Origin of the sequence: Mesorhizobium ciceri WSM4083 (assembly GCF_000519305.1) — a bacterium.
Taxonomy (GTDB): Bacteria; Pseudomonadota; Alphaproteobacteria; order Rhizobiales; family Rhizobiaceae; genus Mesorhizobium; species Mesorhizobium ciceri_B.
Genome location: NZ_JAFG01000004.1, coordinates 735,172 through 790,221, shown reverse-complemented (window position 1 = coordinate 790,221; position 55,050 = coordinate 735,172). Strand labels below are relative to the sequence as shown.

Sequence of the window (55,050 nt, the reverse complement as noted above, 5' to 3'; positions counted from 1 at the left end):
GGTTGGACCTTCAACTCAGGCACGCAGGCATTCGACTACCTGGCCGTCGGCCAGTCACTGACACTCACCTACACAGTCCAAAGCACAGACAACAATGGTGCGTCGGACACCCAGACCGTCACCATCACCGTGAATGGGACAGACGACACCAGCGCAACGCTGATCTCCTCAGTCGTGGACGGCAAACAGGGAAACAACGCCACGCCAAGCACCGTGACGATAACGTTTACCTCTGCGGTCACCGCGAACTTTGTGAATCTCTCGGACGTGATGCACGTCTCCGGCTTGGCGAATGTCAGCGTAATCGCCGGGTCGGGAAGCTTCAATGCCGCCCACACCGAGTATACGTTCCAGGTCAACAAAGGTGCGGGGAGCAATAACGGTTCATCCTACACGCTTAACATCGACAGTGGAGCATTCACGGACGCCACAGGGCACACAAACGCGGCGAAAATGACAACAGGCCTCAAACCCGCCGGCACCTCCGGCGAGCCCATCAATCTCGCCCTTACCGATCCATCACATGAAGGTGCGCTCATCACCGTCACGGTGAAGGACGTGCCTTCCGGCTGGACCATCGACGGCGCGACGCACAACGCCGATGGATCCTGGACGGTGCATACCAATGCTGTCCACGGGCTGACTGTGACCACACCGGTCGAATTCACCGGCGCCGCGGTGCTCGACGTGCAGCTGACCTGGACCAATGCCGACGGCACGACGGGCAGCGCGTCGATCGCCGACAATGTCGAGGCCTATGCACCGGGTTCGCCGATCTTCGCTTGGTCCGGCGACGACGTGCTGACCGGCTCGAGCGGCAACGACCTCTTCGTCTTCTCGCAGCCGATCGGCGCCGATACGGTGCATAATTTCGACGCGGCGGCCGACCAGATCGACCTTATCGGCTACAACGGATTGGCAGACTTTGCCGACCTCCAGACCCATATCGCCGACGATGCCCACGGCAACGCGGTGATCACGCTCGGCGACGGGCAGTCGATCACGCTGGATGGCGTGCATTCGGGCGCGCTGACGGCAAGCAATTTCGTCTTCGACCAGACGCCGGTGGTCAACAATCCAGGGACCATGACGATCGGCGACGGCGCCTTGCTGCCGCTGAGCGGCACGATCAACAATAGCGGCCTTATCTCGCTGGACTCGACTGGCGGTGAAACGCTGCTGCAAATCATCCAGCATGGCGTGACCCTGCAGGGCGGCGGACAGATCCTGCTGTCCGACAGCGCCGCCAACGTCATCTCCGGCACGGGCCCGGATGTCACTCTGGTCAATGTCGACAACACGATATCGGGCGCCGGCCAGTTGGGCGGCGGGATGCTGAGCCTCGACAACCAGGGCACCATCATCGCCACCGGTTCGAATGCGCTCGTCATCGACACAGGGGGCAGCGTCGTCAGCAACTCCGGAACATTGGAGGCGACCGGTTCAGGTGGCCTGACGATCAATGGCGGGTTGGCGAATTCCGGCATGCTGTTGGCCAATGGCGGCGACATCGTCATCCACGGCCAGATCACCGGCGACGGCGATGCCACGATCGGCAATCTGTCGAAGCTCGAATTCGGCGGCGCCTCGTCGACGGACGTCACCTTCGCGCACGATGCGGCCGGCACGCTGCAGCTCGACGATTCCTTCGATTTCAGCGGGCGGATCGGCGGCATCACCAATGACGACAGGCTGGAGCTCGAGGATATCCTGTTCGGTGCGGGAACGACGGCCGTCTATCAGGCAAACCAGGATGGCAGCGGCGGAACGCTGACCGTTTCGGACGGCACGCACGGCACCGCGCTGCATCTGGTCGGCTCCTATGATGCGAGCGGCTTCAAGCTTGCCGATGACGGTCAGGGCCATACCGCCGTTTCGTACAATCCGGCGGAGTTCACGCTGACAGGCGTCGGCGATGGAGCAATTTCAAGCGACTTCGTGGTGTGAACCAAAGGGGCCGCCGTCAGCGGCGGCTCACCTGGCCTGACGAGTATCGAGTGGGGTTCCGGAAGTGGATAGTAAGTCTCGAATTGTGAAGGATGCGCTTCGGGCCTGCCGCCGCTATTTTCTCGTTGCGGCGGCATTCAGCCTGGCGATCAATCTGCTCTACCTCGCATCCCCACTGTACATGCTGCAGATCTACGACCGGGTCGTCACCAGCGGCAGCCAAACCACGCTGGTGATGCTGACCCTGGTGTTGCTGGCGGCCTTCCTTTCGCTGGCCGGCCTCGACCTGGTACGCGCCTGTGTCCTGACGCGTGCCAGCGCGCGGTTCGACCGGCTGCTGTCGGCAAAGATCCTCGCCGCTTCGGTCGAATTCCCATCGCCCGGCTCCTCGCCGAGCCAGCCTATCCGCGACTTCGACACGTTCAGGCAGGTCATTACCGGCAGCGGCATCCATGCCCTGTTCGACCTGCCATGGTCGCCCATCTACATCGGCATCATCTTCCTGCTGCATCCGTGGCTCGGCTTCTTCGCACTGGGCAGCTCGCTGCTCTTGATCGCCATGGCCGTGCTCAACGAGTATCTCGTGCGTTCGCCGCTGAAACAGGCCAACGACCTGGCGACGACCAACTATAACTTTACCGAGATGAGCCTCAGAAACTCGGAAGTCGTTCGCGCCATGGGGATGATCGACGGTCTCATCCGCCGCTGGGGGCGTGACCGCAACCTGGCGCTGCGGCGCCAGGCGGAGGCAAGCGATCGGGCCGCCCTGATGTCCGGCCTGATCCGTTTCCTGCGGCTGACCATGCAGTCGCTGATCCTCGGCCTTGGCGCCTATCTGGTGATCGAGAGGCAGATCACCGGCGGCACCATGTTTGCCGCAAGCCTCTTGCTGGGCCGGGGACTACAGCCGGTCGAGCAGATCGTCGGCCTTTGGCGCAGCCTGATCCTGGCGCGCGCGGCTTTGGCAAGGGTCGAGAAGCTGGTCGACGGGGGAGCGCGGAACGAACGATCATTCAACCTGCCGAAGCCCACCGGCAAGATTTCGGTCGAGCAGGTCAGCTTTGCAATTGCCAGCCAGCAGAAAGTGCTTCTGCGGGACGTATCATTTCGCCTGGAAGCAGGCGAGGCGCTGGGAATCGTAGGCCCTTCCGGCGCCGGCAAATCGACTCTGGCACGTCACCTTGCCGGCGTCATGCAGCCCAGCCGCGGCACCGTCAGGCTGGATGGCGCCGACCTGTCGCAGTGGGGGCACGACGCGCTCGGCGATCACATCGGCTACCTGCCGCAGGACATCGAACTCTTTGCCGATACGGTCGCCGCCAACATCGGCCGCTTCAAGACCAATGTCGACCAGGAGGTGATCGAGGCCGCGCGGCTGGCCGGCGTACACGAGATGATCATCCGCCTGCCGCAGGGCTATGAGACTCAGATCGGCGAAGGCGGCGCAGTGCTGTCAGGAGGATATAGGCAACGGATTGCTCTTGCCCGTGCGGTGTTCGGAACACCGAACCTGATCATTCTCGACGAGCCGAGCTCCAATCTCGACGCCGATGGCGACCGCGCGCTGAGTGACTGCGCGATCGAGCTCAAGCGTCGCGGCAGCACCGTGATCATCGTCTCGCACCGGCCCTCGACCCTGGCGAATGTCGACAAGATCCTTCTGTTGCGCGATGGCGCGGTCGAGGCCTTCGGCATGAGAAACGAGATCGTGGCGCTGCTCAACCAGCGCGCCGCGCCAATGGCGGTGGCAACGCAATGAGCTGTGGCCGGAGAGATCATCAATGAGCGACGGCGCCCTTACCTACCGGAGTCTGCCCGGCGAGGCCGGCATCCTCGCCCCGGATTCGATCCGGGTGCCAGCCTATATCGGCCTGCTGATCATCGTGACCTTCTTCGGCATCTTCGGCGGCTGGGCAGCCTTTGCCCCGCTGAACGGAGCCGTGCTCGCCGAGGCCATCGTCAAGGTGGAAGGCAATCGCAAGAGCGTACAGCACTTCGACGGCGGTACGGTAAAGGAGATCCGCGTCAAGGATGGCGACGTCGTCAGGAAGGGCGACATAATGCTGAAGCTGGACGACACCAGAATCCGATCCGAGTTCAATCTTTATGCGCAGCAATATGCGCTCTTGCGCGCAACCGATGCCAGGATCCGGGCCGAACTGGACGGCAGCGTGGCTGTTGCCTTTCCCAAGGACATCCTCAAGGAGCATGAGGACTACCTTAGGGATGCCATGGCAAACCAGATCGCCGACCTGGAAAGCCAGCGCGCCTCGATGGCCGGCGCCAAGCAGATCCTCGGGCGCCGCATTGCCGAGCTAGAGGAACAGATAAAGGGCAAGCAGTCTCGAGTCGAATCCTACCAGGCCCAGCTGCAATCGACGATTGACGAGAAGGCCAGCCTGTCGAAGCTGCTCAAGGCCGGATTGACGACTCGCCCTCGCATCCTGGAACTGGAACGGTCCGCCTCGGATCTGCAGGGTCTGATCGACGAGAACCTCGGCGCAATTGGCGGCAGCCAACAGAGCAAAGCCGAACTCGAGAGCCAGATCGCGCAATTGACCAACGAGCGCCGAGCCAAGCTGTCGGCCATGCTGATCGATACGCAATCGAACCTTGCTGACCTTGTGCCCAAAATGTTTGCCGCCCAGGCCGCCATGGATCGGGCCGAAGTGCGCGCGCCCTATGATGGCCAGGTAATGGACCTCAGCGTCTTCTCGATCGGTGCGATCGTGGCGCCGGGCCAGACCATCCTCGATATCGTGCCGACCGAGAATTCGCTGATCGTCCAGGCGCAGGTTCGCGTCGAGGACATATCGAACCTGCGCCCCGACATGGCCGCCGAAGTTCGTTTCACATCCTACAAGCAGCGTTCGATTCCCATAATTCATGGACGCGTCGCCCGCATTTCGGCGGATCGCATTACCGACAGCAAGACCGGGCTTCCCTACTATCTCGCCGATGTAACGGTCGATCCGGTGGAATTGGCAGCGGCCCCAGAGATCGCACTCTATCCGGGCATGCCGGCGTCAGTCATGATCGTTACCGAGGAACGGACTGCACTCGACTACATTCTGGGCCCGCTGGTTGTGTCGTTCCACTCCGCGTTTCGCCAGAAGTAACGGAGTCGCCAATCGACTGACAATGCCTGATTTCGACGTCAGGCCCGAGCCGGACCAGATCAATCCCGGCTTGGCTTCCAGCATACATAAAGCCGCCTGCCGATGGGCATTATCCCTATGAGAACGGCTAATGACCTCGCTCGCACACTCGACATCCCCATGGATCTTCTGCAGGCCGCTGACGTGGTCGTGCGGGGCCGACTTCGGCAGATCGATATCGGCACGGTCAATGGCAATGCCTTTTTCAACGTCGCGGGTATCGGACTCAGCACTGAACTGGCGAAGGGTCTGGATCCCACTTTGAAAAGCGTTTCGGCAGGCTCGGCTATGCGCTGGCGGCGGTTAAAGTGTTGACGCGGGCCACGCGGTTCCACGCGAAGATTATTGAGAAAGGCGCAGCGACCGACGTCGAAACGTACCAGATTGCGGTGGGAAACGGTCGTCACTACGGGGGCGGCAACGTGGTGGAAGAGACGGCCGAGATCGATGACGGACATCTCGATCTCTATAGCTTGGAAATGACGAACCTTTGGAAGCTGGCGCTGATGCTCCGCTCCTTCCGTTCTGGAACGCATGGCGCCTGGCGAGAGGTTCGGACGGCTAGGTGCGTCGAGTTCGACATCGAGACGGAGAAGCCGATGCCGGTCAACTCCGATGGTGAGATCGTCACCTCGACACCAGCTCATTTCAAGGTCCACCCAAAGGCTGGCGGAGATGGTTGGGGATGGGGAACTGTCGCCAAAAAATGGGCGATAGGAACATCCGTATGATGGGCAGTTCGGCCGGCTCTCAAGGAGCGGCACATGGCAGAGAATTCCGTCGGAATTTCAAGTTCAATTGGCGTCAAGGATGGATACTATCGCGGCACGGAGAGCTAATCGCAAAACTTACCTCACGCACTGCCTTACTTTGAAGTGCCTTTCACGGCGGTAACGGCTCGACCTCAATGCGCCTTGCGCCGAGTTTCGGCGCAAGGCGCGAGCTTGTTTAGCAATGACGCTACCGGCTGATCAACGCTTGGCGTTCTCACTCTCCGAGTCGGCCCGCGCCAGGAACTGCTCGGTTGTCGCTGGAATATGGCTTTCAACCAGTCCGCCATTGCGACTTCCTCACGCAGGTTCTCTTCGCAGACCTGGGCGACCTCTGCTTCACCCAGCGATTTGGCAGCGGCGATGAGGATTGTGTAGGAGGCGATTTCCATGTGCTCGAACGTGTAGCTTGCAAGCGATCCCTTCATCACTTCGTCCCCGGCGAACACCCCGCTGAGCGACTGCGCCATTGCCGTCAGCTTGCCGCCGGCATCCTTCAGTGTGGAAGATCCTTGTCCGATGCGGTCAAGACAGGTTTCCAGCCGAGCAGCCTGCTGTCTGGTCTCCTGGATGTGCTGGCTAATCCGCTCGCTGAGCTCAGGATAGTTCTCTATCCGGTTCAGCTGCCCATTCAACATGGTTTCGGCCTGCTCCTCCATGGCGTGAGCATCCCTGAGCCATTGGACAAGCCATTCGCGCGATTCAGACATTTCATACCTCCTTCATGGGTCGGCCAGAAGGGAGATATTGTTCCTCATGGGTTGAGCTGCGGAGTCAGTCTGTATTGCAGGCTTTGCGAGGTTGGCGTTGCAAGTGGGCGCTTGGCACCAGGAGAGAGTAGTGGGCGACGGCATGGTCGCGGTGTCCGCGTTGGCAAAACGCATTTCTGCAGAAATGACGAAGCTGCTGCCTGTTGCGGGTTCGGTGATGGATCTCAATGAAGCCTTTCCGCGCCGGCTCGTATTCCAATACCCGCGCCGCCATGTGTCAGGCTGTGTCTTGCCCGAGCGCCTTGGCAGTTACCATTCGTCTTGCGAAATCGGCCCATTGCCGGTGCCCCAGCGAGGCCTCAGGTTCAACAACGGAGATCATATCGCGATGGAACGACACGGCGTTTCGCAGGTTGGTATTGGAGTTTTTCGCACTAAGGAAAGAGCCATGACTTCTTCAGGCAATTCTTCAACTGACATATCACCCCGCCCCGAGAAATCGGGCGGCAGGACCCCGCCAAAGCCGGCGACACCTTCACCGGCCCCAGAGAAAATATCCGGAGCAGGCCCTGCGGTCGCCGAGCATTCGAAAGACGCCAAGGCGCCCAGAGGCGGGCGTCAACCAGGGGCCTATGTCAAGGATTAGACGGCCGAGCTGCATTGGGTTGTCTGGGCAATACAGGAAGCGACGAGGAGGTTTTTATGCAGATGATGGGAGTTGTCGTCAGCCGAGACCAGGCTCCGGTCGTGGAATTTCGGGGCGAGGGAGGCGAATGTATTACAGTCACCCTGCAGGCCGGGGATACTCTTCCGAACGATGAACTCATTGCAAAGGCCAAGGCTATGATGGTTCAGGTCGCTCAGTTCGGGACGGACCAGATCAACAATGCAGCGATGTCTGACGGGTCGGCGGCCGATGGGGTGATACAATCCGGAATGTCGGGATAGAATAGCGGAGGCGATCAACCAACGCCGAAGAGCGCCCGGCGGCGCAAATCGGTATCCGGCGGATACGCGGATGGGGACGGCTGGAGCCAGCACCACGGGATCAACAGCCAAGCCCACCATCAGCATAGCCCCTGCCATTGGGAAAGTGACGCCATGGCGGAACTTCAGATCGCCGCCGCGCTTAATCCGGCGGAGGAGTCATCCGATGAGCGCGAGCAAAGAGTTTTTTGAAACCTGGCTGCAGGAGAATGTCGGCATTCTTGCTGGTAAAGAGGAAGTGAGCTTCGCCGTGCTGGCCCAGCAATTCGAGCAGGATGCCGAAGCGGCCGGTTATGGTCGCGAGGTGCGTGAGGGCGAGCTCGGAAACATTGAAGATGCGATCGAGCAAGCGCTCAAGAAAGCGCGAACTGGCGTGCATGGTGATGCCGATGGCGAACCAAGCGATGTGGCGGCCCTCATGGATGCGCTGGAGGTCGAAGATGCCAAAAGCGGGCCGTAGGCCTTACCAGATTAGCTCAATTCGTTTGTCGAAGTTGCCGGGGTAGCCCCATGGAGCAATTTCGCAAGGACATGGCCGCCTTGGCAGAGCCGGCTTTCTGGGTGACGATAGGTTTGCTTCTGGTCCCATATGCGGTTGGAACGGTGCTGCTCGTTTGGACCTGCGGCTGCCTGTAAGGTTGTTGACACACCGGGAGCGGTTCAACGGCGCTAACGCCCGAATTCCCTACAATACCGAGCCAATGCGCTCGGCGGGGATCCTGTGCTGCAGCAAAGTCTGAACGACATGTGAAGTCGCCGACGCTATCTGCGCTCTCTAAGTTCCAGCTATGGCCGCCGTCACAATGCCCCGATCACACGCCTGGATATCCGCGCGTTCCTTACATCGAAAATAGCCCAGCAGCTTGCGCGTTGCCTTGGAACACTTGTGTCATATCGAAGTTCGGCCCGCATAGGAGAACCGAGATGGCCATCCCACAAGCGGACAACGACAACCAACTGCGCAAGAAGCCGGTTCATCGGGGCAAAATCTCGCCCAAGGGGACGACAGATCCGGTTAGAGCACGACCTGGGCACAAAATGGCTCTGCGGGCGATAAGAATTAAGGCGAGGCGCTGAGATGCCGCGGACCAATAATGACGCTCGCAACGAGAAGACCACATCAGCTGCAGCAATCATTGTCGACAAGGAACGTGCTGAGCGCGCCGCCAAGACGGCGCGGTTGAAGGAAGCGCGCCTCGCACAGGCCATCACGACGTCTCCCATCGAACGCAAGCAGCGTGTCATCAAAAAGGTTCGCAGGATTTTTGTTGCTGGCTAGGAGGTGTGCGTGACTCGCAATCATGACAAGGAAAGATACGACCGCGCCAAACGTATCAGCCAAGAGACGCTGGACGCTGAACGCGCACAACGCGCCGAGAAGACGGCGCGGCTGAGACAAGCAAGGCTTGCACAGCGTCCGGTGGAGTCGTCGCCGGCGCAGCCGCAAATTCATCGCAAATCTATCCAGGCTCTCAAAAAGAGAAGCCGTAAGGTGATTGAAGTATTTTAAGCTCTCCACATCCGTGCAGAACACTTTGGAGAAACGTTACGGCGAGCGCCGCTGGGAGGGAGGGCTTCCACGACCTGATCCATCAAGGCTGCGAATTACCGATGGCGAGCAATCGCGGGGACTTTGGATCTCCGCCTCCTCGCCATTGTTAGAGCTGGGAGCGAAATCTGCTCGCAAAGTAGTCGGTGACCTTTTCGCTTAGCGGACGCGCTTGCCATTCTTCCAGACTGACCTGCCTTGATCGCTTCAGGTCCTCGTTGAAAATGTCTATTTGCGTCCGCGCGAATTCCAAGCCGTAGACGTTCAGACTGGCCTCATCGTTGAGGCGCAAGGAACGCTCATCCAGATTGGTCGAGCCAAAGCTCACCCAGACATCGTCGACGATCAAAAGCTTGGGATGGTACATTGTGGGTTGAAACTCAAAGATGCGTACACCGGCCTTGAGCAATTCCCCCCAGAAATAACGTGAACCCTTTCGCACTATGGGCACATCCGTTAGCCAATTGGGAACGATGACATCGACCGAGACGCCTCGCTTCCTTGCATCAAGAATCTGCTGCAGCGCGATGTCGTCCGGCACGAAGTAGGCCATGCCGATGCGCAGATGATCCTTGGCCGCGGCTATTGCCGCCAACATCATCAACTCCATGTTCTCCGAGCCGTTTGGCTGCGAAGAAAGTATCAACTGCGCATCGAGACCACCAGCGGGCGCAACTGCAGGGTAGAACTTCCCGCCCTGCAATGTCTCGCCGGTCGTCTCAAGCCAGTTTTCCGCGAACGCCGCCTGGAATGCGGGCACGGCGGGTCCTTCGATCCGGTAATGCGTGTCGCGCCATTCATTTGAGTTGCGTGCGTTCCCGCGCCAATCATCGGCAATGCCGACCCCGCCAGTGAAAGCGATCCGGCCATCGACGATCAGCAGCTTGCGATGAGTTCGGTTGTTTACACGGTCCAAAGTATACCAGCGTAGCGGCCGATAGCGTTCGAACCTCACACCTGCCGTCGTCATGATGCGGATCAAGTCCTCGTCGAAGGGAAGGCTGCCAACCCAGTCGACGTTCACGCGGACTTCCACGCCTTCGCTGGCCTTCGCCGCCAATGCGATCGCGAACTCGTAGCCGATGGCCCCTGACCAATAAATATACGTCTCCATGTTGACGCTGGATCGAGCCGCCCCGATTGCTTGCAGCATTGAGGGAAATATTTCGTCTCCATTGACGAGAGTTTGGACCGCGTTGGAACCGAACATCTGCCCTTGCGAATAGCTGCTCATCGTCTTGGAAAATTGGGGATCCGTAGCGTCGAACCGGTGGGGTACGATAGATCGTAGGACGCGCGGCTCTGGAGTGAGATTTATGATCAACACCGTGAGCAGGCTGGCGATGGAGGCAATGGCCAGATAGATGAGCACCCTTCGCCAAGGCGCAATGCCGGAGGTCTTCTTGCGGGCGCCTGACGCAGCGGAACCGAAAGGCTGCACGTCAATCGCCCTGTTGCTGGCGATGGCGATGTTTTTCGATCTCCTCGGGCTCTTCATCGTCGATCCGGGTGATGTTTGAAGCGGCGTGATCTGACCGCAGGATCTCGTCCAGCTTGGCGTGGATCGCTTGCGTGTCGCGATGCTCCGCGCGCTGGATGAACAGCGTCATCGCCCAAGTGAACAATGTTGCGGCTCCATGCCAATCCAAGCTCTGTCGCTCGAAAATCATCCAAAGAATTGCGTAAGCCAACAAGACCAGGAACGCAGCGGGACGGGAAGTCAGTGTGCCGATTGAAGTAAGGGCGCTGGTGATCGGATGATTTGCCATTCCAGAGAACTCGCGGCAGTCCCCCTGGTTCCGGCGAGATATCATACCGCCCGGCGTGCCTACAGTGGATTTGGGTCGGCCGCTCGAGTACATCGCCTCTGGCCAATCGTTACTTTCGATCGAGCACCTTTCGGACCTTCTCGGCCAACTCGTCGATCGTGTAGGGTTTGGTCAAAAGCTCCGTTCCAAAATCGAGCGTGCCATTGTGAACGATCGCGTTTCGCGTGTAGCCGGTGGTGTAGAGCACCTTTAGTGACGGGTGCGATGTCCTGACCTTGTCCACCAGTTCGCGGCCTGACATTTCCGGCATGACCACATCGGTGAACAGAAGCGAAGGCACTTGCCCGCTCTCCACGACGGCAAGTGCGTCTCGTGGCCCCGACATTTCCAGGACGGAATAGCCCAGTTCTCGCAGCGCTTCTGCGGCCATCAGGCGTACACGATCTTCGTCCTCGACGATCATGATGACCTCGTCTGAACGTCCCGGATGCTCGCCCGCCAAGGCGGCGGCCGGGCTATCAGGAATGCCGCCATGCGACCGCGGTAGATAAATCTTCAAGGTGGTTCCGACACCGACTTCGGAATAGATCTTGACGCTGCCGCCGGACTGACGAACAAATCCATACACTTGGCTAAGTCCCAATCCGGTACCCTTGCCGACTCCCTTTGTGGTGAAGAACGGATCGAAGGCTCTTGCCAGCACGTCCGCAGTCATGCCCGTTCCGGTATCGGTGACCGCTATCATCACATACTGGCCCGAGGGGATCGCGTTTTCTCTCGCATACCGGTCGTCAATATGGGCATTAGACGTTTCAATCGTGAGCTTTCCGCCGGCGGGCATGGCATCGCGTGCGTTGACGCAAAGGTTGAGCAATGCGCTTTCCAATTGTCCTGCATCGGCCTCCACATGCCACAGCCCAGCGGCGAGCACCGTCTCGATTGCTATGGTCTCTCCAAGCGTTCGGCTCAGCAGTTCGCTCATGCCGGAGACGAGTCGATTAGGGTTCAGGCGCGTCGGTGCCAAGGGCTGCTGGCGGGAGAAGGCAAGCAGCCGCTTGGTAAGTTCCGCAGCGCGTTGTGCCCCATCGATTGCACCGGTGACGAAGTGGTTCACGTTCGTGTCGCCGTTTCGGAGCTTGCGCTGCACGAGATTCAAACCGCCAATGATGACAGCCAGCATATTGTTGAAGTCGTGGGCGATGCCACCGGTAAGCTGTCCCACGGCCTCCATCTTCTGCGCCTGGCGCAGGTGCTCTTCTGCTCGGATGCGTTCGGCAACTTCCTCAGCCACACGTTGCTCAAGTGTGACATTGAGTGTCTGTAGCGCTTTGAACAGTCGGGAGTTGTCGATTGCCGTGGCGGCATGACCGGCCAGCCCCAGCAAGGCTGTCTCATGCTCTGCGGCAAAGACACCGCGACCGGAATGTCCGAAGAACAGGCCACCCAGCACTTCGCCCGATCGCGAAATGACCGGCACGGCAAGATAGGATCGCACGGGAAGATGGCCTTCCGGCATTCCCTTCCTCGGCGGATTTTTTCCATAGCGCTCATCCATGAGGATATCATCGGAACGCACCACGCCCGTCCCGCGAAAAGTAGGCTCGAAGACGGCCGTGTTGCGTGGCATGGGGAAATTTTCGAAAGCGGAGCGTGGCGCTCCCGACAGCGCGTAGAGCATATAGCTGTCCCCCTTGTCATCGAGGACATTGTAGAAAAAAGCTCCGAATTGGGCGCCTGACAGCGCGACGCCAGCGTCGGTGACAATCTGGACAATGCGCTCCACGTCCAGCTCGGCTGCCACGGCGGCGGCAGTCGCATTCATCATCTGGAGCTGGTTCTCCACCCGCTTTCGCGCGGTAATATCCATGACGGTGCCGATGAAACGCACCGCTCGTCCGGACCGGAAAAGAGATTCGCCCGTTGCAGCTATCCAACGCTCCTTTCCGTCGCGCAGCCCGATCGTCCGATATTCGATGTCGTAGCGGGAAGACTCGCCCGGCGCGAGCGCCCGGCGTACGGCCTCATCCGCCCGTTCACGGTCTTCTGGATGGAGACCGGCCAGGAACGCGCTCTCATATGTCACCTCCGCCTCAGGTGGCAGACCGAAGAGAGCTTTGCATCGGTCGTCCCAACGCAGCACCCTTGTGATGGGATCATAGTCCCACGTTCCGATAGCGGCCGCATCGGTTGCTAGCCTTAGCCGCTCCTCGCTCGCTCGGGCAGCCTGTTCCGAGCGGACGCGCTCGATGTGAGCCCATGACCGTTCTGTCACCTCCGCCAGCAAGGACAGTTCGCGCTGCGACCAGACGCGGCGCTGCGTGTCGTGAACGGCCATTAGCGCAGCCAGCCGGCCTTGCTTGACCAAGGGCATGCAGATCGTTGCCGTTATGCCTATATCTTGAAACGTCTTTGCTTCCTCGGGTGCAATTTCCTCGAGATTGTTGTTGATGACGAGCGGCCGATTGGCGGTCAGATTGCCAACAGCGAGACGACCGAAATCGGCAAGACTGTAGTATCCCCTGATGCTAGGCGAGCCAGGAGCGCTCCAGTCGCCGCGAATGGTGAAGTGGTCCTGGTCCGGCTCCATGTCGGCGTAGGCGCAAATCGAAACGCCAAGATGTTCGCCAAGTAGACGGGTGGTGACCTCCATGACAGCGTCGGCATCTGGCGCCGGGGAGATCTCTCTGCCGAGGCGATCCAGAAAGGCCAGGCGCTCGGCATTCTCACGCAAGGCCTTCTCCGCACGAAGCCGTTCAATTGCGGTGCGCGTCCGGTCAGCCACTTCCGAAACCAGTGCAACTTCGGCCGACGTCCAGTGTCTTGGCTCGGAGTGATTGAGGTACAATAACGCAACCAACCCGCCGTGCTCCGTGACCGGCATGTTGATGACGGATTGGGCGCTGATTGCTTTGAGAGCCTCGGCATGGTCGTGGGTTCGCGGGTCTGTCTCGGCATTCTCGAAGACGACCGTCTCGCCTCGTTTCAAATCATCGACATAGGAGCCGTAGTCCCTGAAATTCAGAGTTCCGGCCAGACTTCGGATTCCCGGCGCGTTCCAGTCTTTGTCGATGACTATCGTTTCTTTCTCGAGATCGATCGTGCCATATCCGGCTCGACTGATGCCAAAATGCTTCCCAAGCAATTCCGCTGCCGCGAAGGCCAGTTCGGCAGGATCATCGATCTCCCGAATCCTGTCACCCAACCCCGCCAAAAGCTCGAAGCGCTGCACTTCAGACAAACGTTCGCGTGAAGTGACTCCCATTTCGCCCCCGGTTCGGTCGGACTAGATAATGCCGTCAGTCGCGAAGAGTTCCAGGCGCCGGACAATCGGTCGGGCTAGGCCGCCGACGCATTGCGAAGAACTTGCGTCACGATCAGCGAAGGACAACTCCATATGCGCCCTCAACGGGCGAACGACGCGCATGCATCATAGTTTAATGACACTTGCTGGGCTGTGCCGCATAAAGCCATTGTCTGTCAGCGGCTGTGTAACGGGCGCCGCTGCTTGGGAGCAATCCCACTATAGCCGAATAGGAGCGCCTGATGCTTAGCCGACCAACCCGCACGAATACGGAAGCTCTCTACCCCAGTGACCTGAACATCCTTCGCGACGCGTTCGACGCGCTGTGCCAGGAATTTGCTATCTTGCCCGACACGGCGGCGGCCAACGCCGTAGCGAAAGAGCTCATCAGGCTGTTTGAAACAGGAATGACGGAAGCCGCCTCGCTGATGATTGCCGTGCGCGCACGTTGGCAAGGCGACTGGGAGATGGGAGACAGCAACGCTGCCTGAGGTTTGACGATCACGCGCAATCAACCCGCTGCATCCTTTTCGAAACCGCCGCGTTGAGCGTCAAACCTGCCAGAAATGTCCGATGCGCTGGCACAATGACTGGAGCGACCGATGCCGAAATTTCGCTTCGAGTTTATCGAAGGCATGTCCCAGCCTGCAATCTTTGCCGATATGGCTGATCGAGACGAGGCTGTCAGGGAGGCGAAGCGTGCAGCCAAGGAGGCCATGCTCGACGGAATTGTCGATGGCGTGGACCCGACCAGTTGGGTGACGAAGGTTTACGACGAAGCAGGCTATCTCGTCGCCACTCTTGGATTCCAGGATCTGGTCGCCGCGCCCAAGGATACGGAAGAGTTCAAGGGAACAGAGGAGCCAGGCGTCTTGCGATCGGGTTGGAGCCGGGTTTCTCCGCTGTCGCCATCGAGCCAGATGTTGCGGCCGCCCGTTTCTGGCTCGTGCGGACGGCCTTTTGTTTAGTGTCCGAAAGACGCGCAGAGGCTGCAACACAGCTTCAGCCCGCCTCGACCCTCTCGAGACGGGCGCGCGGGAGTTGAGACGAGATGCATAGAGACGCCTTCACCCCATCAGAACTTGCCCTGCTCAGTCGCGTCTTCGCACGCAGCAAAATCAAAAACGAAACCGCAACCGAGAAGGAGCGGCGCGCATCACGTATCCTGGCTTACTACCAGGCTGGGGTCACGGATGAGGATGAGCTAGAACAGCTTTCTCGCCAACCGCTCGGAAGGTGACGATTAGTCTTCCTTCTTCAGAGCTTCCGCCTCGTCTTTAAGCTTCGGCCAATCGGCGCCATGCTTGCGAAGCAGCGTTCGTGCCTGCTTGGGGTCAATTTCCGTGAGCTCGACCAGATGTTCGACCTCAAGTTCCTGGCCTTTCGCAACCCGGCTTGCATCGTTCGCTTTTCGTTGCATTTCGACGACCCTCTGGTGAGACAACATGAACGAGCGCTGAGAGTGGGCGTTCCAGAACTTCAAACAAAAATCGCGACATCGATTAAATCAGTCGGATTGCGCCAATGAGGCGGGCATGGCCTTCTGCTGTGGTTTTCCGATTTCTCCAATGTGGAGAACCCGAGCTGGTCGCAAATGGCGGCGGCATCTTCGTGCGATAGTCCGACCACGCGGCGTTCGGTTTCGTCGCCGCTCCATTTGATGTGCCGGCGCTCGGCAGCATTCTGTCGCAGCAAGTCCTATCGCAGGTTATCTCATCAACTCGATCTGAAGCGAGATGCTCAGCCTCAGAATCCTGTCGCCGTTTTCGTTCCGCACTTCAACAAATACTTGCTGCCCGTCCACCTCGGTCAGTGTATCTCTCGTAAGGTCGATAAGGCCTTCGAAGCCCGCGCGGCGCACCTCCTCTAGACCGGCACATTCGATGCCGATTTCGTCCTCGATGACCACATCGTGATCGCCACTATCAAAGAAAAATCGTGCCATCCGAAAGCTTCCGTCACCACTAAGCTGCGGGGTTCCTTTGGTGCAGGTAGGTCGTGTCGAAATCACCTGCACGAGTGAGGCCAGGCCAATCAAGAGCATGCACCCTTGAGCCCTTTGTGGCGATGAGGCCCCTGCGTCGAAGTTCCTGAAGCATTCGGTTGACGTGGACTGTAGACAAGCCCAATGCATCGCCAAGTGCTGCCTGGGTGATGGGAAGATCCGCGACGTGATCCTGGATACGTCCAACCGAGCGCAAGCGAAAAATCAGTTCGCACAAAATGTGAGCCATGCGCGTATAGGCCTCGCGTCTTCCCACATTCGTTACCCATTCCCTGTAAATCGCTGCATCGATCAGCGTCGAGCGCCAAAAAGCCGTCGCGATTCGGGGATGCTGTTCACAAATGGCGCGAAGAGCGTCATGTCGCATGAAGCCCAGTCTGGCTGCTGTCAGCGTCGTAAAATTGCAATCCATGACTGACAGATGCAGTCCGTGCAGATCAGGAATATCCCCAGCCACAAAGAAGGATGTAATCTGCCGTTTGCCATCGCCGGTAAGTTTGGTGGAACCGAGCAGGCCATCCAAAACCACGAACGAATTGACAGGGCGGTCACCCTCACTCACCAAGTCGTAATTGGCAAAAAAATCCTTCTCCTGAATTTGGATGCCTTTCAAAACATCAATATCGCCCTCTCGGAGATCCGAGATGCTCTGGAGCTTGCGGATAAGGACATCCAAGGATGAAGTGGGTGACAAAGTTGGCTACCTAGCTGACGTTGGTTATCGAACTTGCATCCGCTTCAAAAGTTCCGGATAGCCGTAACGAGGCGCCCGACTGCTGGTCGGGAGCTGGGAATTCAGGATGCCGAGGCAGGTCCTTGGCCGGGATCTCAGTGCACGGCGGCACAGGAATGCTGCATACCCATAATCGAGCCCCTCAGGTAGCGCATTAACCTGTGACATAGGCTGCGCTCGCAATTGTCGCTGCCACATCACATGAGGTGGTTGATCCGCCAAGGCTTGACGCTGCAATCTCACCCGATGAGGGGCCAGATGGCTCCGGCCAGGACTCAGGCAAAGGCGTCTCACTTGAAGCGAGAATCTGGCTTTGCACGTGCTGTGGCCTGCCGCGCTATCTTCATGGACGCCGGTCAGATTTGCGAAGAAGGCAGTCACGACAGCCCCAACATTCCCGGACCAAGTTGTTTCAGAGCCAGATACCAACACTAGATCAAGCGCAGTGCGCCTCGCGTTCGACCATGGGCGTCTCAACGAGCCCACTTGAGGTCCGGCTGCGCAATGTCGCTACACGGTTGACGAGCGGCTATCTATTAGGGCCACTCTCGGGTCCATCAGGCGTCTCCAAAGATCCGGCCTGGTGGGAATGGAACTTTCTGCCGATCAGTGGGCTTTCGGATCTGTCCGTCGGACACGATGTGGAGAAATTGATGCGGAACCTTGTACTGGCCTTCGCAGCACTTGCCCTACCCGCGTGCCAATCGGCTCCTGAACCGCCGCAATCCGCCGCTATCGAACCTGCCACCATTCCCTCCCAATCCGCCTTGGATCCTGCCGTTGTTCCCCCTGGCCCGGCAATAATGGATCAATCCGTGACGATCACTCCTCCTTCAAAGGGCGTTCCAACAAAGTACGCTGCTTTTTCGGGCAATTGGGCCGGACGATTGGAAGGCACATATGAAGGTAAACTGTCTGTTCAATCTGTTTCTTCAAACGGAAAGGTGACCGTAACCTACGCGTGGGGAATTCTGAGCGATGACAATCCGGGTGAGGCCGCAGGCGAAGGAAAAATTGTAGGGACTATGTTGAAGCTGAGGCGCCTCCCGAATGGCGCGGACGTCAGTTTTATGATGATGCCCGACGGTACGCTGACCGCAACCCATACGCTCGCCGGCCAGACCTATACGGGCATGTTCATCAGGCAGTGATCAAAGAAGATACGGCCGCGTTCCCGCAGTTATTTGATCCGAGCGATCGCGCGCCATCGGACAATCTCCTATAGCGGCCCTTGAATGCCTATTCTTGGCGTCATAGGCGCTACGGTTGAGGACCGTGGCGGCCCCGGACCGAAGCATTTCTTCAACATGGGGATAAGGAGGGCCCGTCTGACCGCCCACGTCCCAAAACCACAGATGCCTATCTCCACTAATTCTGAGGGACTGCGGGGCGTTCGGCGCGGCTTGCACGGGTTTCGCGCACGTTCGGTTGGGACCGGTTTGCGTACGTTATCGAAGGTGTGCCGTGTTGGTTCGCTCCATGTGGCACCTGCTCTGCACTGCCTGTGACAGTCCCTAGCGAGTCGCGCTGTCCTCGCTGCCGCGAATCGGACGCGGGCTTTTTTCTTATTTCGTGAAACGAAAGGTCATTCCGTAAGTTGGCTTCCCAAAGGAGGAACCGATGAAAAAGGATGGCGATGGCCGTGTGGACAAGGGCAATCAGCAATTGCTTGCCCGACGTCTGGCTGAAGAAGTCGGTATTTCAGAGCCGGATGCGCGCGGTCTGATCAAGCTTATCGGCACGGATTGGAATTCGCTGCTTCGTGAAGCCCGATTTTTGAAAGAGAGGCATTAGAATGCTTCTGCCGGTCACACGAACTTGACTGAAAGTTATTATTGCTCTCGCGGCGGTAGTTTCTGGACTCCGCCGGCTGTGAGCGAAGAACATGCTTCCGCCCCAACGGGACTGCTCCTGCTATCGCGCGCTTTCAGAAGGCAGCGTCGACGCCGAGCCCGGGCCCCGTCTGATGTGGCTGTTCCAGTACTCCGGAGCGCACCCCGATGAATCTATTTTAAAGACATGCTGCGGGGTGTAGGCTGTGAGCCGCGGACCTTATAGCTGGACCATCTCATTCGCCAGCACAGGACCGTCTAAGGGACCTGCTGCTGGTCGCCGCCTGGGACAGATTCCAAGGGAACATTAGCTGTTTCGAATAGTTGAGTTCATGCTCGGATGTTGTCACTGGCATCCGACGACGGCTGTCACAAGTCAGCCGGGCCGCGCTATTGGTCCCTCCATCGCGCGGCCTTTTTGGGAGAAGAGATTGACCGTGGGTACGGGTCGGCTCACGCGTGACTGTGCCGCGTAGCGTCGGAGGCGGGCCGAAGCGATGGCGCGATAAAGAGGCGCAGGGCCAACTGCCGTCGATCTTCAGGCCGTAACTCCAGCGCCGCGCCTCAAACGTTGAAGCCGTTCGCTCGGCACTCGATGCCGTGCGTGGTGACCGTCAGAGGCGTGAGCCTTGACCGCGCCTTCATCTACAGTGACTGGCAAAGGTAAGATCATCCGAGCCGGCGTTGTATCCCTCCATACAGCTTGCGGCTCGCTCGGAACTGCGACTGATTTATGCCGATCGTCGACGCGTGGCGATGGCACCTCGTAGGAAGGGTCTGCCCGGATAACCGGCTCCAGATCGTGGGGGAAGTTCGGCGCATGGACGGGCAGTGCTTCCGCCGAATTGTCGCCCTTTTGAGCCATCGCCGGAAAGATTTCAGCGATCTCGATCAGGAAATCTTTGACCAGATGTCTCATCTGCGCGCCTGCCCTGCGGCTCATTGCTATGGCGATCAAACTTGCTGACCTAGCCAATGTTCCCGCTTGAGGTGAATGGCCCGCGCTCTGCCGGCAAAGATCGACGGAGCGGCTTCACGCGATACTCCAGGCGATGTCGCCGCGTCCCTCTCGCCTGCATGATCGATGTTGGAAAGTCGAAATTTGAACGTACTGTTCCCAGCCTTCGTCGTAGGGTTGGAAGATCCGATGACGGCTGTGTGCCTCGCCCCCGACTTGCCTTGCGCAGCTTCTTCCCTGGCTGCTGTCTGCCCTCCGGTGGTTCGATCGGGAACAAAGGCTCGATCATCCGGTTTGGAACCATCCCGTTAAGCACAGGACGAATGTGCAGCCTGGCGGATGAGAGACGGCTGCCGGATTGCTCTGGCTGTTCCCGATCTGCATTCGGCAGCCGAGATTGAGCCCAAATGCCCCAAGGAGACTTCGCATGAGCGAAGCAGGACACAGCACAGGCAATGAGGTGACTTCGATTGCGGGCACGTCGCCGTTCGCCAGTTTTTTCATGGCTGGCTTCGAGTGCTCGTCGCACCGGCGCAAGGACGGCGTTCGCCTCGATCTTATCCGCGCGACGTCGCATTATTTGCATGCCCTGGGCGACTACCGCGGTTGCGCCGAACTCGGTCTTCGGACCATCCGCGACGGTTTGCGCTGGCACCTCATCGAAACCGCTCCTGGAAACTATGACTGGTCAAGCTGGACGCCGATGGTCGAAGCAGCACAATCGGCAGGTGTCCAGGTCATCTGGGACATCTTCCACTACGGATCTCCAGACCACGTTGATCAGGGGTCGATGCATTTCATCGATGCCTATGCCACGTTCGCCGCGGAAGCTGTGAGGGTTCATCGTTCAATCGCCGGTACAGCGCCTCTATTGTGCCCGATCAACGAAATTTCGTTTTTCGCCTGGGCTGTTGAGGTCGGCTATTTCCCGCGCGTCGGCCCGAAGAAGCGGGGATGGTTCAAGCGGCACCTCGTGAAAGCAGCAATAGCCGGCGTTCGCGCGATGCGGGAGGTCGATCCCGATTGCAGATTTGTCTGGGCCGAGCCGCTTATCCACATTGCCCCTCGCGACCGAACGCGGGCCGAACGGCGCCGGGCCGAAAATGCCCGTCTCGGACAGTTCGAAGCTTACGACATGCTGCTGGGCCGGGCAGAGCCTGAGTTGGGGGGCAGCGACGATGTTGTCGATGTCGTTGGCCTGAATTTTTACCCACACAATCAGTGGTACCTCAAAGGGCCGACGATTCCCATGGGGCACCACGAGTACCGTGCCCTATCCGAGATGCTGATCGAGGTCGCGCATCGATACGGCAAGCCGATGTTCATAGCCGAGACCGGCTCCGAGGGGTCTGGCGGGCCGGCTTGGCTCCACTATGTCTGCGACGAGGTGCGTGCCGCAGAAAGCCTCAACGCCCCGATCGAAGGTATTTGCCTTTACCCGGTAACCGCCTATCCGGGCTGGGACAATTCGCGGCATGCGGAGGTGGGATTGTTTTCAGTCGTCCAGGCGGACGGCAGCCGACACGTCCGCAAGCCCGTCGCCGACGAATTGGCCCGCCAGCAAGCTTTGTTCGCGGCGAACCCGACGCGTTAAATACCTGAGCTGCACGAGGACTATTGCGAGCGCCGGTGGGCGCCGCGTTGCCACGCTCGATGCTCCCAAATACGTCCGGGTGGGAGCTACAGCGCCCCTTCGGCCAACGACGCCTTCCCCGCGCTCGCCCATTCCGGGACGCTCTTTTGGATGCGGGCGAAGGTTGCCAGGGCCTGCCCGACTACCTGATCCATGTTGTAGTAGCGGTAGGTTGCAAGGCGACCGACAAACCACACGTCGGGACAGGTTGCGCCAAGCGCTTCGTAGCGCTTGAAGAGCTCTTCGTTTTCGGCCCGCGGCACCGGATAGTACGGGTCCCCGATATCGGTGGGATATTCGTAGGTCAGGCTGGTGCGCGCGTTCTGCTGGCCGGTCAGATGTTTGTACTCGGTGATGCGGGTGTAATCTTCCGTCTGGGGATAATTGACGACGGCAACCGGCTGAAACTGCTCTTGGTCGAGGGTGACGTGCTCGAAACGGAGCGAACGATAAGGAAGACGCCCTAGCTGCCAGCCGAAGTACTCGTCGATCGGGCCGGTATAGATCAGGCGGTTAAATGGTATCTCGTCACGAATTTCGCGGAAGTCGGTCTGCAGCATGACCTTGATGTTCGGGTGATCGAGCATGCGCTCGAACATCCTCGTGTATCCGCCGGCAGGCATCTTCTGGAAGCTGTCGCTGAAATAGCGGTCATCGCGGTTGGTCCTGGTCGGCACTCGTGCCGTCACTGATTTGCTCAGCTGGTTCGGATCGACGCCCCATTGCTTCCTTGTATAGCCACGGAAAAACTTCTCGTAGAGCTCGCGTCCCACGGTGCTGACGACAACATCCTCGGCCGTTCGCACGTCCTCTACCGTCTCGCGCCGCGATGCGAAGAACTCCTCCAACTGTGCGGAATTCAACTCGAGGCCATAAAGGCGGTTTATCGTGTCGAGATTGATCGGGATGGGAAGCAGTTTCCCATCGACCGCCGCCAGAACCCTGTGCTCGTATGTGCGCCATTGGGTGAACTGCGAGAGGTAGTCCACGATCGACTGGCTGTTGGTGTGAAAAATATGAGGCCCGTAACGATGGATGAGGATGCCGGCTTCATTATAGCAATCATAGGCGTTGCCGCCGACATGGCTGCGGCGATCGACCAAGAGAACGCTTTCGTGACGCTGCGAGGCTATTCTTTCGGCAAGCACGCTGCCGGCAAACCCCGCGCCGACGATCAGCCAATCGAACATGGCTATGCGCTCCTGCGCAACGGGACGACCTTCTTGCGTCGGTAGGCGCCCTCAATGTGAGCGGCCATGGCCTTCCATGTTCTTTCCCACGACATGTCAGCCAGATAGGCATCGACTTGCGGCAGCAGCATCTCACGCGGTCGCAAAAGCATGGAGCGCAGCTTGCTCTCCAAGTCGTCACTGTCGGCGATTTCTACCAGTCCAGCAGCGCCGTAGCTGCGCACAACGTCAACGATTGCCGTCGAGATTACGGGCAGGCCCGCCGCCAGGAACTCTGGCGTCTTGGTTGGGCTGATGAACCGGGTCGCCTCGTTGAGTGCAAACGGCATCCAGCCGGCATCCCAATGGCGCAGATAATCGGGCAGGTCGCAGTAGGCCTTGGCACCCAACCAATGCAGGTTGTCGGCCTTCGGCAGGATTGCAGGATCGATTTTGACCACGGGGCCAATCATGACGAAATGCACGTCCGGCATCGTCCGCGCCGCTAGCGCCACGAGTCCGGCGTCCAGCCGCTCGTCGATGACGCCGAAATACCCCACCCTCGGGTGAGGAATGCCGGCCTGATCGGTTGGGTCCTTTCCTGGCAGCCTTGCCTTGTGAAAGTGTTTCACATCGATGCTGCTCGGAAAGGGGTAAATAGCCTGATGCAGGCGGCGCTTGGTCTCGAACAAGCTCAGGCCACCGGTGAAAACGAGATCGGCGCGGCACAGAAGTGCCTTTTCCATCTGCGCCAGTTCGGGCGGCGCATTCTTGAAGGCGGAGAGTTCGTCCATGCAGTCGTAGACGCATATGTCTGGGTCAAGGAACTCCGTGAAGCGGAGAGCCATCGGCGTGTAATACCAGGCGATCAGCCGGCTGTGCGGCATAGAAGCTATGATCTGCTGAACAAATCTCCGCTGCACGGCATCTGATTTCGCGGCCGACGCGCCGAGCGGCAGCACTGGTGTCACGATTAGAATGTTTGGCGACGCCTCGCTCGTCCGTATCTGCGGCTGTGGCAGTTCTTCGAAAACAGGCTCTTCAAAGTAGACCACTCTCTGCTGCTTGGATGCGAGGGCGAGGATATGCTGCGGCCGTTGATGAACGAAATTCCATCGCAAATGGGAGAAGCAAACCAGTAGATTTTCCCTGCCAGTGTGTTTACTGGCGGATACCCTGCCCAAGGCTGCTTCCATTGAGACGTTCCTTCCTGTAATCTTTAGTTTATGTTACGACTAACATTTGTTAAGCGCGGATCGAGGAGAAATAGACTTCGATGCCAGCTCCTAACTTTCCAGCACGTGAGTTGTTCCAAGGTGAGGTGAAGAGCTCTCGGTCACCGCTCGGATGACGAATGCGACGATATTTCCGCGAAGCTGAGAACGCCCACCACGCGTCGCCGGGCTTTGAAAGCGTGGGCGACGGGGGAATGCCGGTGGAGAACGGGCTTGCCGTATTTGCGTTGAAGTCGCTCGCTATAAAATATGCAGGACATCAAGTTGATTCGCCCGCATCACTGGCGAGTCCGTGCCAGGCGAATTCCGGGGCTGATATGAAGATCGACTTTTCAACCAACGTTTTTCCGCTGTTTCATCCGCAAAGCGTGGATGATCTCAAAGACCCTTGCCCTGTCTTCGATGGCAGCCTGTGGCACGTCTTCGGCTCAAGCGGCACGGTAACCACCGAGACTTGGAGGATTCTGCATGCCACTGCGCCGGACCTTTATGGGCCGTGGACCGAGCATCAGTCGATCGAGCTTCCTATCAATGGGAGTGGTGTTGCGGCTCCGGGGGTCATTCACGAAAGCGGCGTCTTTCACATGTTTATCCAGACTGAGTTCATGAAGTCTGGTGGCCGCTGCGAGCATGCGGTTTCCAATGACGGGTTCCATTGGGTGGTTCTTAGCCCGGCTATTCTCGCCATTCCGGACACGGAGGAGGATGGCATTTACGATCCGCATCCCGCAGTTGTTGGCGGCAAGCGCTACCTCGTCTATTCCGCAATGCCAAAATTCACCAGGGTGCCGCAGCCCGACATCTATCTCGCGCGTAGCCAATCCGACTCGTGGTTCGGTCCCTGGAAGCGGATCGGCAAGATCCTCGACCATAATGAAGTTCCTCACCACAACACGAGAGAGGATCCCGACTACGAATGGGGCATAGAGGGTGCACAACTGGTCGAATTGCCGGACGGCCGCGTGCTTCTCAATGCCACTTGTTTTCTCCCGAATGGCCTTCGAGGAAACCGGCAACGCGTGTTTTTTGCCATTGCCGATGACGTTGCTGGACCTTACCTGTCGATTGGCCCGGTGCTGGAACCAGGCCAGCCGGGAGAGAACGGCCACTCGACAGTGATGATCGAAGGCAGCCAACTTTCGCTGTTTTATCAAAGCCGGGTCGCCACGACCGATCATCGGTGGCGCTACGGCTTGGCCAGATGCGACGTCGCCCTGTTTTCCAAGGTTGCATGAATTAGGTGTTGCTCGGACGGAACAATCCGTCGGAGCGCGTGCACACGACACCATGCAGCAGTCGCGGCGTTCGAAGACATGGGCAACTGAATATCTCTGCTCCTCCCCGCAGGAGAATGAAGCATCAGCACGTATTCTATGCCTTCATCCTCGCTTCGTTGAAGGCGTCCAACAGCGCAGGGACGTGCCGGGCGTCCAGAGCGAGCAGATGATCGACAGGCGGACAGCCGAATAGACAAAGGTCAGTCAAAGCCGAGGCAACCGGCGGCCTTCCGCTCGACCCGCGCGCAGTCGGGAGCACAAGGTTTGTACTCGAGCCACTGAAGCTCCGCATGAGGGGCAGCTCAGCTCATTCATGATTGTTGCGTGCCGACGAGCTCTCCGTTTCAGCCTGATCATAAATGCTTTCACCTAGTGGAACATCGGAGGTTCCACGAAGTTGGGAAGCCACGGAGGACGTGCACATGAACAGTGTCATCTATCTTATCGGCCTTATCGTTGTCGTGCTCGCGGTCCTCTCCTTCCTCGGTCTTCACTAGGTGGCCCATGCAGCATGAGAACGATCAGGGCGGACAGCCCACCGATTTCGACAAGGCGAAAAGCGACGTTTCCGACAGGCTTCGCCAGGAACAAGAACGTGCCAGCGAGTTGCTTCACGACGCGCGTGACACGGTGACCCGTAAGGCTGGCGATTATGCATCTGAAGCCAAGGAGGTCATTTCCGACAAGGCGGAGGAAGCTCAGCGCGACATCGGATCGAGTCTGGCGGCGCTGGGCGGCGCACTGCGCGCGGCCAGTGATCATCTGGCCAACAACGATGAAAGGAACGCATCGAAGTTCGCATTGGATGCCGCCGGTGGCTTGGAGCGGCTTTCATCGTCATTGAAACAGAAACCGTTCGGCCAGGTCTTGGAGGACGTGCAGTCCTTTGGCCGGCAAAATCCCGGTGTCCTGCTTGCCGGATCGGTATTGGCCGGATTGGCTCTCGGGCGGTTCATCAAGGCTTCTCCGCCGGCGGGTCCAGAATTCCAGGATGCTGCGGGAGACCTCAAATCACACACCGATCAGTCACAGCGTTGGTCCGTTGATCGTTCGCAGGATTCGGGCCTCGTTGGCGATGATGGGGCCACGCAGAACGCGGAGCAGGACAGATGAACACCCAGGACAATCCCAGCCTTCCCGGACTGATCACCGACTTGGCCCAGAATGTCACCACTTTGGTGCAAACCGAGGCCAGGCTGTTTCGGGCGGAGCTCTCTGAAAAGCTTACCAAAGCCGGAGCAGGTGCCGCGGAAGTGCTGGGCGGCGCGATCTGCCTGCTCGCGGCATTATTGGTGTTGCTGCAGGCACTCGTTATCGCGCTGACGCGGGCAGGGCTTGGCGCGGGGTGGTCTTCCCTGCTGGTCGGTGTGGTCGTGGCGATCCTCGGCGTCATCCTGCTGCGGACCGGGATGGCCAGCATGACGCCTTCGGAACTTACCCCCGACCGGACCCAGGAACAGCTCAAGCGCGACGCGAGCGTGATCAAGGAACAAGTGAGATGACTGAGAAATCCGCAGCCGAACTTGAACGCGAGGCCGAGGCAGCCCGCGCCCGGGTGATGGAGACCGCCGAATCCATTCGAGGCAAGATGACCCCCGGACAATTGCTGGATGAGTTCGCCGGGCTGTTCTCGGGAGGGGAGAGCTCGGCCATGCTCAGCAATCTCAGAACACAGGTCCGAGACAATCCTTTGCCGGTCACCATGGTGGGCGCGGGTCTGGCTTGGCTGATGTTCGGCAGCGGTACCTCAAACACCCCCCACGGTTCGGCTGGGTACTCCATGCCTTCGGCGCCGGGACGACAGGATGACGGGGAGCGTGGAGGCCTTGGCAGCACGCTTTCCGATGCCGCCTCATCGCTGTCGTCGGCTGCTACCAGCGTCAGCGATACCGTTTCGAGCGCGGTAAGCAACGCCGCCGAGGGTTTGACGGGCAGCACGGCCACTGCAAGATCGGTGACCGGCGACATGGCGGCGAAAACCGCCCGCTCTGCCCAAGAACTGTTTGAGAACCAACCTTTGGCCGTAGCGGCCGCCGGTCTCGCCATCGGCGCTGCCATAGGTGCAATGCTGCCCCATACCGCAACGGAGGATGAGCAACTAGGCGCCTATGGCGACAAGCTTCGCGACACCGCCGAAACCATGCTCGACAGGGGTCTGGATGAAGCCAAGCAGGTCGCCGCCGACGCCTATGAGACTATCAAGCAGGAAGCTGGCCGGCAACATATGGAAGCAGGCACAATGGCCGATCAGCTCGGCGAGGTCGTGAAGTCCACAGCAGACAAAACCGAGCATGCCGTGCGCGACCGGATCTCCGATCCGTCTCAGCGTCAAACCTAGCTTGAGATGATCCGGCATCAACGATAGTCGGTCTCTTCAGAAGGCCCGCGTTGTTTTGCAAACGGTGAACCGCTCGAGTCATTTCAGAGCGTAGAGGTAAGCCGCGATATCGCGCGCCTGCTGCTCTGTAATCCGGGTCGACGGCATGGCGGTGTGCGGATTGATTTCCCTGGCCGATCGTATCCAGCGGATCAGGTTCTCTGGATTGTTGGCCAGCCCGCCGCCGATAAAGACGCGGCCAGCAAGACTGGCATCCAGGCGAGGACCGACCTGCCCTTGCGCGCCCGGCACGCCCGCAATCGTATGGCAGCTGGAACAGCCATTCGCAATCATGATCGGCAAGGCCCTCGCAGTCTCACCGCCCGTGGCCGCCTCCGCCTCGTGGCGGACGCGCGCGGCCCGATCGGACCACCAGGTCATTCCGGCCACGGACGCGACGAGCAGCACCAGCGCGGCGATGACGGCGGCAAGCAGTTTAGACAAGCTCGTACGCATGCGCCGCCTCCCTTCCTCCGCTCGCCTTGATCCACAGCGCGGCCAGCAGCAGCGCTGCGCCGCCATAGACCAATCCGGCCGGAACCCACATCACCAGCCCGGCAAGCTGCTGGTCTTCTAGGGGGCTCAAATTCCATAGTGCCGCACCCACGGCATTCTCCGGGTACCAGAGCCGCGGCGAAAGCAACAGGAGAACGCCGAGCAGGCCGGTGTGCAGCGAGGTGACGAAGAGATGTATCACCGCGCTGCCATAGGCCTGCTGGCGGCCGGGACGCGGCAAGAGGACCCACCAGAACAGCAGCCCTGTTCCGAAGAAGCTCGCGTGCTGTGCATAGTGCATCACGCCGCGTTCGAGCGCGGCCTCGAACAACACCGGAATGTGCCAAATCCATATAGCAATGCCGTGGATAATGGTCGCGCTGATCGGCCGCGTTGCGAAGGCCCAGACCACCCTCAGCCAATTGGCGTGTCCGGCAATTCCCAGAATGCGCCGGAACCGGATGGGTAGGCCCCACATCAAGGCCGCAGCCGGGCAGGCAGAGACCAACAGCGGCGCCGTCACGGCCATCAGCAGTTCATGCTCGATCATATGCGCCGCAAAGACCTGCTCGCCGAGCACATGAATCGGGCTGACCAATGCGGCTGTCAACACGCTCCATCCGGCCGTGAACAGCAGAGCCTGGCGCAGCCGCAGAGTCCTGCCGCGCCTGCTGCGCCGCCAAAGCCGGCCAGCGCCAACGACATATATCAGGGTAAGCACGGCAAGTGGCAGGGTGATGGGCAGTGCGAGCGTCCACCCGGCCCCGGGCGCGCCGGCGCCGTAGCAGATGGAAGTAGGGAACAGCGCGTCCAGGTTCATCGCAGGCACTCATCCAGGATCAGCGCCGCGCTGCCTTGCATGAGGATCACAAGCGCAAACAGCAACGCCGACAACATCCCGAGATTGGCGACGAAGCGCTCTGTGCCGCGCGTACGCTCCGGCTTGAATGCGGCACCGCCTCGCCGCTTCGCCCGCCACGACAGCGCCCCGCCGAGCAGCGACAACACGACGAGCAGCAGCGCCAAGGGAAGCACGACCGGCACCTGGCGGTTGCACTGCCAAGGGACCAGAGCGTAATTCAGTTGCGTCGAGAGTGCCCAGGCCAGCGGGCCCGACAGAAGGCCACCCCAAGACGTTCCCAAACGCAATGCACGCATCTCAGCCTAGCCTCGGCATCCAATAGATGAGCAGATAGATCGGAATCCAGGTCAGGACCACGAAGTCCCAGTAGAAGACATTGTCGCCGACATCGCCAAAGCGCCGGCCGCTATGGCCATGGCGCGTGAACATCAGCACCGTCAGCACGAGGGTGTCGCCGACATCTGTTATGAGATGCATGGTGTGCAGCCCGAGCAGCACCCAGAGCATGGATCCATAGGCATTGGTGTCCCAATAGATGTTCAGCGCCGGAAACTCGAACCAGCGCACGACAAGCGGGGCCAGACCGAGCAGCGACATCACCACCATGCCGATCCGCACCGGCCCGATCGCGCATTGCTTCGCGTAACGGTTGAGGATGTGGTTCGGCACCAGGCTGAGGATGAGAAGCAGCGTCACGATCGTCCCCGGCCAATGGTTGGGCTGCGGAGCGCTCAGACGCCAGTTGGGCCACAACGTCGCTAGATAGAGATAAGCGCCCGCCGCCAGCGCGAAGCCGGTGCCTTCGAGTGCCATGAAGCCCAGCGTGCCCCACCACGTCGGGCTGCGCGGACCATGCCCGAAGGTCGGCAGTCCTGAAAGATCGGCGGCAATTCGATGCTTCATTCCTGGTCCTCCGGATCGCCCTTCGGCCAGAACCAACCGATCAACGTGATAGCGATCGGCGCGGCGCCCCAGACGATCGCCCAGGGCGTGAAGATCGAATAGAGAAACGTGCCGCCGACGGCGAGCGCCGCAAAAAGCGGCCAGATCGACGGTGTGGCCGATTTCTCGCGAATATCGGGATAAGCTTCGGCCACGGTCGAGATGAGGAGTTCGCGCGCATCGACGCGGAGCCCGGTCGCTACAGGGAGCGCCTCGCGCTCGGCCCAGAGCGGCTCGATATGGGTAACCAGGGGAATGCGTGCGAAATTATAGCTCGGCGGTGGCGAGGACGTTGCCCACTCCAAGGTTCCTGCGTCCCACGGGTTGTTGCCGGCCAGGGTGCCTTTGAGCGCGCCATGCACCAGATTGAAAGTGAACAGGACAAAGCTCAGGAAGAAGAGCAGCGCCCCTGCCGAGATGAAAAGGTTGATGTTGCCCCAGCCAAGCTCGGCCGGATAGGTGTACACCCGCCGTGGCATGCCCCATAGGCCGACGAGATGCATCGGGAAAAAGGCCGCATTGAACCCGATGAAGGCCAGCCAGAAATGGCACCGCCCAAGGCGTTCGCTCATCATGCGGCCGGTGATCTTCGGGAACCAAAAATAAGCCGCGCCAAGCAGCGGGAACACCGAGCCGCCGATCAGCACGTAATGGAAATGCGCGACGACGAAATAGGTGTCGTGCACCTGAAGATCCAATGGCACAGAGGCGAGCATGACACCGGTCAGCCCGCCGATGACGAAGATGAAGAAGAAGCCGAAGACGAACAGCAATGGCGTCCGGATCACCGGCCGGCCGTCCCAAAGTGTTGCAAGCCAGCAGAAGATCTGCACGCCGTTTGGAATCGCGATCAGCATGCTGGATGCGGTGAAGAAACTGGCGCCGAGCTTAGGCAATCCCGTGGCGAACATGTGGTGGACCCAGAGCCCGAACGACAGGAAGCCGACTGCGATCAGCGACAGGACCAGCCCGAGATGACCGAATGTCAGTCGCCTGGCGAAAACAGGAATGATCGCGGACACCATGCCCGTCGCCGGCAGGAAGATGATGTAAACCTCCGGATGACCGAAGAACCAGAAGAGATGTTGGAACAGCAGAGCATCGCCACCTTCCGCCGGGTTGAAGATGTGCGTGCCGACCAGGCGGTCAAGGATCAGGAAAGTCGAGGTGATCATCACCGCCGGCATCGCGAAGACGACGACGAAGGAAGTGACCAGCATCGCCCAGACATAGAGTGGGATCTTGTCCAGCGACATGCCGGGGGCTCGCTGCTTGAACACGGTGACGATGGTCGCAACCGCGACGGCCAATGACGACACTTCGGTATAGGTGATCATCTGCGCCCAGACATCGGCGCGCTTGCCCGGTGCGAATTCGGGGCCGGACAGCGGCACGTAAGCGAACCAGCCCACATCAGGAGCCATGTTGAGGGCGAAGGACACCCAGGCGAAAGCGCCGCCCGAGACGTAGATCCAATAGCCGAACGCGTTCAGGCGCGGAAACGCGATGTTGCGGGTGCCGACCATCAGCGGCACCAGGTAGATCCCGGTCGCCTGCACGATGGGCACGGCGAACAGAAACATCATCGTAACGCCATGCATGGTGAACAGCTGGTTGTAGAGGTCGGGCCCGATCAGGCCGCGTTGAGGTCCAGAAAGCTGGATACGCATGGCGACAGCGTTGAGACCGCCAAGACCAAGGAAGACGAAAGCGGTGATCAAATAGCGTCGTGCGATCACCTTGTGATCGACGCTCGAGAGCGCTCCGACGATGCCGGACGGCGTCCGCCAGGTGCGCTCGAGCCAGCGATGCAGGCTGGCATCATCCATGCCGGTATCGCGGGGGCCGTCACGTTCGGGAGCAAGGTCGCCCTTGGCGGGGTCTGGTTCCGGGATGTGGCGGTCGCCTGTGACATCGGCGCTGCTCATTTCAGCCCCTCGAGATAAGCGACGATTGCGTTGAGCTCGTCGCCGTTGAGATCTGCCACTGGCATGTGGGAACCCGGCTTGATGCCTTGCGGGTCGGCTATCCAGGCGGCGAGATTGCCGCGGCTCATCGTCAGCGTTCCGGCCGCCAATGTTTTCCGGCTGGCGATGTGGGTGAGGTCGGGAGCCACCGTTCCGCCGGCCGGCGTTCCCCCGATCCTGTGGCACATCACGCAGGGGCGTTTGAGGAACAGGTCCGCGCCGGCCTTGGCTTCGCCGCTCGCCGGCGCCCCGGCCGGCTGCAATTGGTCGTTCAGCCAGGCATCGAATTTCGGGCGCGGCTCGGCGATGATGAAGGTGCCCATATTGGCATGCTGCGCACCGCAGAATTCAGCGCATTGACCACGGTAGACGCCTGGCTTGTCCGCCTTGATATCCAGCACGTTCATGTGGCCGGGGATAAGGTCGAGCTTGCCGGCCAAGCTTGGGATCCAGAAGGAATGGATCACATCGGTCGAGGTCAAAAGCAGCCGCACCGGCTCGCCGGCAGGGATATGAATCTCGTTTGCCGTCGTCAGGATGCGGCTCGGCGTAGCATCCTCGTAGCGCACCTCCCACCACCACTGGTGCCCGGTCACCCTGATTGTCAGCGCAGCCTCCGAGCCGATCGCAGCCAGCGTCCTGTTGGCGAAAAAGCTTAGCAGCGTCAGTCCGATCAGGATGATGGCGGTCAGTCCGACGGCGAACGCGACCACGCGCATCTTGCGACGTTCGGCCGCTTCGTCGAGTAAGAGGGGTTCATCACCGGGACGCGATCGCATAACCAGCGGTGCTACGAGCGCGATCATCACCAGCACCCACACAACCGCGCAAAGCGCGGTGAAGAACCAGATCAGCCAAGCCAACTCGCCGGCTGCAGGGCCTTTCGGATCCAGCGCCGACTGCCAGCCTGCGCATCCCTGCAGAAGCAGGACACAGAGGGCGAAGGTCATCGAAGCCGGGCGCCTCACGGCGATTTGCCCAGTGTCGCAGCATCCGGCAGGCGGTTTTCCGAGGGATGCACCATCATGCCGTCATTGCGTTGCGGCGCGGCGGAGGAGGGCGCGTTGCCGCCCAGTGCACGCACATATGCCGCCAGCTCCCATATCTGGTCGTCGGGTATCTTTTGGCCGAAGCTCGGCATCCCGTTCGGCCTGCCGTCGCGGATCGTGGCGTGGATGCTTTCGATCGAGCTGCCGTAGAGCCACTTCTCGTCCATGAGCGCCGGGCCCATGCCGCCACCGCCATTGGCATGGCAGCCCGAGCAGTTGAACCAGCTGAACAGGCGTTTGCCCTCGCTCATGTGGAAGGCGTTGGCCTCGAAGCTCGCCGCCTTGTTATCGGTAGGGGAGGGTCGCTGTCCGCCCGGCTCCAACGTGGTCACGGGCGTCGGCTGCTCACCTGAGCCGAGCGCCGATTGCGGTCGCGTGTCGCGCTCCTCGCGCTGGCAGGCGACCAGGGCCAGCGTCACGGGCAGTAACATCGCCAGAGCCTGCCTCATCGCGCCGGGCTCCCGGCCATGTCCAGACGCGGTACGCCGTATTGCGCCAGAACCGCGTCGATCTCGGCCTTGTGTCTGGCAAGCGCGCTATTCACATCGCCACGCAGCGCTTCGTCCTCGCGCCGAACACCCATTGAGATGTCGTACATTAGCGGCAGTTGCGGTCCGTCGATGCGAGGCGTGACCGGCGTGATCCGGAGCGACACCTTTTGCCTCTGGGCGAAATAGCCGGCGAGCGGACCCCAGACCACGGCAAGATCGATCTCGCCGTTCGCGACAGCTTCGACGATGCGCGCCGGAGGGTTGGGAGCGGAGTAGTCACCATAGACGGGGTAGCCGATGAGGTGCCCGACAATGCCGCGGCGGCCAAGCGCCTGGACAGGCGGCGAGTTGGCGCCATCGTCGCCGATGAGCTGAACACCGATGCGCAATTCTTGCAACCGCGGGTCGTTGAAGGACGTCACGTCCGGGCCGTCCTGGCGGGTCACGAAGACATAGGACGAACGGTAGTAAGGAGTGGTGGTGCGCAGCATTTCGAGATTGGCAGGCGTGCCGGGCACGAGATCGCAAAGGCCTGCCTTCAGCGTGTTGCGGATGAAGCCACGGCGCTGCGCCCACCAGGTATACGTCAGCTTGGCGCCGAGATCAGTGGCGATGATTTCCGCGATCCTGTTCTCGAAACCTTGACCGGCCGCGTTAGAAAACGGCATGTTGTTCGGGTCGGCGCACACTCTCAACTCACGTGGATTGGCAATAGCCGGCAAGAGCAACAAGGCGAGCCCGGCCATGCCGATCGCCGCCCGTTGGAACGCCTTTCGCGCCGGACGTACGGTCAAGTCCAATCCATCAAGGCAGCCGGAACACATAAAGCGTGCCTCCCGCCGTGGTAGCGTTCTTCAGATCCTTCATCGCGTTGACGAAGCCAAGTGCCGCCGTGGCATCGCGTGGGTCGAGGTCGCCCGAAACAATGGCACCGGCCCAGCCACCGACGCCTGACAGAATTGCGACATATTGGTGCCCATCGGGGCCGCGATAGGTTATCGGCTGGCCGATGATGCCGGATGATGTCTTGAACTGCCAAAGCAGATGGCCAGTCCTGGCGCTGACCGCCTTGAACCAGCCTTCCATGGTCCCGTAAAAGACGACATCGCCGGCAGTGACGACGGTGCCGCTCCACACCGGAAAGTTCTCCTTCAGGACCCAGGCCGGCTTGGCGGCGGCAACATCCCAGGCGGTGAAGGCACCACGATTGCCGCCCGGCCCGGGGATCATGCGTACGTTCATGCCGACATAGGGCGTGCCTGCGATGTAGTTCACCTCGACGCCTTCTTCATCCATGCAGAGATTGTTGTGGGGGATGTAGAGCAGGCCGGTCCTCGGCGAAAAGGCCGATGGCTGCCAGTCCTTGAGGCCGGACGCTGTCGGGCAAATGTCTCGGACCACTTTGCCGGTGCCGGTCTTCTTGTCGGGGTTTGCGATCAGGCGGCCGGTCTTCAGATCGACGCCTTTGCTGGAATTGACCGGACCGTAGGCTGTGGCGGACAACACCTCGCCAGTGGTTCGATCAAGGATATAGAGGTAGCCGTTGCGTTCCGGCCGGACGAGGACCTTGCGCGGCTTGCCTTGCCAGGTCATGTCCAGAAGGATCTGCTCGTTGATCCCGTCATAGTCGTGGAGGTCGTGCGGGCTCCACTGATAGAACCACTTCGCCGCTCCGGTATCGGGATCACGCGCGAAAATACCGGACGTCCATTTGTTGTCGCCGGGCCGCAAATCCGGATTCCACGGTCCTGGATTGCCTGTGCCGTGGAAGATCAAGTTCGAGTCCGGATCGTAGGAGATCCAGCCCCACATATTGCCGCCGCCGATCTTCCAGGCTTCCGGCGGCCATGTCGTCACGCCAAGGTCTGTGCCCTTGTCCATGTCATAGTGGGGCTTGAAGTCCGGGCCGATCAGCACATCCTTGTCGGGTCCAGTGCCATAAGCCGTCCAGACAAGATGCCCGTCTCCGGCATCCAGCGCCTTCACCCAGCCGCGGACGCCCATTTCGCCGCCGGAATTGCCAACCAGAACTTTGCCCTTCACCACCAGCGGAGCCATGGTGATGGTCTCGCCGATGTTGATGTTGCCGATATGAGCGTTCCAGATCGGTTTGCCTGTGTTGGCGTCGAGGGCGATCGTGTGGCCGTCCAGCGTGTTGAAGAAGATGCGCCCGTCGGCGAAGGCCGCGCCGCGGTTGACGACATCGCAGCAGGCCACCCCTTGTGCCGCTGGCTCGGGGTTGGGCTCGTACTTCCACTTCATCGGCGCGCCGGGCCTGGAAAGGTCGAGCGCGTAGACGATGTTGGGAAAGGGCGTGACGATGTACATGATGTTGCCGACGACCAGCGGCGCTGCTTCCTGACCCTTGTTTACGCCGGTCGAGAAGGTGAAGGCGACCTGCAGGTTCTTGACGTTGCCTTCGTTGATCTCGGTCAGTTCGCTGAAGCGGGTCGACGCGTAGTTCTTGGCCGGCATTGCCCATTGCCCGTCATCGGGTGGCGCCGCGGCGGCAGGCGGCGCAATAGCCGCCGCCGATGGCGGCTCCGAGGCACCGCTCAGGAATGGGCCGCATGCCAGCAGCATCACCGAGAGTATGAAGGTGCGAAGACAATTCCAGATCGCCAATACGCGGGCGCCTTGTCCTGCGTCAACGCGCGCCTGTGCCGGGTGCAGCCTTCCTTTCATTTGTGGATCGAGCCCCCCACGCCGGCGCCGAGCTCCGCCGCGATGTCAGCCTCGGTGCCGGCACAAAGCGGATGGCCCCAGCCCGAGGCGCTTTTGCCGCCGGAATCGAGATCGTAGACGATGGCGTCCTTGCGATTGGGATTGACCCCGGCGGGAACCTTGTCGAGGCCGAGCGCCGCGCGAACACGCCAGGCGACATTGTGATCGGCGCATGAGGAATCTCCGGAGACCCCAATCCCTCCGACGATGCTCTTGCCGTCATAGAGGGCAAGCCCGCCGCCAAACACAACCACGCCTCCGATCGGCTTGCCGACGAGGGGATCGCTGGCGCTTCCGAACGTTTTGGGATCGCCCGCATAGGCTGCGGCCTGGTTAACCGGATTGGTCTCCTGCAAGCCGAAAAGCGGCCCGCCCGGCTGCGCCCCCGCGTAGAGATTGGCCGTCGATAGCGCCATCTGCGCCAGACTGAGCCCATTGGCTGTATTGGCCTTCTCTGCCGCGACGAGGCGACTCCCTGGCCATTGCGAATCTGCGGTGGGACCGCTGAAAGCGATCGCGCACACGGCGCCGTCGCGGGCAACGACAGCGGCCCATTCGTTGGTCTCAAAGCCTCCGTTGGCAGGTCCGCCGCTTGCTTTCACATTGGCCTTGAGGGCGGCGAGCAGCTTATCGTGGTCGGCCGGGCAGGGCGCCTGTGCCATGGCTTGGCCCTGTGGGGACAGGCCCCCCGCCAACACCAGGCCAAAGACTGATAAGAAAAGCTGACAGCGGTACATTGTCCTGCCCATTCGTCGAGCATCCAAGAATCATGGAGCATTCTGGCAGCCTGGAGAATGCGAGAAAGAATCCGTGATCCAATGCCGTCGGTGTCTAACTTGGGCGATGCAGGTATGTTCCTGCTTTTGGAAAAAAATGCACAGTTCCCGTCCGGTGAATGGCAAGGTTGCCGTCTGTCCCGCCGGCGGTCGGCTCATCGCACCTAGTGAGCACTTGGCATTATCCGAGAAGCGGAGCGGACGCGGGATCATACGGACGATCCACCCGGCAATGAGGGGTTAGCGTAGTTCGGAGTGCTTCGGCGAGGTTTTTCGCAGAAAAAGCAACGGTTTGCGGTTCATCTCATTCACAATCGGACCCACATCCTGAGGTCTTCGATTGTCTAAGTCGCTGATTTCTTTGGCCTCGTGCAAATCTGGGTGTAAGGGCAGCAGATCCATCTCACGGTGCTTTTGACGGTACTTTTCGTACGCGACTCAACGTTCGAGAAAAGAACCGTCACCCAGTGCTCATGATAATATCTAGACACATATGGCCGTTGTCTTGTTCAGATGGTATCGATAACATATCCTTTGCGTGGAGTTTGATTCCAAGGGGTGGCTCATGATCGATGCAGGATGCCGCAGAGACCTTGTGACCGAACGTCTAGCGCTTCCCTTGGGCAGGCCTCAGCCGGCCGGTGCAGCGGCATGATGGCCAAGGCTGCCTCATCTAGGCCCCTCGAAAGCCATGCGCCAACTATGGTTGACGTGGCGCTGCGGGCAGGTGTGTCCACCATGACCGTTTCACGCGCCCTGAAAGAGGGCAGCCGGGTTTCCAAGGCGACGCGGGAAAAGATCATGGCTGCGGTCAACGAGCTTGGTTACGTGCTCGACCAGTCAGCCGGTACCCTGTCCTCGCGCAAGACTGGATTTGTTGCTGCAATGGTTCCATCGCTCAACAATTCCAACTTCGCCGACACGGCGCGCGGTATTACGGATGAACTGGAGAGCACGGGACTCCAGCTTCTTCTCGGCTACACCGACTACACGGTCGAGAAGGAGGAAAGGCTGATCGAAGCGATGCTCCGCCGACGGCCGGAAGGCATCATAGTGACTGGAGGAGCCCATACGGAGCGCGCCCGCCGCCTTCTTGATAACGCGGGCATCCCGGTAGTCGAAACCTGGGAGTTGCCGTCGAAACCCATCGATCAGGTGGTCGGGTTCTCCAACGAAGAGGCGATGGGGCTTCTCGTCAAAACGCTGGCCAGGAAAGGCTATCGAAAATTCGGCTACATCGGTGGCACGACCTCGCGCGACACGCGCGGCAGCCAGCGGCGCGAAGGCTTTGTCCGAGCCATCGAGGATCTCGGCCTGCCGACCGGCCGGCTTGTCTCCTTCGGCGTGCCACCGATCTCCATCGAACAAGGTGGCCAGGCGGTTGTGAGCATGCTGGAACGCTGGCCGGACACCGAGGCCGTGCTCTGCGTTTCCGATCTCTCGGCCTTTGGCGCGCTGATGGAATGCAAGCGTCGTGGAATGCGGGTCCCGCAGGATATCGCCATTGCCGGCTTTGGCGATTATGAGGTTGCCGCCTTCTGCCATCCCGGCATCACAACCGTGAACGTGGACTGCTATGGCATCGGACAACAAGCTGCCCGCAGGCTTATCCAGATCATCCGCGGCGGCGAAAAGAAGCACGAACAGGAAATCATCCTGACCGGCTATCGCGTCGTCGAGCGCGAAAGCACCTGAACTCCTTTAGCAAATTCCAAAACAGTAAAGGCATAGCGATGTTTCGAAAGACCATCAGCCTCACGCATGACGGCGCGTTGAAAGCCGTGGCTGCCGGAGCCGCACGCGCCGTCACGATAGGCGTGCCGCAATGTCTTGTGGTTGTCGATGCAAGCGGCGAGACCGTCGCCAGCCTGCGTATGGACGGCGCACGGTTCCTGAGCCTGCACACGGCGCGGGCAAAGGCGCGCACGGCGGCGTCGATCAACGCCGCCACCGGCGGCATGGCGCCCGAAGCAGCAACCTTGGCTGGGATCGCCTCACAGGGCGGCGTGACCAATTTGCCTGGCGGCCTGCCGATCCGCTTCGATGGCCGCCTGGCGGGCGCCATCGGTGTCGGTTCGGGAACCGGCGAGCAGGATTTCGACGTGGCACGCGCCGCGCTGGCGGCGATCGGCGCCGACGCGATTTAAAGGCGATGTGTTGATGCGCTTCCAGCGCATCCGAAGGATCTTCAGAACGCGATCTGGACCTTCATCGACCTGTTGCGGTCACCAGCGATCTCGAAAGCGGTAACCGCCTCGTCGAGCGGATAGATGCCTGATAGCAGCGGTTTGACATCCACCCGGCGGTGGTTGATCAGGTCGACGGCGAGCGCGAATTCCTCGTGAAAACGGAAGCTGCCGCGCATCTCGATCTCTTTGGCGACGATCAGGTTCTGCGGGAGAGACACGTCGCCGCCAAGGCCGAGCTGCATCAGCACGCCGCGCGGCTTCAGCACGTCGAGTCCGGCCCGTGCCGCGCGCTCGTTGCCGGAGCATTCGAACATCACGTCGAAACTGCCCTTTTCGATGTTATAGGCAGCGAGCTTGTCGGCGTCGGTGGCGACATTGATGGTGCGGTCAGCGCCGATCTCCCGAGCCTTTTCCAGCACGGCATCCATGACGTCGGTGACGATGATTTCGCGCGCGCCGTGGGCTCTGGCTGCCAGGATGCAAAGCGCGCCGATCGGCCCGCAGCCGGTGACCAGAATGCGTTTGCCGAGCAGCGAGCCGGCGCGGTTCATGGCATGCAGCGTAACCGCAAAAGGCTCGGCGAAAGCGGCCTCGTTGATGGAGATATGGTCGGCGATTTTATGACATTGCCACGCCTCCGCGATCAGGCGCTGGCGGAACGCCCCTTGTATATGGGGCATCGGCATGGCGCTGCCATAGAAGCGCATGTTGAGGCATTGGTTCTGCATGCCTTGCAGGCAGTAGCGGCAGGCGTTGCAGGGTCGGCTGGGCGAGATCGCGACGCGGTCGCCGACAGCAAGTGTGGAAACGCCGCCGCCGATGACCTTTACTGTGCCGGCAACCTCGTGGCCGAGGATCATCGGTTCGCGCAGGCGAATCGCGCCGAAGCCGCCATGGTTATAGTAGTGCAGGTCCGAGCCGCAGATGCCGCCGGCTTCGACCGCGATCTCGACCTGTCCGGCGCCGGGGGAGCCCGGATCGGTCTCCTCTATCCTCAAATCTTTTGCCGCGTGGATGACGATCGACTTCATGATGTGATCCTGTCTCAGACGACCGGCGTCAGCAAGGGCTGACCACTGAAATGGGCTGCGAGATTGTCGCGCACGAGCTGACCCATGGCCTTGCGGGTCTCCACCGTGCCGCTGCCATGGTGTGGCTGCAGCACGACGTTGGCAAGCGTCGTGAAGCGCTCATTGATCGTCGGTTCGTCCCAGAACACGTCGAGCCCAGCGCCCTTGATCGCTCCGGATTCCAGTGCGACGAGCAACGCAGTCTCGTCGACCGTGCTGCCGCGCGCAATGTTGACAAGGATGCCATCCGGCCCGAGCGCAGCCAGCACTTCCGCATTGACAATGTTCCTGGTGCCGTCGCCTCCGGCCAGCGTCACGATCAGGAACTCGCTCCGGCGTGCCAGCTCGACCAGATCGCCGACGAAGTCGTAGGGCAGGTCGTCGTGTTTGCGGGTGCCGAAATAGGCGATCTCGCAGTCGAAGGCAGAAGCGCGCCGAGCCACCGCCTTGCCGATGCGACCCATGCCGACAATGCCGAGCCGCTTTCCGTAGACGCGCGTGACCAGCGGCATGTTGGCCTTGCGCCAGCTGCCATCGCGCACATAGGCGTCAGCCTGCGGGATCTGGCGCGCCACGGCGAGCAGCAGCCCTATGCCGATATCGGCGACATCCTCGGTAAGCACATCGGGCGTGTTGGTGACGCGGATGCGGTTTTCCCTGGCATAGGCAAGGTCGATGGCGTCGGTGCCCATGCCGTAGCAGGAGACGATTTCGAGCTTCGGCAATTTGGCCATCAGCGCGGCACCAGCGCCAAGCTCGCCGCGGGTCGCGATGGCGCGGATGGCATCGGAATGGCTCGAGATCAACGCGTCCTTGTCGTCGGCCTGCCAAAGCTTGTGGACGCGATATTTCGCCTCGAGATCTCCCATGTCCCAGTCCGGATAGGGCCCTGTCATCAATAGGTCGGTCACGGCGTCGTCTCCTTCGCAAGTTCATTTTTACCATTGACTATGTTATCGATAACATTCATGTCAATAGGCACGGCGGGGGTGTGGTGGAAATCGCATCCGCTTCAGGAACAGTCCTTAGGAGGAGCGCGTGAGCAGTTCGCTGTTCGATTTGACTGGCATGCGGGCCCTGGTCACCGGCTCGGGGCAGGGGATCGGTCTAGCACTGGCAGAAGGGCTGGCGCAGCATGGCGCCGAAATCGTGCTGAACGGGCGCAATGCCGAAAAAGTCGCGACCGCTGCCGATGCACTGGTGGCGCGCGGATACAAGGCTCGCGTGGCGGTCTTCGACGTCACCGATCATGCGGCGGTGGCGAATGGTGTCGCCGAAATCGAGACGACAATCGGCGCCGTCGACATCCTTATCAACAATGCCGGCATGCAGTTCCGCATGCCGCTCGAGGATTTTCCCGCCGACAAATGGGACGAGATGCTGCGCACCAACATCTCGAGCGTCTTCTTCGTCGGGCAAGCGGTGGCGCGGCACATGATCCCGCGGCGGCGCGGCAAGATCATCAACATCGCTTCGGTGCAAAGCGAGTTGGCTCGGATCAACATTGCGCCCTATACGGCCACGAAAGGCGCGGTGCGCAACCTGACGCGCGGTATGTGTGCCGACTGGGCCAAGCATGGCTTGCAGATCAATTCCATCGCGCCGGGCTACTTCAAGACGCCGCTTAACCAGGCGCTGGTCGACAATCCCGAATTTTCAGCCTGGCTGACCAACCGCACGCCAGCGGGGCGCTGGGGCGACGTCGGCGAACTGGTCGGCGCGGCAGTGTTTCTGGCCGGACCGGCCTCAACTTTTGTCAATGGACACACGCTCTATGTCGATGGCGGCATCACGACCTGTCTTTGAACCCGCGCTCATTGTCGTGATGGGCGTCAGCGGTTGCGGCAAGACCAAAGTTGGCGTCGAGATCGCGGCGCGGCTTGGCCTTGCGTTCGTCGAAGGTGACACGCTGCATCCGCGCGGCAATGTCGAGAAAATGTCTGCGGGCATACCGCTTTCCGACGACGATCGTTGGCCTTGGCTCGACTTGTTGGGCGCGGCCTTGCGCCATGCGCATGAGGAGGGCCGTGGGCTCGTCGTGAGCTGCTCGGCGCTGAAGAAGTCCTATCGCGATCGGCTTCGCCAAGCGGCAGGCGGGGCGGTGGTCTTTGTATTCCTGGAGGGATCGCGCGCGCTGCTCCAGGCCAGGATTGCAGAGCGCCGCGGCCATTTTTTCCCGGCGGCGCTGCTCGACAGCCAGCTCGCCGCGCTAGAGAATCCGCGCGAAGAACCGATGGTGGTCACCGTGGACATTGACGCCCCGGTCGACAGGATCGCCGATGGGGCGTTGAAGGGACTTAGCGACTTCAATGTCGCTCCTGTTGCCAAGGCAAAGAAAGAGGCGCGTTGAGATGAAGCAACCAGCAAAAGTCGCCGTTGTCGGCGCCGGCATCATGGGATCGGCGATTGCCACCCGCCTGATCGAGACCAAGCAGACCGTCACGGTGTTCGATCTGGACAAGGCCAAGGTTGCCGCCCTGACCGCGAAGGGTGCGGCAGCCGCCGCGTCTGTCGCCGAGGCGACACACGCCAGCAGCTTCGTCATCCTCAGCCTCAACCATGCCGATATCGTGCGTTCGGTGGTGTTTGGCGACGGCGGTGTCGCGGCTGCGGCGTCGTCCGAAAAGCTGCTGATCGACATGTCGTCGATCGACCCGGCCGACACCGCTGAGATGGCGAAGAAGCTCTCTGCCGAGACCGGCATGAAATGGCTCGACTGTCCGCTGTCGGGCGGCGTTCCCGGTGCGCTCGCCGGCCGGCTGACCGTCATGGCGGGTGGCGAGGCGGCAGACTTCGAACAGGCGCGCACGGTGATGCAGCATCTCTGCGCCAACTACACGCTGATGGGGCCGAGCGGGGCAGGGCAGACGACTAAGCTGATCAACCAGCTGTTCTGCGCGGTGCTGTTCCAGGCCGTCGCCGAGGCGGTGAAACTCGCCGAAGCCGGCGGCGTCGATCCCAAGGCCATCCCGGCGGCGCTGAAGGGCGGCAGGGCCGATTCCAGCATCATGCAGGAGTTCATGGCAAAGTTTGCCGCTCGCGATTTTTCAGCCACCGGACGCATCGACAACATGCTGAAGGACCTCGATTCGCTGCAGGCCTTTGCGCTGAAGACCAAGACGCCGATGCCGATGACCGGGCAGGTGGTCGAGATCCATCGCCTGCTCTGCGCGGCCGGGCTGGGGTCTAAGGATTCGGCTGAAATGATGCGCCTGCTCGACGGCAAGACCAGCTGAGCGGCGAGCCCTGGATTTTGTCGCTTGACGCTCGGAAATGTTATCGATAACATCATTTGGCGATCTTGGGAGGAACGCTTGTGTCTGAGGAAAAATTGATCGAGTTCAAGTCGATTACCAAGGAGTTCGGCGGCACCCGCGCGCTCTCCGACGTGTCGCTCGATCTGCACAAGGGCGAGATCCTGGCACTGCTCGGCGAGAACGGCGCCGGTAAGTCGACGCTGATCAAGACGCTTGCCGGCATCTACCGTCCCGATGGCGGCAGCATCCTGTTTCGCGGCGAGCCTTATCATCATCGCCCGCCGCGGCCGAACCAGCGCCAATCCGTCGCCTTCATTCACCAGGATCTCGGCCTGATCGAATGGATGACGGTCGGCGAAAATGTCGGCCTCGCGCAGGGATTTTCGCTGCGCTCCGGTCTCATCGACTGGCACTCCACCGAAAAGCGGGCGCACGAGGCGCTGAAGCTTGTCGGCTGCGATTTCGATCCGACGACGCGCGTCCAGGATCTGACGCGTACCGAAAAATCGCTGGTCGCCATCGCCCGCGCTCTGGCCACCGAGGCCGATGTTCTGGTGCTCGATGAGCCGACCGCCAGTCTCCCGGCCGACGAGGTCGATCGCCTGTTCGACGCCATCCGCCCGCTCAAGCAGCGCGGTGTCGGCATGATCTATGTCTCGCATCGCCTCGACGAGATTTTCCGCATCGCCGACCGCGTTGCCGTGCTGCGCGACGGCAGGCTGGTTGGCCAGAAGAAGGTCGCCGAGACCAAGCCGGACGAGCTGGTCGAGATGATCGTCGGCCGTCCGGTAAGCCAGGTTTTCAGCAAGGCTGAGACGCAGGCCGGCGAGACGGTGTGCGCTGTTCGCGACCTGGTCTGCGCCGGCGCCGGTCCGGTGTCGTTCGACGTGCGCAAGGGAGAGCTGCTCGGTCTGGTCGGATTGCGCGGCGCCGGACAGGAATTGGTCGGCCGCACGCTGTTCGGCTGCCAGGCCTTTTCCGGTTCGGTGACGATCAATGGCGCTACGCCCGATCTATCGAGCCCGATCGCGGCGATGGCGGCCGGCGTCGGCCTGATCGCCCGCGACCGGACGGAGGAATCCATCGCGGCCTCCTTGTCGATCCGCGAGAACAGTTTTCTCAATCCCGGTGCCGGCAAGCGCGGCCTGTTCTCATTCCTGGCGCCTCACAAGGAGGCTGCGCTGGCGCAAGTGATCGGCGGTTCGGTCGGGCTGCGCCCCAACGATCCGAACCTGCCCATCGAAGCGCTTTCGGGCGGCAACCAGCAAAAGGTGGTCGTCGGGCGCTGGCTCCACACCGGCCGCACATTGCTGATCGCCGAGGACCCCACCGCCGGCGTCGATGTCGGCGCCAAGGCCGAGATCTACCGGCTGATCGGCCGCGCGCTTGAAGCCGGCCTCGCTGTGGTCGTGGTGTCGACCGATTTCGAGGAGATCGCCCATATCTGCCACCGCGCCTTGGTGTTTTCGCGCGGACAGATCGTGCGCGAACTCACCGGCAACGACCTGACCACATCCGCCGTGATCATTGCGGCATCGGCTTCCGAAGCCGCCTGAACTTTCTGGGAGCGAACCCATGCAATCGATCGAATCCAGTGCACTTGAACCAACCCGTGGCGAAATGGCGGGTTTGCCTTTGGGGCAGAAGATCGTCCGGCTGCTGCCGGTCTACGGGCTGGTGATCCTGACGGCGCTGCTCATCCTGTTGTTTTCGATCCTGCTGCCGAACACCTTTCCGACCCTGCTCAATTTGCGCTCGATCATCTCCGACAAGGCGATCATCGCCCTGCTGTCGCTGGCGGCGATGATTCCGATGGCGTCCGGGCGCATCGACCTCACCGTCGGCTACGGCATCGTGCTGTGGCACATCCTTGCCATCAGCCTGCAGACCATGTTCGGCGTTCCGTGGCCGCTGGCGGTGATCGTCGTGCTGCTTCTCGGCGCTGCAACCGGCTTCCTCAACGGACTGCTGGTGGAAGTCGCCCGCATCGACTCCTTCATCGCCACGCTCGGCACCGGCACCGTGCTCTACGCTCTGGCGCTCTGGCACACTGGCGGGCGGCAGGTCGTCGGCGTGTTGCCCGACGGCTTCTATGCGCTCAACGGCACGATGGTGTTCGGCCTGCCGATCACCGGCCTCTATGTCTTGGCGATCGCCGTCTCGCTGTGGATCATCCTCGAATATCTGCCGATCGGCCGCTACGTCTATGCCATCGGCGCCAATCCGAAGGCTGCTGCGCTGAACGGCATTCCGGTGCGCCGCTTCGTCATCGGCGCCTTCATTTCGTCGGGTTTCCTGACGGCACTGACAGGCGTCCTGCTCGCCTCCAAGCTGCGCATCGGCCAGGCCAGCGTCGGGCTGGAATATCTTCTGCCGGCCCTGGTCGGCGCCTTTCTCGGCTCGACCACCATCAAGCCTGGACGCGTCAATGTCTGGGGCACGATGACGGGCGTCGTCATCCTGGCGGTCGGCATTTCCGGCATCCAGCAGTTCGGCGGCTCTTTCTTCGTCGAACCGCTGTTCAACGGCGTGACGCTGCTCGTCGCCATCGGTATTGCCGGCTACGCCCAGCGCAAGCGCGGCGCGGCGCACAGGGCCAGGACCAAGACCGCAGAGCAGTCCTCGAAGTGACCAGCCGAACCATCCCGGGATCCATGAAATGAGCGACTACGAAATTCTGGACGACCGCTTCCGAAGGCTGACGATCGGGCATGCCAAGCTCGAACGGCTGTGGACCGGCAGCCGCTGGGCCGAGGGGCCGGTCTATGTTCCCGCGGCAAAGCATTTGCTGTGGTCGGACATCCCCAACGACAGGCTGCTACGCTACGACGAAAGCGACGGTTCGGTCAGTGTCTTCGAAACCCCTTGCAACAACCAGAACGGCCACACGCTCGATGGCCAAGGCCGCGTCGTCGCCTGCGAGCATCGCGGCCGGCGTATCTCCCGGCTTGAGCATGACGGGCGCTGGCAGCCGCTTGTCGAAGCGATCAATGGCAAGCGGTTCAATTCGCCGAACGATGTGGTGGTCAAATCCGATGGGACGATCTGGTTCACCGACCCGGTCTACGGCATCGACAGCCACTATGAAGGCATGATTGCCCGGCCGGAGATCGGCGCATCGCATGTCTACCGGCTCGATGAAGCAACCGGCGAGGTGAGTGCGGTCATCGCCGATCTGGTGCAGCCGAACGGGCTGGCTTTTTCGCCCGACGAGAGCATCCTCTACGTGTCGGATACCGGCGCAAGCCATGTTCAGGGCCTGCCGCGTGCGATCAAGACCTATGACGTCGCTGCGGACGGACGCTCGCTGCGGTCGCGCGGCACGCTGGCCGAATGCGAGGCAGGGTTCTTCGACGGGTTCCGCGTCGATCGCAATGGCAATATCTGGGCCTCGAGCGCCGACGCGGTTCGCGTCTACGCGCCGGACGGGACGCTTATCGGGCGCATCCTGGTTCCCGAAATCGTCTCCAATCTGTGCTTCGGTGGTCCGAAGCGCAACCGCCTCTACATCACCGCCCAGACGTCGCTCTATTCCATCTATGTCAACGCGCATCCAGCCGGCCTGAGCCCGGTGGCTGGGCAGATCAGCCAGTGACCTGGCGCCGAAATCGAGTTCCGGAAAGACCAGATAACTTTTTTAAAACCAGGGGAGGTACCAACATGCAACGCAGAACACTTCTGAAATCATCCGTCGCCTTGATGGCCATGACCGTCGCTGCTCCAGTCCTGTTCGCCGGCCACGCACGCGCAGACGCGATGGCCGACGCCATGGCGGTGGTCGAAAAATATGCGCAGAAAGTAACCGCCTGGGACGGCCCGACCACCGGTCCGAAGGCGCAGCCGGGCAAGACGATCGTCGTGCTCGCGGGTGACCTCAAGAACGGCGGCATTCTGGGCGTCACCACCGGCGTAGAGGAGGCAGCCAAGGCGATCGGCTGGGAGGTCAAGGTGATCGACGGCGCCGGCTCGATCGGTGGCCGCACCGCCGCCTTCGGCCAGGCGATGGCGTTGAAGCCGAATGGCATCGTCATTAACGGTTTCGACGCTGTCGAGCAGGCGCCGGCGCTGGAACAGGCTAAGGCCGCCGGCATCCCGCTGGTTTCCTGGCATGCCGGACCGGTGATCGGACCTGACGAAAAGAGCGGCGTCTTCGCCAATGTCTCGACCGACGCCATGCAGGTCTCCACGGCTGCGGCCGACTGGGCCTACGCCGATGCCAAGGGCAAACCCGGCGTCGTGATCTTCACCGATTCGACCTACGCCATCGCCATCGCCAAGGCCGACAAGATGAAGGCCGAGATCGAGCGGCTGGGCGGCAAGGTGCTCGAATATGTCGACACGCCGATCGCCGAGACCTCGCAGCGCATGCCGCAGCTGACCACGTCGCTGCTGCAGAAATACGGCGATGCCTGGACGCACTCGCTGGCGATCAACGACCTCTATTTCGACTTCATGGGACCTTCTCTGGCCGCCGCCGGCAAGGCCGGCACGGACGCGCCGATCAATGTCGCCGCCGGCGACGGTTCGGAATCGGCCTATCAGCGCATCCGCGCCGGCCAGTTCCAGAAGGTGACGGTCGCCGAACCGCTCAACCTGCAGGGCTGGCAACTGGTCGACGAACTGAACCGCGCCATCGCCGGTGAAAAATGGTCGGGCTACCTGTCGCCGCTGCATGTGGTGACGGCCGACAATGTCGAGTTCGACGGCGGCCCGAAGAATGCCTTCGACCCCGAAAATGGCTACCGCGACCAGTACAAGAAAATCTGGGGCAAATAAGCACGCACCAAGGCGGGCGTATCACCCGATGCGCCCGCAAGCCGACAGACGTCACAAGCACACAATCAGGAAAGCCTCGCCATGATCATTCGCTACGCCCTCTTCGAAGGTGAAATCCATCCCGGACAAGAGAGCGAGTTCCGGCGCTTCGTCAGGGACAGGCTGGTGCCGCTCTGGACTCAGTTTCCCGGCGCCGAGGAAGTGCGCGTTCTCGACGGTACGGCGCGCGACGAAGGCGCGCCCACCTACGCGATGGCGCTGGCCATTCGCTATCCGGACATGGACACCTGCAACCGGGCGCTTCAATCCGACGTAAGATTTAAAAGCCGGGAGGTCACCGGTGAACTGCTGAAGATGTTCACCGGCCGCGTGCATCACCATGTTTTCGAGGCAAATGAGTACGCACCGGTCTGATTGGGATCTTGATCGGAAACGCTCCCATTGCTGCGATCAGCGAATGCCGGTATCGGTGGTTGCGTATCCAAGATTTAAACCTGCGGACCAGACGTCGCCCATTGGCCGCGGAACCATACGGAACGATGCGGAAGATCTCTGATTTTCTGCCCAAGAAAAAGTCAATAAAATCAACGTTCTCGCTACATCCTCCGGACCCACCATGACCATTGATTTCGAAGCGAAAATGCACACAACCTGAGCGGTGACGGCACTTTTCGAGACGGCATACGCGCCCCGCCAGACGCCGTTGGGCTGCAAAAATCGTCCGATTGTTCTCGATAGTTGGTGAAACCTCAAAATATTTTTTGTTGCGATTTTCTCTTTAAAATCAATAGCGTAATTTTCTGACGGTTCTAGTGTCGTTCTTTTCCCCGTTTCAGGAAATATTTGACAGTGATTTCAATGGGTTATATGGTCTTTAAACAATCGAGTGGGAGTAGGGGACCGGCGGCAATCGCGTGTTATCGCCCCGCTGGAGTTAGCGTTGATTTTTCGCCTGCTCGATTGCCTTACTTAACAACCTGACAGCACTCGAACGTGGTCGGGTACGAATGCAAAGCATCGTCGGAACCGTTTAGAGCCTTGGCGCATAGCAAACAGGCGGGTTTGAGCGCGCGAGGATGGCTCGGCTGAAGTGTGGTTCGAACACTACGTCCTCAAAGCGCGACATGACTTTCTGTCAACCGATTTGGCATCGGGCAGCGCGCCGGCTATTTCGAGGAACATCCTCGACCGGATTGCGTTTCCTATTCCGGACCTTTCCAAAACAGGGAGAACGGTGTCATGGACTGGAACCGCGTGGAAGGAAACTGGAAACAGGTGAAAGGCAAGGTCAAGGAGCAGTGGGGTAAACTCACCGATGACGACCTTGACCGCATCGCAGGCAAGCGCGATCAACTCGAAGGCAAAATCCAGGAGCGTTACGGCATCGAAAAGGACCGTGTGCGGCGCGATGTCGATGATTGGTACGGGCGGCAGGGTTGGTAGGCATGTGAGCCCCGGCTGTGGCCAATTCCAGGACGCGGCCCAACAGTCCGGCAGGACCATGCAGGCGCTGAGCCTTCTCGTTAGCTGAATTTTGCGGCAAGGATTTCGTACTGTGGCAGAAAATATCTCTCGCAAGCAAGAGCAACGGGGGACAAGAAGAATTGTCATGTGGGCAATCGCAGTTATCGCTGTGATTTTTCTTGTTCTACTGGCTATATTCGTGTTCGGCCCGTTAGTATGACTTTCATGGCGATGATTGGAGCTGCCTCCGATCCGGGGATGATCGGGCGTTGGTCGGGGCCGCCGGCAGCGGCCACCAGTGAGCAACTATGCTTCCGGCGAGGGCATGCGGCTAGCGCTACCCCAGCGACCGGACGGCGCCAGCGGCGCACCTATGTCGACCGCCGGCGCGCGGCCAACCACTTCTGCCGGTCTGCAGTATCGGTACGGAAACCCGTTTCACAAGAATTTTGCTGAACACGATTTCGCCGGGAACATATCAGGAAAAGATTGGTTTGGTGGCGGTACATCCAACCAGGAGATCCACCATGATTGTCAAACTTCTCTCCGCCGCTGTGCTCGCGCTTACATTGGCCACATCGGCAATGGCGCAGTCGAACGGTTCCGGCTCCACCACTGGCACCGGCTCGAACAACGGCACCGGCGCTACGTCTGGAAATACCGGGGGCAACAGCGGCACCGGCTCTGGAACGTCCGTGAATCCTTCCGATCCCAGCACTACGAATTCGACAAATTCGACAACGAAATCAGGTGGCATGACTGACCGCTGCAAAGATGCGGCAGGCAATGATACCGACAACAACACCGCGACCGGCACGACAACATCGAATGTGCAGAACTGTAATAAATGAGCTGGTTCCTCAATCCGCTGCCGGACCAGTGCTTCGGCAGAATCCGGCAGCGCATTGAGCGCTGAGAGCAGTAAGCGCAGATGAACCGGCAGGCCGCCAAGCAAGCGTCGCCCCAATTCTTGTGGTTGGCAGGAGCATCGGCGGCTGTCGTCATCGGTTTTGCCGCCTTTGCCAGTGGATCGGTTCGCAGCAACAGTCTGCGACAAACCACCATCGTGCAGGCCATCGGCGGCGACCCTGAACGGGCCGTCCCGGCAATGATCCGCAACGGCTGTGGCGGATGTCACGAAATCCCGGGGGTGCCCGGCGCCCATGGCACCGTCGGTCCGTCCCTGCAAGGCGTCGTCGAAAGAGGATATATCGGGGCGTCGCAAGCCACCCCGGATGCGATGATGCGCTGGATCAGCAGGGCGCGGGACGTAGACCCGAACACGGCCATGCCCAATACAAATCTGTCGCCTCAAGAGGCGCGCGACATTACCGCCTATCTCTATGCAAGAACATGAGGCGCGCTGAACTGGTCCCACGGCGCAGACGTCTTGCCAGCAGAAGCAGCAGGCCAAGCATCAACACGGCGGCGCCCGCCGCAAGTGATTGAGCCGCCAGAATCATGATTGTCCGGCTTGTTGTCGAGCCTGCCCGCATCTGGCGTACATCGGCCGCGGTGACGTTGACGTCGGGATTTCCGAACCGAGCGGTGACGTAATTTGCAAGGGCTGCCACCTGGCCATCGTCCAGCCAGCCGCCGAAAGCCGCCATCGATTGACGCCCCGCCACGTCCCCAGCTTTGACGCCTTCAAGGATGGTCATGACGACATCCTCGGGCGTGGCCGCGCCGGCGGTGCTGTTGCGGGTCAAGGACGGATAGGATCCGTCTGATGATCCGCCTCCGGTCGCCCCATGGCACGTCGAACAGAGCGATCGATAGAGATCATCGCCGGTTGCGGTCCCGCTGCCTTGCGTCATCCCTTCGGTTCCAGCATCGCCGTCGGCCGCGGGCGCGTTACCCCATGAGAAACGCGGCTGCTTTTCGTCTCCCGGTTGAGCGGGCACGTCCCTGAGATAGGCGACAATAGCCTGGATATCGTCGTCGGAAAGATGCTGCAGGCTGTTCATGACCGTTTCCGCCATCGGCCCGCCCGCGTAGGCCTTCCCGGGCACGGCGCCGGTTTTCAGAAATCGAGACAGCTCTTCGTTGCTCCAGTCGCCGACGCCTGCGATCTTGTCGCTGGTGATGTTGAAGGCGTGCCAGATGCCGGCGGTGCCGCCGGCAAGCTTGTGGTCTTCATCCATGCCGAACGTCGCATTCCTTGGCGTGTGGCAGGCACCGCAGTGGCCGAGCGCCTCGACAAGGTAGGCTCCCCTGTTCCATGCGGCGGTCCGGCTCCGATCGGGCGTGAAACTGCCGGTGCGCAGGTTCGCGAGCTTCCACAGCGCAACTGTCCAGCGCTGGTTGAATGGAAAGGGCAGGATGTTTCGCGGCCGCGGCTGGGAGATCGGCGGCTGCGCCAGAAGGTAGGCCCGGATCGCAAGCACGTCCTCGCGGCTCATCGCGGCGAAGCTGTCATAGGGCATGGCGGGATAGAGATCGGCTCCGTCGCGCCTGATGCCTTTCTGCACGGCTCGCACGAACTCGTCCGCGGAATAGCGTCCGATGCCCGTATCGGGATCAGGTGTGATGTTGGTCGAGTATACATCGCCGAAGGGGGTCGGCACGCGATAGCCTCCAGCGAACGGGCGGCTCGGATTGGACGTGTGGCAGCCGATGCAGTCGGCCGCTCGGGTAAGGTATTCACCCTTCTGGATTTCGCTCGCCGGCAGCTCGGTGCAAAGGACCAACGATACCAGGACGAGCGCGACCGCCCGGGAGGTGACGGCCGGGAATGGAATGCCCATGGCAGGCCAAAGCGCGCACCGGCGGATGGCCAATCTCAGGGTTGGCATTGTCACAGTTCGCACCCGCTGAAGATCAGCCCTGCCATCATTTGCGCCAGCAAGATGAGCGCGAACAGCGCCCCGATGCCCACCGAAGTCCTGGCAAGGAATGCGCGCGTGCGCGCCTTCAGGGGCGGAACCGTACCATGTCCGCGGTCATGAACGGCGTGCCACGACAGCAGCGCGCCTGCCAGGGCGACAGCGGCGCCTATCAATGAGAACAAGGCAGTGGGACGAAAGCCTGCGTGGCATTGCCAGGATGCAATGGAATAATCGAGCTGCAGCGTTATTGCCCACGCAACTGGTCCGCTGACCAGGCCTGCCCAGGAAACGCCGGTACGGATCGCCTGCATCTCACATCCTCGGAGCCCAATAAATAACAAGGTAGAGCACGACCCATGAGACGACGACGAAGTCCCAGTAGAAGGCGTTGTCCGAGACGTCGCTGAAGCGGCGGCCCGCCTTGCCTTTTTGCGTGAACATGAGAACCGCCAGGACGATCGTGTCGCCGACATCGGTAAGGAGATGCGTCGTATGCAGCCCGAGCAGGAACCAGACGATCGATCCGTAAGCGTTCTGATCCCAGGAAATCCGCAGAGCCGGAAATTCCCAGATGCGAACGATCAGCGGAAGAATTCCGACGATCGACATGACGACCATGCCAAGGCGAACTTTCGCCAGGTCCTGGCGACGTGCCCAAAACTCGATCATGTGGTTGGGCACGACGCTGGCAACCAGAATAACCAGTACTGCCGTGCCCGGCAGCAGATCTGGCGCAGGGGCCCCAATGGGCCAATGCCGGGCCAGCACAGCCAGATAGAAGTAAGTGCCTATCGCCAAGGCAAAACCGGTTGCCTCGAGGGCAATGAAGGCAAGGGTTCCCCACCACATCGGGCTCGCTGACCCGAAATCGTATGTGGGCAGGTGACTGATGTCGGCGACGGGACGGTGCCTCATTCCTCGTCCTCCGGTTCGCCCTTCGGCCAGAACCAACAGATGAAGCCGATCGAAACCGGGATCGCTCCCCAGACCACCGCCCACGGCGTGTATATCGAACCGAGAAATGCGCCGCCGACCGCAATGGCCGACAGCAACGGCCAGATCGAGTTGTCAGCCGATGGCACCCTTATTTGCGGCACCGCATCGGCGACCGTGCCGGCGAGCACCTCGCGGGCGTCGACACGCAGACCCTCGACCACGGGGAGCATGTCGGGCTCGGCCCACAGCGGTTCGCGGTGAGTCACCACGGGCAGCCGCGAGAAATCGTAGGAGGGCGGCGGCGACGTCGTCGCCCATTCGAGCGTGCTCGCGCCCCAGGGATTGTCTCCGGCAATACGGCCGTTGCGGATGCTGAGCAGGAGGTTCAGGAAGAAAAGCGCGAAGCCCGCGAACACCACCAGTGAAGAGAGGCTGATGAAGAGGTTCATCTCGCCCCAGCCGCTCGCCGGCGGATACGTATAAACGCGGCGCGGCATGCCTTGCAGACCAAGAATATGCATGGGGAAGAAGGTGAGATTGAACCCGAGGAAGACGAGCCAGAAATTCCAGCGGCCGAGCCTCTCGGACAGCATGCGTCCGGTGACCTTGGGAAACCAGTAATAAACGGCGCCGAGCAGGGGGAAGACGGCACCCCCGACCAGCACATAATGGAAATGGGCAACCACGAAATAGGTGTCGTGCACCTGCAGGTCGAGCGGCACCGAGGCGACCATGACCCCGGTCAGGCCGCCGATCACAAAGGTGAAGATGAAGCCGAGCACGAAAAGCATGGGCGTGGCGAAGATCGGCCGCCCGCCCCAGATCGTCGCAATCCAGCAGAAGATCTGAATGCCGCTTGGAATGGCGATCATCATCGAGGAAGCGGTAAAGAAGCTTTCGCCGAGCTGCGGCAGGCCGGTAGCGAACATGTGGTGCACCCACAGGCCGAAGGAAAGAAAACCGATCGCGATCAACGACAGGACGATGCCGAGATAGCCAAACACCGGGCGGCGAACGAAGGTCGGCAGGATCGCGGAGACGAAGCCGGTCGCCGGAATGAAGATGATATAGACCTCGGGATGGCCGAAGAACCAGAACAGATGCTGCCACAGCAGTGCATCGCCACCTGCTGCGGGATCGAAAAATTTCGTGCCGACCAGGCGGTCCAGGATCAGCATTGTGCTCGAGACCATCACGGCCGGCATGGCGAACAGGATGACGAAAGCCGTGACGAGGACGGACCAGACATAGATCGGGATGCGGTCAAGCGACATGCCGGGAGCACGTTGTTTGAACACTGTCGCGATGATCTCGACCGCTACCGCGAGCGCGGACACTTCGGTGTAGGTCACCATCTGCGCCCAGAAATCGGGGCGCTTGCCGATGCCATATTCGGGTCCGGCGAGCGGCACGTAGGAAAACCAGCCGGCATCCGCACCGGTTTCGAAGGCGAAGGCGATCCAGATCATCATCCCGCCGGAAAGATAGACCCAGTAGCTGAATGCATTGAGCCGCGGAAAGGCGACATTGCGAGTGCCGATCATCAGCGGCACCAGGTAAATGGCGAAAGCCTCCATCACCGGCACGGCAAACAGAAACATCATCGTCGTGCCATGCATCGTGAACAGCTGGTTGTAGAGATCGGGACCGATATAGCCGGCCTCAGGCTGGGCAAGCTGGAAACGCATGGCGAGCGCCGACAGACCCGCCAGGATGAGAAACAGGAAAGCCGTCACGATATAGCGCCGCCCGATCAGCTTGTGATCGACCGTGACCAGCCAGCCGTAGAAACCTTTCGGCGTTCGCCAGGCATG

58 protein-coding genes and 1 pseudogene (1 of these 59 only partly in view) are annotated in these 55,050 nt (G+C 60.6%); 31 read left to right on the top strand and 28 right to left on the bottom strand.

Translation table 11 applies throughout. The features are described from left to right. From MESCI2_RS0109640 to MESCI2_RS1000000138805, 5 genes are all read left to right on the top strand, one after another. Positions 1-1,947: beta strand repeat-containing protein (locus MESCI2_RS0109640; protein WP_027036405.1), on the top strand; the 1,947-nt coding region annotated here is incomplete at its 5' end. A gap of 64 nt (positions 1,948-2,011) precedes the next feature. Next, entirely contained in the window at positions 2,012-3,706 is a 1,695-nt protein-coding gene (locus MESCI2_RS0109635) for a type I secretion system permease/ATPase (protein ID WP_027036404.1), read from the top strand. Positions 3,707-3,728: 22 nt separating this feature from the next. After that, entirely contained in the window at positions 3,729-5,066 is a 1,338-nt protein-coding gene (locus MESCI2_RS0109630) for an HlyD family type I secretion periplasmic adaptor subunit (RefSeq protein ID WP_027036403.1), read from the top strand. 102 nt (positions 5,067-5,168) lie between these two features. Beyond that, positions 5,169-5,420, top strand: a complete 252-nt coding sequence (locus MESCI2_RS1000000138810; protein ID WP_346558002.1) for a diacylglycerol kinase family protein — start codon at positions 5,169-5,171, stop codon at positions 5,418-5,420. Then, positions 5,417-5,836 (top strand): hypothetical protein, encoded by a 420-nt coding sequence (locus tag MESCI2_RS1000000138805; RefSeq protein ID WP_245270278.1) that lies wholly within the window; start codon positions 5,417-5,419, stop codon positions 5,834-5,836. The genes MESCI2_RS1000000138810 and MESCI2_RS1000000138805 overlap by 4 nt, the downstream gene beginning before the upstream one ends. 240 nt (positions 5,837-6,076) lie before the next feature. Here MESCI2_RS1000000138805 and MESCI2_RS01000000134555 read toward each other — a convergent pair. Next, positions 6,077-6,585 (bottom strand): annotated as a pseudogene (locus MESCI2_RS01000000134555) (ferritin-like domain-containing protein). Positions 6,586-6,715: 130 nt separating this feature from the next. Here MESCI2_RS01000000134555 and MESCI2_RS1000000138800 point away from each other — a divergent pair. From MESCI2_RS1000000138800 to MESCI2_RS1000000136645, 5 genes are all read left to right on the top strand, one after another. After that, entirely contained in the window at positions 6,716-7,231 is a 516-nt protein-coding gene (locus tag MESCI2_RS1000000138800; RefSeq protein ID WP_245270277.1) for a hypothetical protein, read from the top strand. 56 nt (positions 7,232-7,287) lie between these two features. Continuing rightward, positions 7,288-7,533, top strand: a complete 246-nt coding sequence (locus MESCI2_RS0109615) for a hypothetical protein (RefSeq protein WP_027036402.1) — start codon at positions 7,288-7,290, stop codon at positions 7,531-7,533. Positions 7,534-7,738: 205 nt separating this feature from the next. Then, positions 7,739-8,032: a DUF768 domain-containing protein gene (locus tag MESCI2_RS0109610; protein WP_027036401.1), complete on the top strand. Its 294-nt coding sequence runs from the start codon at positions 7,739-7,741 to the stop codon at positions 8,030-8,032. Positions 8,033-8,650: 618 nt separating this feature from the next. Beyond that, complete coding sequence (locus MESCI2_RS0109600) at positions 8,651-8,851, top strand: hypothetical protein (protein ID WP_027036400.1); 201 nt, start codon at positions 8,651-8,653, stop codon at positions 8,849-8,851. 9 nt (positions 8,852-8,860) lie between these two features. Continuing rightward, complete coding sequence (locus tag MESCI2_RS1000000136645; RefSeq protein ID WP_081738651.1) at positions 8,861-9,082, top strand: hypothetical protein; 222 nt, start codon at positions 8,861-8,863, stop codon at positions 9,080-9,082. Between the two features lie 148 nt (positions 9,083-9,230). Here the strand turns inward: MESCI2_RS1000000136645 and MESCI2_RS0109595 are convergent, their stop codons facing one another. The 3 genes from MESCI2_RS0109595 to MESCI2_RS0109585 form a co-directional block, all read right to left on the bottom strand. Continuing rightward, complete coding sequence (locus tag MESCI2_RS0109595) at positions 9,231-10,619, bottom strand: phospholipase D-like domain-containing protein (RefSeq protein WP_081738650.1); 1,389 nt, start codon at positions 10,617-10,619, stop codon at positions 9,231-9,233. After that, positions 10,564-10,890, bottom strand: coding sequence for a low affinity iron permease family protein (locus MESCI2_RS0109590; RefSeq protein WP_027036398.1), 327 nt, complete (start codon positions 10,888-10,890; stop codon positions 10,564-10,566). The genes MESCI2_RS0109595 and MESCI2_RS0109590 overlap by 56 nt, the downstream gene beginning before the upstream one ends. Positions 10,891-10,999: 109 nt before the next feature. Next, the gene (locus MESCI2_RS0109585; RefSeq protein ID WP_027036397.1) at positions 11,000-14,152 is read right to left on the bottom strand and encodes a GAF domain-containing protein; all 3,153 of its coding nucleotides are present in this window, start codon (positions 14,150-14,152) and stop codon (positions 11,000-11,002) included. A 281-nt stretch (positions 14,153-14,433) separates the two neighbouring features. Between MESCI2_RS0109585 and MESCI2_RS0109580 the strand changes: the two genes are divergently transcribed. Both MESCI2_RS0109580 and MESCI2_RS01000000134550 read left to right on the top strand, forming a co-directional pair. Next, positions 14,434-14,682 (top strand): hypothetical protein, encoded by a 249-nt coding sequence (locus MESCI2_RS0109580; RefSeq protein ID WP_027036396.1) that lies wholly within the window; start codon positions 14,434-14,436, stop codon positions 14,680-14,682. A 111-nt stretch (positions 14,683-14,793) separates the two neighbouring features. Further along, positions 14,794-15,159, top strand: coding sequence for a DUF6894 family protein (locus MESCI2_RS01000000134550; RefSeq protein WP_245270276.1), 366 nt, complete (start codon positions 14,794-14,796; stop codon positions 15,157-15,159). A 275-nt stretch (positions 15,160-15,434) separates the two neighbouring features. On the opposite strand, the gene MESCI2_RS01000000134545 is transcribed toward MESCI2_RS01000000134550, so the two are convergent. Genes MESCI2_RS01000000134545 through MESCI2_RS0109555 form a run of 4 tightly spaced genes read right to left on the bottom strand, consistent with a single transcriptional unit; the run spans position 15,435 to position 16,890 of the window. Further along, positions 15,435-15,674 carry a hypothetical protein gene (locus tag MESCI2_RS01000000134545; protein WP_032900527.1) on the bottom strand — a complete coding sequence of 80 codons (240 nt, stop codon included), beginning with the start codon at positions 15,672-15,674 and terminating at the stop codon, positions 15,435-15,437. Next, positions 15,671-15,886 carry a hypothetical protein gene (locus tag MESCI2_RS0109565; RefSeq protein WP_027036395.1) on the bottom strand — a complete coding sequence of 72 codons (216 nt, stop codon included), beginning with the start codon at positions 15,884-15,886 and terminating at the stop codon, positions 15,671-15,673. The genes MESCI2_RS01000000134545 and MESCI2_RS0109565 overlap by 4 nt, the downstream gene beginning before the upstream one ends. Positions 15,887-15,899: 13 nt before the next feature. Beyond that, positions 15,900-16,136, bottom strand: coding sequence for a DUF6894 family protein (locus MESCI2_RS0109560; protein ID WP_027036394.1), 237 nt, complete (start codon positions 16,134-16,136; stop codon positions 15,900-15,902). A 19-nt stretch (positions 16,137-16,155) separates the two neighbouring features. Continuing rightward, complete coding sequence (locus MESCI2_RS0109555; RefSeq protein WP_027036393.1) at positions 16,156-16,890, bottom strand: Crp/Fnr family transcriptional regulator; 735 nt, start codon at positions 16,888-16,890, stop codon at positions 16,156-16,158. A gap of 503 nt (positions 16,891-17,393) precedes the next feature. On the opposite strand from MESCI2_RS0109555, the gene MESCI2_RS1000000136630 reads away from it, so the two are divergent. Then, complete coding sequence (locus MESCI2_RS1000000136630; RefSeq protein WP_245270287.1) at positions 17,394-18,080, top strand: hypothetical protein; 687 nt, start codon at positions 17,394-17,396, stop codon at positions 18,078-18,080. Between the two features lie 469 nt (positions 18,081-18,549). Continuing rightward, positions 18,550-18,723, top strand: a complete 174-nt coding sequence (locus MESCI2_RS1000000136625) for a hypothetical protein (protein ID WP_081738648.1) — start codon at positions 18,550-18,552, stop codon at positions 18,721-18,723. 576 nt (positions 18,724-19,299) lie between these two features. Here the strand turns inward: MESCI2_RS1000000136625 and MESCI2_RS1000000136620 are convergent. Then, positions 19,300-19,680, bottom strand: a complete 381-nt coding sequence (locus tag MESCI2_RS1000000136620) for a hypothetical protein (protein WP_197031530.1) — start codon at positions 19,678-19,680, stop codon at positions 19,300-19,302. Positions 19,681-20,146: 466 nt separating this feature from the next. Here MESCI2_RS1000000136620 and MESCI2_RS0109535 point away from each other — a divergent pair, with 466 nt between their 5' ends. Continuing rightward, positions 20,147-21,313, top strand: a complete 1,167-nt coding sequence (locus MESCI2_RS0109535; RefSeq protein WP_050596523.1) for a beta-glucosidase — start codon at positions 20,147-20,149, stop codon at positions 21,311-21,313. 86 nt (positions 21,314-21,399) lie between these two features. Here MESCI2_RS0109535 and glf read toward each other — a convergent pair whose 3' ends face one another. Both glf and MESCI2_RS0109525 read right to left on the bottom strand, forming a co-directional pair. After that, positions 21,400-22,542, bottom strand: a complete 1,143-nt coding sequence (gene glf / locus MESCI2_RS0109530) for a UDP-galactopyranose mutase (RefSeq protein WP_027036389.1) — start codon at positions 22,540-22,542, stop codon at positions 21,400-21,402. A gap of 2 nt (positions 22,543-22,544) precedes the next feature. Next, a complete protein-coding gene (locus MESCI2_RS0109525) occupies positions 22,545-23,717 on the bottom strand; it encodes a glycosyltransferase (protein ID WP_027036388.1) in 1,173 nt (390 codons plus the stop codon). 158 nt (positions 23,718-23,875) lie between these two features. Here MESCI2_RS0109525 and MESCI2_RS0109520 point away from each other — a divergent pair, with 158 nt between their 5' ends. The 4 genes from MESCI2_RS0109520 to MESCI2_RS0109505 all read left to right on the top strand — a co-directional run bounded on the left by MESCI2_RS0109520 (position 23,876) and on the right by MESCI2_RS0109505 (position 27,371). Next, on the top strand, positions 23,876-24,991 hold the full coding sequence (locus MESCI2_RS0109520; protein WP_245270274.1) for a hypothetical protein: 1,116 nt from the start codon (positions 23,876-23,878) through the stop codon (positions 24,989-24,991). A gap of 546 nt (positions 24,992-25,537) precedes the next feature. Further along, positions 25,538-26,146 carry a DUF1206 domain-containing protein gene (locus tag MESCI2_RS0109515; RefSeq protein ID WP_027036386.1) on the top strand — a complete coding sequence of 203 codons (609 nt, stop codon included), beginning with the start codon at positions 25,538-25,540 and terminating at the stop codon, positions 26,144-26,146. After that, complete coding sequence (locus tag MESCI2_RS0109510; RefSeq protein WP_027036385.1) at positions 26,143-26,535, top strand: phage holin family protein; 393 nt, start codon at positions 26,143-26,145, stop codon at positions 26,533-26,535. The genes MESCI2_RS0109515 and MESCI2_RS0109510 overlap by 4 nt, the downstream gene beginning before the upstream one ends. Beyond that, positions 26,532-27,371, top strand: coding sequence for a DUF3618 domain-containing protein (locus MESCI2_RS0109505; protein WP_027036384.1), 840 nt, complete (start codon positions 26,532-26,534; stop codon positions 27,369-27,371). Before MESCI2_RS0109510 ends, MESCI2_RS0109505 begins: the two co-directional genes overlap by 4 nt. Before the next feature lie 78 nt (positions 27,372-27,449). Here the strand turns inward: MESCI2_RS0109505 and MESCI2_RS0109500 are convergent, their stop codons facing one another. Genes MESCI2_RS0109500 through MESCI2_RS0109455 form a run of 10 tightly spaced genes read right to left on the bottom strand, consistent with a single transcriptional unit; the run spans position 27,450 to position 36,677 of the window. Next, positions 27,450-27,866: a c-type cytochrome gene (locus MESCI2_RS0109500; RefSeq protein ID WP_027036383.1), complete on the bottom strand. Its 417-nt coding sequence runs from the start codon at positions 27,864-27,866 to the stop codon at positions 27,450-27,452. Further along, the gene (locus MESCI2_RS0109495; RefSeq protein WP_027036382.1) at positions 27,847-28,725 is read right to left on the bottom strand and encodes a cytochrome c oxidase assembly protein; all 879 of its coding nucleotides are present in this window, start codon (positions 28,723-28,725) and stop codon (positions 27,847-27,849) included. Before MESCI2_RS0109495 ends, MESCI2_RS0109500 begins: the two co-directional genes overlap by 20 nt. Next, positions 28,722-29,063, bottom strand: a complete 342-nt coding sequence (locus MESCI2_RS0109490; RefSeq protein WP_027036381.1) for a hypothetical protein — start codon at positions 29,061-29,063, stop codon at positions 28,722-28,724. Before MESCI2_RS0109490 ends, MESCI2_RS0109495 begins: the two co-directional genes overlap by 4 nt. 1 nt (position 29,064) lies before the next feature. Next, complete coding sequence (locus tag MESCI2_RS0109485) at positions 29,065-29,670, bottom strand: cytochrome c oxidase subunit 3 (protein WP_027036380.1); 606 nt, start codon at positions 29,668-29,670, stop codon at positions 29,065-29,067. Continuing rightward, positions 29,667-31,637, bottom strand: a complete 1,971-nt coding sequence (gene ctaD / locus MESCI2_RS0109480) for a cytochrome c oxidase subunit I (protein ID WP_027036379.1) — start codon at positions 31,635-31,637, stop codon at positions 29,667-29,669. Before ctaD (MESCI2_RS0109480) ends, MESCI2_RS0109485 begins: the two co-directional genes overlap by 4 nt. Then, positions 31,634-32,626, bottom strand: coding sequence for a cytochrome c oxidase subunit II (coxB, locus tag MESCI2_RS0109475; protein WP_032900524.1), 993 nt, complete (start codon positions 32,624-32,626; stop codon positions 31,634-31,636). Before coxB ends, ctaD (MESCI2_RS0109480) begins: the two co-directional genes overlap by 4 nt. A gap of 14 nt (positions 32,627-32,640) precedes the next feature. Continuing rightward, positions 32,641-33,174, bottom strand: coding sequence for a c-type cytochrome (locus MESCI2_RS0109470; protein ID WP_027036377.1), 534 nt, complete (start codon positions 33,172-33,174; stop codon positions 32,641-32,643). After that, positions 33,171-34,040, bottom strand: coding sequence for a substrate-binding domain-containing protein (locus tag MESCI2_RS0109465; protein ID WP_027036376.1), 870 nt, complete (start codon positions 34,038-34,040; stop codon positions 33,171-33,173). Before MESCI2_RS0109465 ends, MESCI2_RS0109470 begins: the two co-directional genes overlap by 4 nt. Beyond that, positions 34,021-35,901, bottom strand: a complete 1,881-nt coding sequence (locus MESCI2_RS0109460; protein ID WP_027036375.1) for a methanol/ethanol family PQQ-dependent dehydrogenase — start codon at positions 35,899-35,901, stop codon at positions 34,021-34,023. Before MESCI2_RS0109460 ends, MESCI2_RS0109465 begins: the two co-directional genes overlap by 20 nt. Then, a complete protein-coding gene (locus MESCI2_RS0109455; RefSeq protein WP_027036374.1) occupies positions 35,898-36,677 on the bottom strand; it encodes a heme-binding protein in 780 nt (259 codons plus the stop codon). The genes MESCI2_RS0109460 and MESCI2_RS0109455 overlap by 4 nt, the downstream gene beginning before the upstream one ends. Before the next feature lie 690 nt (positions 36,678-37,367). Between MESCI2_RS0109455 and MESCI2_RS0109450 the strand changes: the two genes are divergently transcribed. Next, complete coding sequence (locus MESCI2_RS0109450; RefSeq protein WP_050596522.1) at positions 37,368-38,411, top strand: LacI family DNA-binding transcriptional regulator; 1,044 nt, start codon at positions 37,368-37,370, stop codon at positions 38,409-38,411. Positions 38,412-38,449: 38 nt separating this feature from the next. Continuing rightward, positions 38,450-38,863, top strand: coding sequence for a GlcG/HbpS family heme-binding protein (locus MESCI2_RS0109445; RefSeq protein WP_430981658.1), 414 nt, complete (start codon positions 38,450-38,452; stop codon positions 38,861-38,863). 41 nt (positions 38,864-38,904) lie between these two features. Here the strand turns inward: MESCI2_RS0109445 and MESCI2_RS0109440 are convergent, their stop codons facing one another. Together MESCI2_RS0109440 and MESCI2_RS0109435 are read right to left on the bottom strand one after the other, a co-directional pair. After that, positions 38,905-39,936: an L-idonate 5-dehydrogenase gene (locus tag MESCI2_RS0109440; RefSeq protein ID WP_027036371.1), complete on the bottom strand. Its 1,032-nt coding sequence runs from the start codon at positions 39,934-39,936 to the stop codon at positions 38,905-38,907. A 14-nt stretch (positions 39,937-39,950) separates the two neighbouring features. After that, the gene (locus tag MESCI2_RS0109435) at positions 39,951-40,871 is read right to left on the bottom strand and encodes a 2-hydroxyacid dehydrogenase (RefSeq protein ID WP_032900520.1); all 921 of its coding nucleotides are present in this window, start codon (positions 40,869-40,871) and stop codon (positions 39,951-39,953) included. Between the two features lie 172 nt (positions 40,872-41,043). On the opposite strand from MESCI2_RS0109435, the gene MESCI2_RS0109430 reads away from it, so the two are divergent. From MESCI2_RS0109430 to MESCI2_RS0109390, 9 genes are all read left to right on the top strand, one after another. Next, the gene (locus MESCI2_RS0109430) at positions 41,044-41,781 is read left to right on the top strand and encodes an SDR family oxidoreductase (protein ID WP_032900589.1); all 738 of its coding nucleotides are present in this window, start codon (positions 41,044-41,046) and stop codon (positions 41,779-41,781) included. Then, complete coding sequence (locus MESCI2_RS0109425; protein WP_027036368.1) at positions 41,750-42,325, top strand: gluconokinase; 576 nt, start codon at positions 41,750-41,752, stop codon at positions 42,323-42,325. The genes MESCI2_RS0109430 and MESCI2_RS0109425 overlap by 32 nt, the downstream gene beginning before the upstream one ends. Before the next feature lies 1 nt (position 42,326). Beyond that, positions 42,327-43,211 carry an NAD(P)-dependent oxidoreductase gene (locus MESCI2_RS0109420; protein WP_027036367.1) on the top strand — a complete coding sequence of 295 codons (885 nt, stop codon included), beginning with the start codon at positions 42,327-42,329 and terminating at the stop codon, positions 43,209-43,211. 80 nt (positions 43,212-43,291) lie between these two features. Continuing rightward, positions 43,292-44,788, top strand: coding sequence for a sugar ABC transporter ATP-binding protein (locus MESCI2_RS0109415; RefSeq protein ID WP_027036366.1), 1,497 nt, complete (start codon positions 43,292-43,294; stop codon positions 44,786-44,788). 19 nt (positions 44,789-44,807) lie between these two features. Then, positions 44,808-45,863 (top strand): ABC transporter permease, encoded by a 1,056-nt coding sequence (locus MESCI2_RS0109410; protein WP_027036365.1) that lies wholly within the window; start codon positions 44,808-44,810, stop codon positions 45,861-45,863. A gap of 28 nt (positions 45,864-45,891) precedes the next feature. Next, entirely contained in the window at positions 45,892-46,827 is a 936-nt protein-coding gene (locus tag MESCI2_RS0109405) for an SMP-30/gluconolactonase/LRE family protein (RefSeq protein WP_027036364.1), read from the top strand. A gap of 65 nt (positions 46,828-46,892) precedes the next feature. After that, positions 46,893-48,008 (top strand): ABC transporter substrate-binding protein, encoded by a 1,116-nt coding sequence (locus MESCI2_RS0109400; RefSeq protein WP_027036363.1) that lies wholly within the window; start codon positions 46,893-46,895, stop codon positions 48,006-48,008. 81 nt (positions 48,009-48,089) lie between these two features. Further along, positions 48,090-48,422 (top strand): hypothetical protein, encoded by a 333-nt coding sequence (locus tag MESCI2_RS0109395; RefSeq protein WP_027036362.1) that lies wholly within the window; start codon positions 48,090-48,092, stop codon positions 48,420-48,422. 825 nt (positions 48,423-49,247) lie between these two features. Beyond that, a complete protein-coding gene (locus tag MESCI2_RS0109390; RefSeq protein WP_013533227.1) occupies positions 49,248-49,451 on the top strand; it encodes a CsbD family protein in 204 nt (67 codons plus the stop codon). Between the two features lie 499 nt (positions 49,452-49,950). On the opposite strand, the gene MESCI2_RS1000000138430 is transcribed toward MESCI2_RS0109390, so the two are convergent. Beyond that, positions 49,951-50,427: a hypothetical protein gene (locus tag MESCI2_RS1000000138430; protein ID WP_197031529.1), complete on the bottom strand. Its 477-nt coding sequence runs from the start codon at positions 50,425-50,427 to the stop codon at positions 49,951-49,953. Here MESCI2_RS1000000138430 and MESCI2_RS0109380 point away from each other — a divergent pair. Further along, positions 50,404-50,829 carry a c-type cytochrome gene (locus tag MESCI2_RS0109380; RefSeq protein WP_050596520.1) on the top strand — a complete coding sequence of 142 codons (426 nt, stop codon included), beginning with the start codon at positions 50,404-50,406 and terminating at the stop codon, positions 50,827-50,829. The genes MESCI2_RS1000000138430 and MESCI2_RS0109380 overlap by 24 nt on opposite strands. Here the strand turns inward: MESCI2_RS0109380 and MESCI2_RS01000000134540 are convergent. From MESCI2_RS01000000134540 to ctaD (MESCI2_RS0109360), 4 genes are all read right to left on the bottom strand, one after another. Beyond that, positions 50,801-52,039, bottom strand: coding sequence for a c-type cytochrome (locus MESCI2_RS01000000134540; protein ID WP_197031528.1), 1,239 nt, complete (start codon positions 52,037-52,039; stop codon positions 50,801-50,803). The two genes, MESCI2_RS0109380 and MESCI2_RS01000000134540, sit on opposite strands and share 29 nt — an antisense overlap. Before the next feature lie 230 nt (positions 52,040-52,269). After that, positions 52,270-52,611 carry a hypothetical protein gene (locus MESCI2_RS0109370; RefSeq protein ID WP_027036359.1) on the bottom strand — a complete coding sequence of 114 codons (342 nt, stop codon included), beginning with the start codon at positions 52,609-52,611 and terminating at the stop codon, positions 52,270-52,272. A 1-nt stretch (position 52,612) separates the two neighbouring features. Next, positions 52,613-53,215, bottom strand: coding sequence for a cytochrome c oxidase subunit 3 (locus MESCI2_RS0109365; RefSeq protein ID WP_027036358.1), 603 nt, complete (start codon positions 53,213-53,215; stop codon positions 52,613-52,615). Then, positions 53,212-55,050 carry the 3' portion of a cytochrome c oxidase subunit I gene (gene ctaD / locus MESCI2_RS0109360; RefSeq protein WP_050596518.1) on the bottom strand. The gene runs 102 nt beyond the window's last position, so the window shows 1,839 of its 1,941 coding nt (coding positions 103-1,941); its start codon lies off the right edge, out of view — the gene reads right to left on this strand; the stop codon is at positions 53,212-53,214. The genes MESCI2_RS0109365 and ctaD (MESCI2_RS0109360) overlap by 4 nt, the downstream gene beginning before the upstream one ends.

Excerpts from the sequence above, each read along its gene's own strand:
- MESCI2_RS0109600 (WP_027036400.1), top strand. The coding sequence starts at position 8,651 with ATGCCGCGGACCAATAATGACGCTCGCAACGAGAAGACCACATCAGCT.
- MESCI2_RS0109485 (WP_027036380.1), bottom strand. The coding sequence starts at position 29,670 with ATGAAGCATCGAATTGCCGCCGATCTTTCAGGACTGCCGACCTTCGGG.
- MESCI2_RS0109535 (WP_050596523.1), top strand. The coding sequence starts at position 20,147 with ATGAGCGAAGCAGGACACAGCACAGGCAATGAGGTGACTTCGATTGCG.
- MESCI2_RS1000000136630 (WP_245270287.1), top strand. The coding sequence starts at position 17,394 with ATGGGCGTCTCAACGAGCCCACTTGAGGTCCGGCTGCGCAATGTCGCT.
- MESCI2_RS0109365 (WP_027036358.1), bottom strand. The coding sequence starts at position 53,215 with ATGAGGCACCGTCCCGTCGCCGACATCAGTCACCTGCCCACATACGAT.
- MESCI2_RS0109505 (WP_027036384.1), top strand. The coding sequence starts at position 26,532 with ATGACTGAGAAATCCGCAGCCGAACTTGAACGCGAGGCCGAGGCAGCC.
- MESCI2_RS0109370 (WP_027036359.1), bottom strand. The coding sequence starts at position 52,611 with ATGCAGGCGATCCGTACCGGCGTTTCCTGGGCAGGCCTGGTCAGCGGA.
- MESCI2_RS01000000134550 (WP_245270276.1), top strand. The coding sequence starts at position 14,794 with ATGCCGAAATTTCGCTTCGAGTTTATCGAAGGCATGTCCCAGCCTGCA.
- MESCI2_RS1000000136620 (WP_197031530.1), bottom strand. The coding sequence starts at position 19,680 with ATGAGACATCTGGTCAAAGATTTCCTGATCGAGATCGCTGAAATCTTT.
- MESCI2_RS0109455 (WP_027036374.1), bottom strand. The coding sequence starts at position 36,677 with ATGTACCGCTGTCAGCTTTTCTTATCAGTCTTTGGCCTGGTGTTGGCG.
- MESCI2_RS0109450 (WP_050596522.1), top strand. The coding sequence starts at position 37,368 with ATGATGGCCAAGGCTGCCTCATCTAGGCCCCTCGAAAGCCATGCGCCA.
- MESCI2_RS0109445 (WP_430981658.1), top strand. The coding sequence starts at position 38,450 with ATGTTTCGAAAGACCATCAGCCTCACGCATGACGGCGCGTTGAAAGCC.
- MESCI2_RS0109520 (WP_245270274.1), top strand. The coding sequence starts at position 23,876 with ATGCGACGATATTTCCGCGAAGCTGAGAACGCCCACCACGCGTCGCCG.
- MESCI2_RS0109380 (WP_050596520.1), top strand. The coding sequence starts at position 50,404 with ATGAACCGGCAGGCCGCCAAGCAAGCGTCGCCCCAATTCTTGTGGTTG.
- MESCI2_RS0109510 (WP_027036385.1), top strand. The coding sequence starts at position 26,143 with ATGAACACCCAGGACAATCCCAGCCTTCCCGGACTGATCACCGACTTG.
- MESCI2_RS0109610 (WP_027036401.1), top strand. The coding sequence starts at position 7,739 with ATGAGCGCGAGCAAAGAGTTTTTTGAAACCTGGCTGCAGGAGAATGTC.
- MESCI2_RS0109590 (WP_027036398.1), bottom strand. The coding sequence starts at position 10,890 with ATGGCAAATCATCCGATCACCAGCGCCCTTACTTCAATCGGCACACTG.
- MESCI2_RS0109410 (WP_027036365.1), top strand. The coding sequence starts at position 44,808 with ATGCAATCGATCGAATCCAGTGCACTTGAACCAACCCGTGGCGAAATG.
- MESCI2_RS0109440 (WP_027036371.1), bottom strand. The coding sequence starts at position 39,936 with ATGAAGTCGATCGTCATCCACGCGGCAAAAGATTTGAGGATAGAGGAG.
- MESCI2_RS0109595 (WP_081738650.1), bottom strand. The coding sequence starts at position 10,619 with ATGAAGAGCCCGAGGAGATCGAAAAACATCGCCATCGCCAGCAACAGG.
- MESCI2_RS0109430 (WP_032900589.1), top strand. The coding sequence starts at position 41,044 with ATGCGGGCCCTGGTCACCGGCTCGGGGCAGGGGATCGGTCTAGCACTG.
- MESCI2_RS0109615 (WP_027036402.1), top strand. The coding sequence starts at position 7,288 with ATGCAGATGATGGGAGTTGTCGTCAGCCGAGACCAGGCTCCGGTCGTG.
- MESCI2_RS0109525 (WP_027036388.1), bottom strand. The coding sequence starts at position 23,717 with ATGGAAGCAGCCTTGGGCAGGGTATCCGCCAGTAAACACACTGGCAGG.
- MESCI2_RS0109470 (WP_027036377.1), bottom strand. The coding sequence starts at position 33,174 with ATGAGGCAGGCTCTGGCGATGTTACTGCCCGTGACGCTGGCCCTGGTC.
- MESCI2_RS0109465 (WP_027036376.1), bottom strand. The coding sequence starts at position 34,040 with ATGTGTTCCGGCTGCCTTGATGGATTGGACTTGACCGTACGTCCGGCG.
- MESCI2_RS0109560 (WP_027036394.1), bottom strand. The coding sequence starts at position 16,136 with ATGGCACGATTTTTCTTTGATAGTGGCGATCACGATGTGGTCATCGAG.
- coxB (WP_032900524.1), bottom strand. The coding sequence starts at position 32,626 with ATGACCTTCGCCCTCTGTGTCCTGCTTCTGCAGGGATGCGCAGGCTGG.
- MESCI2_RS0109400 (WP_027036363.1), top strand. The coding sequence starts at position 46,893 with ATGCAACGCAGAACACTTCTGAAATCATCCGTCGCCTTGATGGCCATG.
- MESCI2_RS0109490 (WP_027036381.1), bottom strand. The coding sequence starts at position 29,063 with ATGCGTGCATTGCGTTTGGGAACGTCTTGGGGTGGCCTTCTGTCGGGC.
- MESCI2_RS0109500 (WP_027036383.1), bottom strand. The coding sequence starts at position 27,866 with ATGCGTACGAGCTTGTCTAAACTGCTTGCCGCCGTCATCGCCGCGCTG.
- MESCI2_RS0109395 (WP_027036362.1), top strand. The coding sequence starts at position 48,090 with ATGATCATTCGCTACGCCCTCTTCGAAGGTGAAATCCATCCCGGACAA.
- MESCI2_RS0109405 (WP_027036364.1), top strand. The coding sequence starts at position 45,892 with ATGAGCGACTACGAAATTCTGGACGACCGCTTCCGAAGGCTGACGATC.
- MESCI2_RS0109425 (WP_027036368.1), top strand. The coding sequence starts at position 41,750 with ATGTCGATGGCGGCATCACGACCTGTCTTTGAACCCGCGCTCATTGTC.
- ctaD (WP_027036379.1), bottom strand. The coding sequence starts at position 31,637 with ATGAGCAGCGCCGATGTCACAGGCGACCGCCACATCCCGGAACCAGAC.
- MESCI2_RS0109420 (WP_027036367.1), top strand. The coding sequence starts at position 42,327 with ATGAAGCAACCAGCAAAAGTCGCCGTTGTCGGCGCCGGCATCATGGGA.
- MESCI2_RS1000000136625 (WP_081738648.1), top strand. The coding sequence starts at position 18,550 with ATGAAAAAGGATGGCGATGGCCGTGTGGACAAGGGCAATCAGCAATTG.
- MESCI2_RS0109495 (WP_027036382.1), bottom strand. The coding sequence starts at position 28,725 with ATGAACCTGGACGCGCTGTTCCCTACTTCCATCTGCTACGGCGCCGGC.
- MESCI2_RS0109515 (WP_027036386.1), top strand. The coding sequence starts at position 25,538 with ATGCAGCATGAGAACGATCAGGGCGGACAGCCCACCGATTTCGACAAG.
- MESCI2_RS0109435 (WP_032900520.1), bottom strand. The coding sequence starts at position 40,871 with ATGACAGGGCCCTATCCGGACTGGGACATGGGAGATCTCGAGGCGAAA.
- MESCI2_RS0109390 (WP_013533227.1), top strand. The coding sequence starts at position 49,248 with ATGGACTGGAACCGCGTGGAAGGAAACTGGAAACAGGTGAAAGGCAAG.
- MESCI2_RS0109580 (WP_027036396.1), top strand. The coding sequence starts at position 14,434 with ATGCTTAGCCGACCAACCCGCACGAATACGGAAGCTCTCTACCCCAGT.
- MESCI2_RS0109585 (WP_027036397.1), bottom strand. The coding sequence starts at position 14,152 with ATGGGAGTCACTTCACGCGAACGTTTGTCTGAAGTGCAGCGCTTCGAG.
- MESCI2_RS0109460 (WP_027036375.1), bottom strand. The coding sequence starts at position 35,901 with ATGAAAGGAAGGCTGCACCCGGCACAGGCGCGCGTTGACGCAGGACAA.
- glf (WP_027036389.1), bottom strand. The coding sequence starts at position 22,542 with ATGTTCGATTGGCTGATCGTCGGCGCGGGGTTTGCCGGCAGCGTGCTT.
- MESCI2_RS1000000138810 (WP_346558002.1), top strand. The coding sequence starts at position 5,169 with ATGGGCATTATCCCTATGAGAACGGCTAATGACCTCGCTCGCACACTC.
- MESCI2_RS0109630 (WP_027036403.1), top strand. The coding sequence starts at position 3,729 with ATGAGCGACGGCGCCCTTACCTACCGGAGTCTGCCCGGCGAGGCCGGC.